The sequence below is a fragment of the Bartonella sp. AA89HNZF genome, from assembly GCF_042196905.1.
Lineage (GTDB): Bacteria > Pseudomonadota > Alphaproteobacteria > Rhizobiales > Rhizobiaceae > Bartonella.
The window spans coordinates 57672-106323 of sequence record NZ_JBHIRD010000004.1 but is presented as its reverse complement, the minus strand read 5'-3'; the positions used below and the strand labels follow the sequence as shown (position 1 = coordinate 106323).

Genomic DNA, 48652 nt, shown 5'->3' with positions numbered 1-48652 from the left:
GAAAAATGCGAATGGGGAAGGGATGATTATAGTTTAAATGTAGCCAATCTTGAACCAATGATTGTGGTAAAAGAAAGCGACAAAGATAAAGATATTTCGCAACAAGAATTAGATCTATTTGAATAATATATAAAAAGCGGAGTTTTTTATGAACAGTGTTGAAAAAAGGATTTCAGCTCGCTTATCGTTGCGTGATCCTCAACGTGAATCATTAAATATTTTGGTGAAAATTTTAGAAAATATAGAGCTTTCTAAAAATGCTGATTTAGTTTCGAAATTAGAAATAATAAAAAGTCTCTATCCTTCTGTACAAGATTTTGAACGAAGCTTTCCCTCTTTTTGTTTTGCCTTAGCAACGGGAGTTGGAAAAACGCGACTTATGGGAGCTTTTATTAGCTATCTTTATTTAACAGGTCGTAGCCGACATTTTTTTGTTTTAGCGCCAAACTTGACTATTTATGAAAAATTAAAACAGGATTTTAGTCCTCAAAGTCCGAAGTATGTTTTCAGTGGAATAAGTGAATTCATTGCAAATAGACCCATTATTATTACAGGTGAAGATTATGAAAGTGGTAAAGGTATTCGCGCTGATGAACACCACTATTACGGACAAAAACGTTTGTTTGAAAATCGGGATACGGCCTTTATCAATATTTTTAATATTTCTAAAATTAATACAACGGATAATAAAAAAGGCACACTAAAATCTAGTATTCCGCGAATTAAACGCTTACAAGAAACGATTGGTGAAAGTTATTTTGATTATCTCGTAAATCTTCCTGATTTAGTTTTGTTAATGGATGAAGCGCATCGTTATCGAGCGTCTGCTGGTGCAGCAGCAATTAATGAGTTAAAACCTGTTTTAGGAATAGAACTTACAGCGACACCGAAAACAATAGGTGCAAAACCTGTAGATTTTAAAAATGTTGTTTACAGTTATTCACTTGCAGAGGCTATGAGAGATGGTTTTGTAAAAGAGCCTGCTGTTGCTACACGTAAAGACTTTCATCCTCAAAATTATACATCTGAACAATTAGAACATATTAAATTACAAGATGCAATTCATGCCCATGAAAACGTGAAAGCAGATTTAATTGCCTATGCCAAAGATTATAACAAAAAATTTGTTAAGCCTTTTATTTTAGTTGTCGCTCAAGATACAAATCATGCACAGAAATTGCGTGATTTATTGGAATCAGATGATTTTTTTGCAGGAGCTTATAAGGGAAAAGTTATAGAGATTCATACAAAACAGTCAAATATAGAGGAAGATCAAAATATTCAAAAACTCATTGTGATTGAGAATCCTCATGAGCCAACAGAAATTGTTATTCACGTTAATAAATTAAAGGAGGGATGGGATGTTAGCAATCTTTATACTATCGTACCGTTGCGTGCATCGGCTTCAGAAATTTTAACAGAACAAACAATTGGGCGTGGATTGCGTTTGCCTTATGGGCATAGAACAGGCATAGAATCTATTGATCGTTTAACAATCATTGCGCATGATCGTTTTCAAGATATTATTGATCGTGCGAACGATCCGAATTCAATTATAAAAAAGCATATTGAGATTGGAACAGGGGGTGATATATCCTCTGAAAAATCGGATATAGTGGCAGTTCCAAGTCAAGCAGAAGCTTTATTTATAAAAACGATAGTAACACGTCATTCCGATATAAATGGAACATCTGATTTACACGGTATCATGTTACGTAATACAGATTCACCCACATTAACCTCTGAAGAACAAGAAATTGCTGCTATCGCATGGGATATTATTAAAGAGAATGATAATTTACCAAGTTCTCAAATGCTTTGTTCTGCACCGATACAAGAAAAAATGAATAATAAAATTATGAGTATTATACCGCTAGCACAAAAGTCTCTTGTGTCAAAAGTGGTTACAATTCTGACAAAACAATTACCAGAACTGATCATAGATATTCCTAATATTGTACTCATTCCTTCGCGTGAGGTTACTTATGGTTTTTCTGATTTTGATTTGGAGAATCTAGAAAGTTTAAATTTGCAACCTGTTAGTAAAGAACTTTTAATTCGAGAATTGCGTACCCATCAAAGCATTTTTCTCACTTCTAAAGATAAATATATTAAAGAACCTCATCTTGAAAATTACATCATTCGTGGTTTTATTGATAATGATTTTATCGATTATGATAGCCATACGCCATTATTACGAAAATTGGCTTGTCAGATGGTAGAGCATTTCCAATCTTATTTACCCAATGATATAGCTGTTGAGAACGTATTAATTCACTATCAGCATAAGATTAATACTTTTATTGTTGCGCAATTAAGAAAACATCAATGGGAAACACAAAAAGATTATGAGATTAAAGTTACACGAGGTTTTACAACTTTAACACCTATCCATTATGTTTTGCCGCAAGGAACATCTCCTATTGATTTTCGTAATATTCCTGCCATTAAAAGAGACATTAAGAAACTTATATTCAGCGGCTTTAGGAAATGTTGTTATCCTTTGCAAAAGTTTGACTCAGTAGAAGGGGAATTACGATTTGCTCAAATATTAGAAGACGATGCAAAAGTATTGAAATGGATGAAACCCGCTCGAGGTTTTTTCAAGATAGAATATGATAAAGGATCAGCCTATGAACCAGATTTTGTTGTAGAAACGAAGGATGCCAAATATCTTTGTGAACCTAAAAAAGCTTCTGAAATACAAAACGCTATTGTTTTAAAAAAGAAACAAGCTGCAGTTCAATGGTGTTGTCATGCAACGCATTATGCAGCTACTTACGGTGGTAAAAAATGGTATTATGTTCTTATTCCCCATGATGCTATTAAAGCAAATAGTAGTTTTGAAGGTTTGTGTGCAGAATTTACCATTTCAGAATCTATACTTGAGAGCACGTAACTTTTTGTTTTAAAAAAAACATAAGTTTTTTAACTGGTCGATGCGAGAAATAATCAAATGTTTGAATATTATTTTTAATTTTGTTCCCTGTTGCACCATTAATTTAAGAATATGAGCTAATTCTTAAATCATGAAATTATTATTTTTTTCTAACTAACTTAAAGTAAAAGGAAAAATTTATAGGGAAATTATACAATATTATGCTTTTTTATGGGGATTTTCAGCCCATTTATGATTTTTGATAAAAATAGAAGCTTACTTTCTTTATATGAAACAAAACCTTGAATTTGTAGCCACAAATTCAGAAAAAATATTTTAATTTTATAGACAGCTTTTTTCAAAAAAAATAGACAGTTTGTTGTGTTCTCTTTTGAAATATCTGAATATAATGGAATATCCAGAAGATAAAAGTAGGCTACTTTACATATGACTTTGAATTTAACAAACACTGTTTTTAATTTTTTAAAGAAAAACCCGACAAAAAAATTTACAGCTCGAGAAATTGCTCAATGGATATTTGAGAATTATCCAGAAAAATGCCGCCAAAAACAAAAGCGTTCAACGGCAATAATCTCTCCCCTTCATAGTGATGCAGCTCTTATTCAGCAAATTGTTGCTGAAATAGGGTCTCTGCGCTCTCAATTACAAAAGCGTTATCCAGAAATTAAAACCACTGAAGGATGACCGCGGCAGTATTATTTTACTAAACAAACAGATAGCGCTGAAATTGATGCAGCAGAGGACAATGTAGATTATAGGCCAGAAGATGGCTCTGTTAAAGAGCATGATCTTTATCCGTTATTATCTAAATTTTTATGGACAGAGCTTGCTGTTTACAGCAAACGCATTAATGAGAAATGTTCTCGTAATAAACATGGTGTGGGCGGCAATAAATGGCTTTATCCAGATCTCGTAGGGATACAAGGTTTAAGCAGGGAATGGAATCGCGAAATCAAAGACTGTGTTTTGCAATATTTGATAAAAAGACAAAGCTTTGGTCTTTTGAAGTTAAAATTCTCATTAATCGTTCAAATTTACGGAAAGCATTTTTTCAAACAGTTAGCAATTCTTCATGGGCTAATTTGAGTTATTTAGTTGCGAGTGAAATTGAAGGAGTTGATACATTAAAAGAGCTTCGGATGCTTTCAAGTTTGCATGGAATTGGATTTATAAGACTTGATAAAGAAAATTCTTCCGAGAGTGAGATCATAATTCCAGCGAAAGAACGTAGTGATATTGATTGGGATACTGCTAATAGATTAGTGGTAGAAAATAAAGACTTTCTTGATTATATTAAACTCATTCGTCAATTTTATCAAACTGGTGAAATGCGTCCATTGGATTGGGATCATATGGACCCATGAGGGGTATTTAAAAAAGGTTTTATTGTTTAAAAGCTCTTTTGTTCAGAGTGACAAAAAATTACTCTAACTATTTTATTTGACTGATTATATTGATATTGTATCAATTAAAATTTTTCTCACGTACCTCATGAGTAGGGTTGAATAGGGGAAGAGTAAAAATTCTGTTTTAGGCCTGTTCTATTTTGTGCATTGAGCGTGATTCCATTAGATACTAGACTTAATAATTATAATTTATTATAAACTTGCTATTATAGAGGGTGAAATTCGACTTTTTTGCTTTGTTTACATCAAGCATGGAAAATATTACTTCCTCATATTGAAGTCTTCTTACGGAGAATTTACACTACTATTTCTTTAATGTCCATTACTGTTCGTTTTGATGATTATTAAGCTTTTTGTTATCCGAAGTAAACATTCAAAAAAACATTAATTTTATAAAATATTCACACAGTTTACTCAATTTCTTGAAATAGATTTAAAAAATAAATTTCTCTCACACCTTATGGTAAAGGGAGTGTGTACTGTCTCAGTCTGCCACAATACTCTCTTTATTTTTCAATAATACCGCACGCTAAACGTGCTCCACCTCCGCCAAGCGGTAATGGTTTATCTGATTGATTATCAGCCCCTAAATGAATGACTAAAGAGCGCCCTTTAATTTCAGAGATTGTTTTTAATCGTGGAGCAAGAACGCTCATTACGGCATTTCCTTGCTTATCAACATAAAGTGCCGGTAAATCACCAAGATGACCATTGACATTATAGGGTCCTAAGTGTTTCCCAGTATGCTCTGGATCATAATGTCCACCCGCGCTTCCACCTATTATGTCATCTTTTGTATCACATGAAGGATTTACATGTACATGAAAACCATGAATCCCTTCTGATAAAGTAGATAAATTAGGGATAAAAATCAAACCGTGTATGTTTTCTTCAATTTTAATGCTACCAATAGCCTTTTTGGAATTGTTATTTTCTAATTTATAAATATTTATTTGTTTTGATAGTGCTAATGCAGAATTTTTATGAATTAAAAATGCCATAAAAAACAATAATGATAATAATATTTTTTTCATAAAATACCTTTATACTTATTTTTAAATAGATTATTATCTATAAATAATAATCTATACTAATTATATCTTATATAAGTGTCTTAAATTGAACTTTAAGAAAAATAATTTACATAGAAATATTAGTTCTTATAAAGAGCAAATAAATTAAAATATGTTTATATATTTCTGAACATAATTTTTAATTTTTGATCTATAAAAAATACAGCTTTATGGAATGAATAATTATATCTCACTTACATTTCTTCAAGAGATGCTTTTAAAAAATCTACTTTTTGAGATATAATGAGAAATTAAATAAGGAATTCTAGTAAATTAGCTATTATTTCATTTATAATATGATGATCGTTTCATCAAAAAAAATAACATATAATTTGTTGATGATTTAATTGTTTTTCATAGAAAAAATGACGAGGAGTTTCTATTTATTATGAAATTTATAAGAGAAAGAATTATTATGATTCGTATAAATTTCCCATAAAATACAGCATATACCGACACTCCCTCCCATTCCTGATCCTATCAGTGCTCCTATTATTATTCCGGAAGAAAGTGCTACTCTTATACCCATTGCAATAATTGGACCAAATCCTGGAAGAGCAATATAACCATAAGTTGCAAGAGTTGCCGCGATAGCTCCTGATAGGCTACCATTTAAACCGCCAATAAAAGCAAATTCTTTAATAGAATGGCGGCACTTTTTTAATTTTTTTTTCTTACGGCTGTAAAAAGAAACGTTGCTGTAAATTTTAAAATCAATCATATTCTTTTCTCTCATTTTGAATGCTAACTGTTCCTGAATAGTCAACGGATACGAAAAAATGGGACTTTTTAAATTTTACCAAAGCACGCCAGATACCATTGTCATCTAAGCGTAATCGTTTAATATTCTCAAAACCATTTTGCATAAGACAATTTTTAACTTGTGAAGCAGTAAATGAGTTCTGACCTATTTTAGTGACCTTTTGAGTAGAGCTATAGGTAAAGGCTTGACAATAAGGAAGGTGGAAAACTTCACTTATTGAAGTCGTGACTATCAACGAGACACATGCAATCATTATAAAAAAAGTACTTAATTTCAAAAAATTATTTAGTGTCATCTTATTACCATTTGTTGAAACAACACTTCATTAACCTCTGTGTTACTAACAGGTTCCAAAGATGATTTTATTTTTAATATTATAATTAACAATAAAAAGTTTTGAAAATATATTGATTAAATAAAACTGTTTTTTATTTTTCATTTTCTTTATAGTTCTAAATTTAACAGCTATGATTTAGCAAGATATATTTATTATTTAATTTGTAGTATATAATTCAGTTTTCTCTTATTTCATATCAATATACTAATATATATAATAATTATTTAATAAAAAATAGATGTATAGTTATATTAATTATACATATTATTATTACAAATAAATTAAATAAATATAATTAATTATTTTAATATAATTTGTTAATTCTTAGAAAGAACAAAAATATATTTTTACATCAGTAATAGATATGATTAAAAATGCAATTTATTATTTTTTATTTTACGTTATTATACATTATTGCTTAGTAGAGTTGTTTAGATGATTTTGTTGGAAATATTTGCATAATTTCCTTGAATCCATAACCGGGATACATTCCTTCGCGCATAAATAAATTACGTAATGGCGGGAAACTATGTAACAAACCAAGCCCAATGCTTCGTATGATATGAACAGGCAACATATGAGAAAGTAGAGCAGAGTTCAGTGTATGAACAGCTCCACTTCGGATTAATATATCTGGTTTGCGGCATTTGTTATAATGTGCAACAATCATTTCAGTGTTAGAGTTGGATATTTTATTGGGTAAAATATCAATTAAAGTTTGGACATCACGCAATCCTAAATTCAATCCCTGTGCTCCAATAGGGGGGAAAACATGAGCGGCTTCACCGACTAAAATTGTTCGGTTAGCAGCAAAATGATGAGAAAGAAGTCCGAAAAGCGGCCATGCTTGAATTGATGTTTCTAAGCTTAGCTTTCCAAGCATTGATTGCATTTTGTTTTCGATCATTTTTGCAATTGTTTTTGGTTCTATATTCAATAATTCTTCAGCAAGGGAAGGATGAACAACCCATACAAGACTAGATCTTCGTCCTGGTAGTGGAACCTGTGTAAATGGACCGTGTTCTGTATGAAATTCAGTTGATGTATTTTGATGAGAAAACTCATGAGAAAAGTTGAGAACAAGTGCTTTTTGTGGATAATTCCACTGTTTGACACTTATCCCTGCTGCGGCACGTGTAAGAGAGTGACGCCCATCGGCTGCAACAACAAGTGGTGTTTGAATGACTCTACAATCAGCAAGAGTAATACATACATGGTTTTTTGTATGATGAACAGATTTGGCTGCAGAAACAAATCTTGTAATATTAGGCGTATGTGTAACAGCATCGACTAAAGCACTGTTTAATTTTACATTAGGTATATTATAGCCAAAAGCTTTTTCACCAATTTCAGCAGAAGAAAAATGTACCGTAGGAGCATGCACAATTCTAGAAGTTATATCTATAATTCTCATGGACGATAAAGCAGCTGCATGTTTTTGAAGATTATCCCAAATATTGAGTTTTTGAAGCATGCGTATTGCAGGCATCATAAGAGCAGTTGTTCGTAACTCATCTGTATGAGCAGGGGGCCCAACAAGAAAAACAGAAAGCCCCTCATGTGCAAGACTCAGCGCAGCTAACATTCCGACAGGACCTGCACCAATAACAGCAATATCTTTATGCTCGTTTTTTTCAAAGATCACAACTGTTTGAACCTTTCTCCATTGAGAAAATATTTTAACATTTCCAAATGATCACTCTCTTTTTATTATATGAAGCTCTTCTATTATTATAGTATGTAATAAATTATGCGATATAAAAAAGTAACCTTTTTATGATTTTTTAAAATGTTGAGTTATATCATCGGTAAAAAATGGCGTATTGATAGATGATTGAAGACTTTAAAAACGAGGATAAGAAAACCTTGAAACGTAAACTAACAAAGAAAATCAAAACAAATGCTAAATTATTACGCCATAAAAAAGTAACAATGCCACAAGCAAAGGCCTTTTCCGTTCATTTACTAACAGCTTCGGGATCATTTTTAGCGTTTCTTTCTCTTATATCAGCCTCTCAAAAAGAATGGACAGCTATGTTCTGTTGGCTTGGGCTTGCCCTTCTCGTTGATGGTATAGATGGACCAATTGCACGCAAACTTGATGTTAAATACGTTCTTCCAACATGGTCTGGAGAGCTGTTAGATAATATTATTGATTACGTGACTTATGTCTTAATTCCTGCCTTTGCACTCTATCAAAGTGGTTTTATGGGGGTAGGGTTATCATTTTCATTGAGTGCAATCATTGTTATTTCATCTGCTATTTATTATGCAGATACTAGTATGAAAACCAAAGAAAACTTTTTTAAAGGATTTCCTGTTGTTTGGAATATGATGATTTTTACGCTTTTTGTCGTCAGGCCAGGAGAGTGGATTACTTTTATCATTATTGTTTTATCGGCGATTATATCTTTTTTACCAATTTATTTTATTCATCCAGTAAGAGTCCTTCGTTTACGTAGAGTTAATTTTCCCATTTTTCTCTTATGGTGTGTTTTTGGTGTTTCTGCCTTCTTTTATCAACTAGAGGCTCCGTATTGGGTTAAAATAGGAATTTCGGTGACAGGAATTTATATATATTGTATTGGTGCAATCATGCAAATATTTCCTCAACTTGGGGAGGGGAATATAAAAAAACAATGAAATAGTTGTTTTTAAAAGGGTGTAAGATGCAAATTGACTTTGGAGCAGGTGATGATATTTCTTTTACGAAAGAAGGATGTGCTGGTATTATAAAGCTCACGCGTCCTTCAGCATTAAACGCTCTTAATCAACGAATGGTTTCAGCTTTAAGAAAAGCTCTCAGAACATGGGAAACAGATGACGATGTTTCTTGTGTCTTAATTGAAGGGGAGGGTCGTGCTTTTTGTGCTGGTGGAGATGTTGTGGAAATCCATCATATGGGGAAAAGTGCCTCTGCTTGTCAATACTTTAGGGATGAATATAGCTTAAATGCTTATATCAAACATTTTTCAAAACCCTACATTTCTTTCTTAAACGGTATTTGGATGGGGGGAGGGGTAGGTATTTCTCTCTATGGTTCGCATCGAATTGTTACAGAAAATACAGTTTTTGCTATGCCAGAAGGTGCGATTGGGTTTTTCCCAGATGTAGGTGCAAGTTTTTTCTTACCATCTCTTCCCAATCATTTTGGCATTTATCTTGCATTAACGGGCGCACGCATAAAGTGGGGAGATTGCTTAAATTTAGGATTAGCAACACATGCCGTTTCTGAAATTGAATTCGATAGGGTTAGAAAAGCTGTTATTGAGCAAGGAGATCCCACTTTAGCTTTAAACCAGCGAGCAATTACAAAAGATTATGAAACGAGTCATGAGATACGTTGTATTATTAACAGTTGTTTTAGTGCCCACAGCTTAGAAGAATGTCTTGAGTTGCTACATAAAAAAAGCAATGAAGATGTTTTATTTGCTAAAGAATGTTATGATATTTTGCAGTCACGTTCTCCGACAAGTTTAAAAGTTATTTGGAAACAAATGAAACAAAATTCATCTCAAACGTTGGAAGACTGTATGAAAATTGAAAACCGCATAGCGCATCATATGATTCATTCACATGATTTTTATGAAGGTATACGTGCTATGTTAATCGATAAGGATAAAAGACCTCAATGGCAGCCAGATAAACTTTCAAATGTGACAGATGAAATGGTAGATTCTTACTTCCAACCTGTTGAACAAGAGTTATTATTGTGAAAAATAATTCACACAAACAGATTTCAAAAATCAATTTAATCTATAACTGTTACTTACGGTTTTTGGCACTTATTTGCTTAGTTCTAGGTATTTTTTATTGGATACGCCTTGTGGGGGTCTTTCCAGGTGTTTTATGGCGTTTTGACCTTATGCCTTGGCAGTGGCAATTTGCATCAGCTATATTGGCTATTCTCTATCCTATTGCTTTAATTGGTCTTTGGATGTATTCACTATGGGGCATTATTTTATGGTGTGTTGCCGCATTGATTGAAACAATAGCAATATATTATTCCGATTTTATTTATCAGCCTTTTGTACCATTGTTTCATGGAATATTATTTTTAGCTTTTATTATCTTACAAATTATGATGATTTTTTTAAAAAGAGTAAAAAATAAAAAACCATTATGATTAAAATTTTCGAAAAAGATTTTTCAATCTTAAAAAGTCATCAAAAAGTTTTTTAAGTAATAAGTAAAAGATATTCACCTCAATTATCAAACTTCTATTCTTATATATTAAAATACGCCCTTTCTAAAAAGTTCCATAATATATATTATGCGATAACATGATACAGAAGATAAATCCTTTATCCCAAAAGAAAACCCTACTTTAAAACATCATCATATTTATATCATACAATTTACTTTTAAAATAAAATTTGGTCTTTAAAGTATATTCCTTAAAGACCAAAAATAGTGATAATAAAATTACATATAATAAATAAGAAAAATTACTGTACTATTTTACAACGTTTCATACGTGCAAGATCACTTAAAACAGCATTACGATTATTTAAAGCCGAAATTTCATTGCTTTCACTGGATTTAGGATCCATAAAAAACAGAGCAGGTAAAAATACAACACCTGCCGCTGCTAAAGCTACATTTTTATTTCTTGCTGTAGAACGCTCTCTAATTGTATCATTAATCTGTCGTTTATTAGCAAAAAACTCCCGTTGAATATCGGTGCAACTCATTGATCCATCATGTAATGTTGTCGTTGCAATATTTTTTTCTAAACGCCCCCCACATGCTGTTAAGGAAACTGCTAAAACGGCAATACATACACCCCGCTTAAAATTCTTATACATAAAAACCTCATTTTAAACATAAAAAAGTGACATTTATGTCAAAAATAAAACAAAATAAAGGATAATCTTCAAAAAATTTTATTTAACGTAAAATATTGTATGAATAAACTTATGCAGTTGTTTCGAAAGTAAGGCCCTGATACGCAGGTTTTACAGAGGATGGAACGTAATTTACGACTGCATTATAATCCAGCGATCTATCCATATGTGTGAGTATTGCTTGTTTTGGCTTTAAATATTTTATCCATTGTAATGCTTGATCAACAGAAAAATGACTTGGGTGAGATTTAAATTGAAGGGCTTCAATGATGAGAACATCCAAACCCATTAATTTTGATAATGTTTTTTCAGGAAACTCACTAACATCTGTACAATAGGCAACATTTCCGATACGGAAACCTAAAGAATGAATATTTCCATGGTGTTGTAAATGCGTATTAACGCTTATTGCTCCACCCTCCCCTTGAATAATAAATTGGCTATCTTCATTGATAAGATGCTCTTTTAAAATAGGAGAATAAGATGAATCTTTTGGTGTTTGAAAACAATATCCGAAAGCATTTTTGAGATGTTCTAGTGTAAATCTGTCAGCATAGATATCTATTAAACATTTTTGTGCAAGTGCATAGCTGCGTAAATCATCAATACCGTGGATATGATCTGCATGAGAATGCGTGTAAAGAGCAGCATCAAGATGGTTCACATGCGCTTCAATCATTTGTGAGCGAAAATCCGGCCCCGTATCAATAACGATTGTTGTTTTTTTTCCTGATGGTTTAATGCGTTCAACTAATAAAGAACTTCTGTAGCGTTTATTTTTAGGATTGTTCGGATCACATATTCCCCAATCACCATTAGGTCTTGGCACTCCTGGAGAAGGACCACACCCTAATATTGTAAATCGGTATTGATCACACATAGCTTTTGCCTTATTTCATTTTGCTAAATAAACGAAAAGCATTACGGGTTGTTATTTGAGCTGTTTCTTCAATGCTTAAGCCAATTGTTTCAGCCAAAACAGCTGCTGTATAGCATACAAAAGATGGTTCATTTGTTTTCCCCCGATGAGGGGTGGGTGCTAAAAATGGTGCATCTGTTTCCACCAACAAATGTTCATGGGGCACAATTTTTGCTATTTCACGGATTTCAAGAGCGTTTTTAAAAGTAAGAATACCTGAAAAAGAAATATAACCACCAAGCTCAATTCCAGCACGAGCAAGTTGCATTCCAGATGAATAACAGTGAAGGATAAAGGGAAAAGCTCCTTCTTTTATCTGTTTGCGCAATATTTTTTCCATATCGATATCGGCATTGCGTGAATGGATAACAAGAGGAATCTGTGTTTCTCTAGAAGCGATGATATGTTCTTGAAAAACTTTCTTTTGTTCTTCTGGTGTAGAGTAATCATAATGATAATCAAGCCCCCCTTCTCCAAACGCAACAATTTTAGGATGATTCGAGAGCTGTATAAGCTCTTCCGCTGTAATATTTTGTTCTTCATGCGCATGATTGGGGTGTGTTCCAACGGAACAAAAGACTTGATCATAGCTTTGCGCAATAGCTAACAGCTTATCTAACTTATGAACATGGGTTGAAATTGTTATCATACGTTTAACGTTAGCATCTAAAGCCCGTTGGATAACATTATCCAAATCTTGTGAAAAATCTTCAAAATCAAGATGACAATGTGTATCAATCAACATGATGAGTATCTTCTTTCTTCAAGATATAACGAGGAAAAATTGGTTCTGGTGGTGGAAGATCAAGTCCTTCTTGAATTTTCGCATGGCTTATATGATACAACAACCGATCATCTTCAGCAATCGCAAGGCTATCAAGAATTTTTGCTGCTGATTGAGGTATGAAAGGCAAAAGCATTATTCCTATTCGCCGCAAGATTTCTACAGTTATATAAAGAACTGTAGAAAACCGATCTCGATCATTTTTACGTAAACTCCAAGGTTGTTCGTTGGCAAAATAGCGATTGGCATCTGCTACAATTGAAAAAATAGCTGAAAGGGCTAAATGCATACTATGAGAAGACATTGCTTGATGTACAGTTTCCAGCACCTGAAGAGATTGTTCTAAAAGCTGTTTATCTTGAACTAAGAATGAAGTTGGTTTTGGGACTTGTGCATTACAATTTTTGGCAATCATAGATAAAGAGCGCTGTGCCAAATTACCAAGATCATTAGCAAGATCAGCATTAATACGGTTCACTAAACTCTCATGGCTATAACTACCATCTTGTCCAAATGGCACTTCACGGAGAAGAAAATAACGGACCTGATCAAGACCGTAATGATCAACCATTTCAAAAGGATCAACGACATTTCCAATAGATTTTGACATTTTTGCACCACGATTAAGTAAAAAACCATGTGCAAAAATATTCTTAGGTAAATCAATTCCAGCAGACATTAAAAATGCTGGCCAATAGACTGCATGGAAACGAATAATATCCTTACCAATAATATGCGTATTTGCAGGCCAAAAATCACGTTTTGTTGAATTTTCATTGAAAAAACCAATTGCTGATAGATAATTTGTAAGTGCATCAACCCAAACATACATTACGTGCTTTGGATTATCAGGAACAGCAACGCCCCAATTAAAACTTGTGCGTGAAATAGAGATATCTTTTAAACCCGATTTGATAAAACTTATAATTTCATTTCGCCGCTCAAGTGGAGCAATAAAATCAGGATGTTTTTCATAATATTCAAGAAGAGCCTTTTCATAACGAGAAAGCCTAAAAAAATAACTTTCTTCTTCATTCCATTCAACTGGAGAACCTAATTCCTTCTCGCGACGGATATTGTCTTGTCCAACTTCCGTATCTTTCTCTTCATAATAGGCTTCTTGGCGAACCGAATACCACCCCGTATAACGGCCGAGATAAATATCACCATTTGCTTCCATCTTTTTCCAAATTTCTTGACACGCTTGATAATGGCGTTCTTCTGTCGTACGGATAAAATCATCATTGGAACAATTTAATACTGCAAGCATTTTTTGAAATACCGCACTATTACGATCTGCAAGTTGCTGAGGTGTCATGCCTAATGCAGCTGCGGTTTGTTGCATCTTGAGACCATGCTCATCTGTACCAGAAAGAAAAAATACATTTTTCCCGTTTAACCGTTGAAAGCGGGCTAAAACATCGCTTGCAATGGCACTATAAGCATGTCCAATATGTGGAGCACCATTAGGATAAAAAATGGGAGTTGTTATGTAATATGTGTCACGCATGTCATACTCGTTGTAAAACGCTATAAATAGAAGATATTATGACATAGCGTTTGTTCATCGCATTGTCACGGAAAAACTAATTCTCATGAATGATCTTATGAACTTTAAAAAGTAAGTTAATAACAAACTGCTTTTTATCGAGATTAAACAGTTGTATTTCCTCTATTTCTTGATGAATCTCCTGCCATTTTCCCGCATATTTTTTTGAGAGAAATAAGTCTCCCTTTTCAACGAGCATAATAGCTTTTTTTTGAATTTTATTAAGAATTTCATCACAAAATTGTTGAAATTGGAATGTAGAAGAAGCAGATGAAAATGTTTGTGCAAGAGTATGTACAATCGTTGCGTTACAAACAGGTTTCTCTAGGAGAGCATCAATTGCTTTAATAATTTCAAGACCGCCATGGCAAATAAGTAAAGCGGCTTTTCGAGGGCTTCCTTTAGATTTTTTAATAATCATTTCAATTGTTTTTTCATCAGGTAAATCCTGATCGGCGAAAATATGTATAATAACTTTTTTCATTTCATCGTTATTCAACGGACGAAAAGAAATTTTTTGACACCGTGAATGGATTGTTGGAAGCAATTTTCCTGAAGAATGTGCGATAATAACAAATAACGTTTTTGTAGGTGGTTCTTCAAGTATTTTGAGAATTGCATTTGCTGCATTTCTATTCATATCATCTGCAGAATCAATAATAACAATACGCCATCCATTATCTTGCGATGTTCGACTTAAAAAATGCATAATATCACGGATATCATCAACGAGTATTCCTGTTTTAAACTTTTGCGTTTTCACATCAAATCGACGTGAAATATACAAAAGACCAGGGTGACTTCCTTGTGTAATTTGGCGCCATGGGGTAGAATAAGGATCGGGTTTCAGGAAAGAACTCTGTTGAAAACTTAAAATATTCCAAGCAAGATGAAAGGCTAATGTAGCCTTTCCAATCCCATATTCTCCTTCAAATAATAATGCATGATGCAAACGCTCTTCTTTAAGCATTTGTGTCAAAAAATGACGAACATCCTCATGACCAAAGAGAACATTGTTCTGGGATGGTGATAAAATTGTATCAATATCATCATATTGGCGTAAGGTATTTACATTACTCATGAAAGCTGTTCCAACAATAGCTGATGACAAATATTTTTTATTTGATGAGCAATGGCTTCCACTGAGCCAGTGGCATCAATGACTCGAAATCTATGGGGTTCTTGTTTGGCCAATTGAAGAAAAGCCTGACGTCTTTGTTCTTGAATTTCCAACTGATCTTTTTCAAAATAATCAATTTCTTCTGTTTTTTTTCTTCGTAAATTTGCACGCTTCATACCACACATTGCTGGCATATCTAATAAAAATGTTAAATGAGGCAAAATACCATTGAGCGCAATACACTCTAAAACAGAAAGAAGAGAAGAACTGACTCTATTATTGAGTCCTTGATAAACGCGTGTAGAATCAATAAAGCGGTCACATAAAACGATTTTACCTTTTTGCAAAGAAGGTGCAATAACTTCATGAAAATGGTCAGCGCGTGCAGCTGTAAACAAAACAGCTTCAATCAACGGTCCATACTGTCGCGCCTGCCCCGACAACAAAATATGCCGGATTGCTTCTGCTCCTGGCGTTCCTCCTGGTTCTCGTGTTGTAACAACATCATAACCTTGGTGAGAGAGAGACTCAGCAAGTAAAGAAATCTGCACCGTTTTTCCTACCCCCTCCCCTCCTTCGAATGTAATAAAATAACCTGACACGTATGACCTTAACCTTATTAGCGCGTAACTACAAATATTTCCGTAACCATCCAATTGTTATTTCATAGAATGCATTTTTTACTTTTGCAAAGAAACTTCCTTCCTGAATATTCATTCCGGCAAAAACTGGTTTTTCCAGAAGAACCTTTTTATCTTCTAAAATTTGAATAACACCAACTGATTGCCCAGAAACGATGGGGGCTTTCAATGGACCATGATATTTAATTTTTGCTTTAACATTTACTTTTTTTTCATTCGAAAGCATAAAACTTATTGGTGTTTTAACAATGAGTGGAACAAAATTTTTCTTACCACCGTAAACAGAAGCACGACCAACCGTTTCTTCTTTTGTGAAAATTGTTTTGAGATCAAATGCCGTCATCCCCCATTGAAGAATGCGTTCTATTTCTTTTGTATATTTTTTACCATCTTGCAAACCATTGATTGCTAAAAAAAGACGTCGATGATTTTTAGAAATGGTGGCAACCATTGAAAAACCTTCTTTTTCACTGTAGCCAAAACCAAATCCTTCTACACCAATTTCCTTAGAAATAAGAGGGTTTTTATTACGTTGAAAAATATTATTCCATGTAAAATGAGGCTCACAATAAAGTGCATAATAATCCGGATATTCCTGAACAATATGACGTGCTAATATAATCATATCACGCACAGTTACAAATTGTCCCTCTTCGGGTAGCCCTGTAGCATTAACAAAATGACTCTGAGATAATCCAATTATTTTTGCGCGCTGATTCATCAGTTTTACAAAATGATCTTCATGTCCTGATATTCCTTCAGCAAGAATAATAGCAGCATCATTTCCATTCACAATAATTAAACCACGTAAAAGATCAGAAACACTGATTTCTGTCTTTATCTTTGCAAACATAGTGGTTGTACCGGAAGGTGCTCCACCTTTGCGCCAAGCATTTTCACTGACCTTGAATTTCTGCGTACTTTTTAATAATCCTTTTTTTAATTGATGAAATACAACTTCTGCTGTCATCAATTTTACTAATGAAGCAGGAAAAAAAGGAGTGTCACTTTGTTTTTCATAAAGTATTGTCTCTGTATCATCATCGAGTAATAACAGTTGTGATGCGGGAGTTTGAAAATCTTGTGCTCTCCCCCACGTATCAAATGCCAATACTCCCCATAATATCAATAAGATCCTTAATGCTGTATACATAGCTGCTCCTCCCATCCCAAAGATCAACATAAAGAATCTTATATAGGAAAAAACTTTTTGATTTCTGAAAATTGAGGAATTATTTACAACTCATAAAAAGATTTTATTTTCATTTAGCTTTAGAAAAAATAATATGACACGTTTTTTATCTTCCATGTAGGTTCAATTTAACATTTTAAATGTATGAGAGACAAAAGATTTTTTCCTATTTTTATTGATAGTATTTTGATTTGTTATGATAAATTATCATTTTAAAATTGAAGCTAACTCAAAATACTGTAAGATTCTTTCATCCCCTCTTCTCATATTGAATTCATTAAAAATCGCTTACTTACGGGTCATAAGTAGGGTTCGTATATGGATAAAAATTATTAAAAAAGAGAGTAAAAATACTTCTTATAAACCTCTCAAGTGTTAAGAATTATCGCACAAAACATCGGGGACTTGCAAAGTGTATGATGGTGTCGATTTATATCTTCATAAGAGTAAAGATGCTGATGTCTAAAGGCGTTAACAGTTATACCATTCACAGGCGCTGTCGCAAAATAGGCTTGTAGCGTGTTAAAGTATGTCTCTTTTAAATAAGTCCATGAATTGGCAATGTAAGTGTATTTTGTTTGAGACGCTCTGTTTTTCGTGAGGGAACTTACTCCATTAAAGAACATGATAAACAAAAGCATGAGATAATGCATAATCTTTTCATAAGATATTACCGTAGATACTTTAGAAAGATGCAAGGCCGAATCAAAAGAAAATATTTTTTTACTTGTTAAGCTTTTTATTCCTCTCAAATCGATTGTACAAGTTGTTTTAGAGATTACACAAACAGACTGACACAATAATTTACCTTCGTCTAGCAAAAGCTATTACAGCAAGAAAAGTACACGCTTTATTAAGCAAGCAATATCATAAAACGACGAATAGACCAGCAATGGAGTGGAAAGGCCGTACTGAATTTATAATAATAGAACCCAACCACGCTTTTTGAAAAGGACAAAGCGCTTTAAGATAAAAATCCTACACTAAATCCGTAATTTCTTACCTTTTTTACTAGAAAATTATATAGATAAAAAATCAATGCATTTTTTCTTAAAACAGTTGTAGCCAATTAACCTTTGTTTTTTTGTTTAGCTTATTTATAGAAGCAACTTGATCGAATGGTATCGGCTTATCAACCATGATAGGACCAATTTCTGGCAATTTAACTGCAACAGTTTTATTACGTTGTTCTTGTTCAACAGCAGCTGCTTTAGCTAATTCTTTTTTGTTCCTTGTATTGCGCTGCTCTTTTAACAAAACAGTTTCTCTTTTTTTCGCAACATTTTCCGACGCTAATGAATATGGGGCAGCATTTCCAGGAGTATAAGAGGACATTAAATATGCAGCATCATAATAGCCAACAGGTGCTTCAGCAATATATTCTACTTTAACATCTGCGACCCCCCTATCTACATACCCCAATATTGCCGCAGCTTGCCTTGATAAATCAATGATTCTGTCTTTCATAAAAGGTCCGCGATCATTCACTCTAACAACGATTGAAGACCCATTTTTCAAATTAGTAACACGAGCATAGCTAGGTAAAGGCATTGTAGGATGAGCAGCAGTCAAAAGATTCATGTCATAAATTTCACCGTTGGCAGTTAAACGTCCATGAAAATCTGAACCATACCATGATGCTTCGCCAACACGTTTATAAGTTGGATCACTTTGAGGATAATACCACTTTCCTTTTATTTGATAAGGTTTACCAACAATCGCTCGTCCACGCTTTTTTTCTTCCGATTGATTCTTCTTATTGGATACTTGTTGAGGTAGTACAGAAGTGTTTACGTTAATTGGTTTATTATGATAGGAATCTTTTATTGAAAAATTCATAGTTTGGCTTGCGCAACAAGATACCAGTGACTGAGAAATGACAATCATAGAAAACAATTGAAGTGTTGGTTTAATCATAAAAGTAATTTTCTTTTTTCTATTTGAAGGCATCTATTCAGTCCACTTATTTCTGTTAAGTAATACTGTAAAAACCACATCACGCTTTTTGTACGCAACGGAAGAATTTACGTTTTTTAATGATTCCCCTCGCGTATATACCACTCTTAAATTGGCTTCTTTTACCAAGAAATTAACGTATTGTTAACTTTTTTATGGTTTTCATACGAAATAAATGTACTATAGTAGATGTTAAAAAGATTAAAAGTTAAATGAATCAACATCTTATAGAAAATTCATTTCATAATATTAAAGTGTGAATAAGTGGTGATTTTAGCAACTGTTTTGCGAATCATGTAATGTATTGAGTATTAAAAAACTACCTATGGATTGAGAAAATTAGAAACTACATGTGCTGCCAACGCAGGTACAACCCTATCCGTAAGCTTAAAGCTCTTTTTTGTTGGGAAGGAGACAGCATAGCATCGCTCTATTCCAAAACAGCTGATAGAAAATGACAGACTATAGAATCAAAAAACTTCAAAAAGAATCAAAACAAAAAAGATTCTTAAATTTTTTATAGCCTATTGATATTACTTAAATTTGGTGAGCGCGCAGGGATTCGAACCCTGGACCTACTGATTAAAAGTCAGTTGCTCTACCAGCTGAGCTACGCGCTCCCACACAAGCTATCTAGTTTGCATACTATGTAGTTTGCAGAAAGTGAAGGGAACATACGGTTGACTTTCCATTTGGTCAACACCTTTTGGAAAAAATATTATTATTTTCTGCAGTTATCAATAATTTTCCGTTTTCGCTCCTTTACTTCATCATTGTATAAGTACTTTTTAATCTTCTTTTTGAAGTTTCAATAAAGGAAAAATTTCACTGCAAAATATTGCATAGATTCGAAGCGTTAAAATTATGAGAAATCCCCCCTTCCCCTCACATGGGTTGTTGAGCATAATGGGTAGAGAAGAAAAATACCTTTTATTATAATATTATTTTTATATTTTAGTGTTCAATTTTCAAATATGAATACAGATTTATAAGATAATATATTGATTTATAATAATTTATCATTTTTTACTTGAGTAAAAATTCTCAAATACTGTAAGTTTTTCTCATTTCAAATCTTTTTTATATTGAAACAATAAAAAGCATTTGCTCGACCAATAAAAGTGAGGGAATAAAACTATATAAAAAAAGAAATGAAAATGATACTTATGCCTTCTTTCAATAACTAAAAATTATCGAAACATTAGGGTTCATGAAAATAGTATATAGCGGTTGACACGTTAAACTTGAAAATGGAACAATGAGCAACAATGGCTTTGAGAGTATGATTTTTATTCATGTATAATGAATATATAACGAAAGCCAATTTATCCTATAGAATAAAGTAGATATGAAGCAAAAATTTAGTCTCATTGAAAATATCCTGAATGACTATAAATTATGCTCACTATTGAAGCTGTAGATAATTTTACTAAGAATAAAAAAGCAGAAATAATATACAGTATGCAAAATGATTTTAAGTGTTCTGAATATATAGAATGCCTTCTAGTTAACTTTTTTATATCAAAAATTACAAAATACGTAGATATATTTTTAGAAGAAAAGGATAATACTAGTTACAAAATTTAGTGTTGGATAATTCAGTTTATTTCAGAGCTATAAAATATTTTTATATATGATGTAATATTAATGTATTTATATAATATATAAATAATGTTTTAATAATGTTATTAAAGAAATAATTTTATATTTATAATACATTAAATATAAATAAACATATTAACTTATTAAATTCACTTATTAAGATCAAAAATAAAGCAAATAATTTTGATTTAGCGAAAAAAACTTGTATAATTATTATGTATACACGTATTTTTACTTTATTCCTTTTTATTATTTTGATTGGAACATTGAATGCTGACATGTAAACAATATGAGTTACTCTTGTTTATTCACAATCATATAAAAGAAACAGGGGTTTCTCCTTCTTTTGAAGAAATGAAAAATGCATTAGAGCTTTCTTCAAAGTCTGGTATTCATAAGCTTATTATAGCTTTAGAACAAAGAGGTTTTATACGTCGTTTGCCCAATCGTGCGCGTGCAATGGAGGTGATTCGACTCCCTGAGAAAATAACATTCAACCTTTCTTTAGCACGTAAGATTTCTCCCAGTATGATAGAAAAAAATAAAAGAGAAATATCAAAAAACTTGAGTAATTTTGAAGTAGAAGAAAAAAAAAATACCACCATTCCCATTATGGGACGCATTTCTGCGAGCGTTCCTGCTTCTGCTATACTGCAACAAACAAGCACACTTTCTCTTCCACACGATATGGTTAATACAGGTGAGCACTATGCACTAGAAGTTAAAGATAATTCTATGGTGGAGGCTGGTATCCTTGATAAAGATACGATCATTGTGAAACGCCAAAATACAGCAATATCAGGTGAAATTATTGTCGCGTTTATTGATAAAAAAGAGGCAACATTAAAACGTTATCGACGCAAAGGAGCCTCTATTGCATTAGAAGCTGCGAATCCTCACTATGAAGTACGTACATACAAATCCGAGCGTGTAGAGATACAAGGCAAGCTTACTGGACTTATTCGTAAATATTAAATAACAATAATATTAAATAACAATCGCATTTTATATTACGCTATACATACGCCAATAAAATACAGTAAAAAAAACCGTTGGACATTTTTAATATTGTGCCACAAGAAATTGATTTTCTTCTCACTCCTCAAAAGACATCCTCCCCCAATCTGATCTGAGAATAATTCAGATTCTTGTTGAATGAATTCTTTTTTCCCTTCCCTTTTACGCGCTTCACTTACGCAAGGCTTGATAAGTAAGCTTAGAAATATTCATTACACGCTCTAAAGTACTGAATGTTTTAAGGAGTTTGCTTTATATCATCGCTCTCAACGATGGTATTTTACAGTATAATAAGATAAAATCATATGCATGTATAAAATCACGTAAAATATTGTAGAAAAAAATCAAATAAATTTGTAACAGATTGTATTGCATATGTATAAAAATAAAAAACATTTTTTCTTTTTAAGCCAATAAAAGAGTCATTCAATTGTTCATAGTCATTATAGGATTATTATGGTCGCACCTCGTATTAGTTTTGTCTCTCTCGGATGCCCAAAAGCACTCGTAGATTCTGAGCGAATTATTACACGCCTTCGCTCTGAAGGGTATGAGATTTCACGTCAACATCAAGGAGCTGATGTCGTTATTGTGAATACCTGTGGTTTTCTTGACTCGGCAAGGAAAGAATCATTAGCCAATATTGATGAAGCTCTTAAAAAAAATGGAAAAGTTATTGTAACAGGGTGTCTTGGTGCTGATCCTGATGCTATTCGCCAAACATATCCTAATGTATTGGCTATTACAAAACCGCAAGCTTATGAAAGCGTTATAGAAGCTGTTCATACAGCAATTCCTCCTGTTCATGATCCTTTTCTTGATTTAGTTCCTCCCCAAGGTATTCGTTTAACTCCTCGCCATTATGCCTACTTAAAGATTTCTGAAGGATGCTCTAATCGGTGTAGTTTTTGTATCATACCTACTTTGCGTGGTGATCTCACTTCACGTCCCATCAGCGATGTTCTTCGTGAAGCTGAAAAACTCGTGCAAGCGGGTGTAAAAGAACTTTTGGTTATTTCACAAGATACGAGTGCTTATGGTGTTGATCTTAAATATCTCGAAAATTCTTGGAAAGATCGTACAATCAAAACCAAATTCTTTGATCTTTGTCGCGAACTAGGCGATATGGGTATTTGGGTACGTATGCATTACGTTTATCCTTATCCCCATGTTGATGAAGTTATCGAACTTATGGCTGCAAAAAAAATTCTTCCTTATCTGGATATACCTTTTCAGCATGCATCACCGACTGTTTTGCGTCACATGAAGCGTCCCGCACTTATGGAAAAAACAAACCGTAGAATTGAAAAATGGCGAAAAATATGTCCAGATCTTACTTTGCGATCAACATTTATCGTTGGTTTTCCTGGTGAAACGAATGAAGATTTTAATATACTTCTAGAATGGCTAGAAGAAGCAAAAATTGAACGCGCTGGGTGCTTTAAATATGAAGAAGTAAAAGGAGCTGCCGCAAATGATTTGGGATTAAAAAATATTCCTGAAGAGGTGAAAGAAAACCGCTGGCATCGTTTTATGGCAAAACAACAACAAATTTCTACACATCTTTTAAAGAAAAAAATTGGAAAAAGACTCCGAGTACTTATCGATGAAAGTCAAGGAAAAGTTGCCAAAGGACGTAGTCAGTACGATGCTCCAGAAATAGATGGTGTTGTCCATATATCATCACGACGTCCACTGCGTGTGGGTGAATTTGTCACTGTTAAAATCGAACAATCGGATGCCTATGACCTTTATGGTATAGCAGTTTAAAAAATTAACTCCTTCCCTGTCCTCAATGATGAAGATTTCTATTAGCATCGGTTTATAAAAAGATCAGCTACTCACAGTCGAACTTGATCACTTATATAGCTTACTTCATGAGAATTTACGAGCAATCTTTGCTCTGAATGTTTGCTATATACTCCCAAAATACCAAGCAGTTATATATTCTCTTAATTTAATACCTTATAAATGAGCTTTAAATGACGGTGACGGCGGCGCAAAAGAATAAAATCCACAAGGTTTCCCATTTTTAATTAACAAAAGAGCAAATCGACAGCCGTACTATTTTTTCATTTTTCATATTACGACAGTCATTGGTTAGTGAAAGGAAACTTTTTTCAAGAGTGTTTTATGCACACAAGAATTTCCTTTGTGATATGCAAACGGATGTTTTTTATGGATGCAATATAAGAGAATTTGAAACAAAACAATCTGACGATATTTAAATGAAAAAAATAAATTATCATTATAAATAAGTCTCTTATCTTAAACTCTTTAAACTTATTTTTTTAATATCTAATTTTTATTAACACGTTTTAAAATCAAAGAATTTCTTATCAAGCAAATGACTTGGGCGCACATTTGTTAAAGCGCGAATCATCGTATCTTTACGTCCTGGCATTTGTTTTTCAATGTTTTTCAGCATTTCTTTCATTGCATTACGTTGTAACCCATCTTGACTGCCGCAAAGATTACAAGGAATAATTGGGAATTGCATTGCTTGAGAAAATTTTTCCATATCTTCTTCAGCAGCATAGACAAGAGGACGTAATACAAAAAGATCACCTTCATCATTTTTAAGTTTTCCAGGCATAGCGGCTAATCGACCACCATGAAACAAATTCATGAAAAACGTTTCCAAAACATCATCACGATGATGACCTAAAACTAATGCAGAACAGCCCTCCTCACGTGCAATGCGATAGAGATTTCCTCGTCGTAAACGAGAACAAAGGGAACAATATGTCTGCGTCTTTGCCAATTTATCTGTAACAATGGAATAAGTATCCTGATATTCAATACGATAGGGAATTTTATAAGAACTTAAAAAGTCTGGAAGAATATGTTTCGGGAATCCTGGTTGTCCTTGATCAAGATTACAAGCAAGAATTTCAATGGGTAAAAGACCACGCCATTTTAAGTCTAAAAGAAGCGCTAATAAACCATAAGAGTCTTTTCCACCCGATAAAGCGACAAGCCATTTTTTTCCCGTAGAGAGCATAGAAAAATCATCCAAAGCCTGCCGCATATGACGCAAAAGCCGTTTGCGCAATTTATTAAATTCTACGCTGGAAGGAGCAACCCGAAATATTGGATGACATTCATCTGCTTCTCTTTCCAAAAGATCATCTCTCTCTTCGTTTTCTTTTATTGCCTGATATTCAACTGAAACATCATTCATAATACCATATCCTGCACAAGTAATAGCTCGTTTTGCAAAGACAGAAACAAATATAAAGTAAACTTACATTTATGTTTTTTGAATTTATAAAATTAGATACATAAAAAAGAAATGGAACTATATAAGTTTATCGCTCTAAAACATAGCAATAAACTTAATATAGAACCATTCACAAAAAACACTTGTTAACTTCAAAGATTATAAAAAACACACTATTTTGAAGTTATAATCACAGAAAGAGGAAAACATGTTTCCTCATAAAAAATTATCGAGAATAAAATTCAACAACCAAATTAGGTTCCATTTGCACAGCATAAGGAACATCTGCAAAAGCAGGAATACGTGTAAAGGTTGCTTTCATCTGTTTATGATCAGCTTCAATATAATCAGGGACATCACGTTCTGCCAATTGTACTGCTTCTAAAACTAAAACAAGTTGTTTTGATTTTTCCCGAACCTCAATAACATCACCAGGCTTACAACGATAAGATTGAATATTTGTACGCCGCCCATTTACGTTAACATGACCGTGGTTGATAAATTGACGAGAAGCAAAAATTGTAGGTACAAATTTTGCGCGATAGACGACAGCATCCAAACGTGACTCTAACAGACCGATAAGATTTTCACCAGTATCCCCCCGTCGACGAGCGGCTTCTTCATAAGTTTTATGAAATTGCTTTTCTGAAATATCTCCATAAAACCCTTTCAGCTTTTGTTTAGCGCGCAACTGCACCCCATAGTCAGAAAGTTTTCCTTTACGACGCTGTCCATGCTGACCTGGACCATAATCACGACGATTGACGGGAGATTTTGGACGACCCCAAATATTTTCTCCCATACGACGGTCAATTTTATACTTTGTTGTTTCGCGTTTACTCATCGCATTTCCTTTAAAATAAAACACGAGATCTTAAGACCCCAAGGAAACGCGCCCTCCTCTGCCTTTAAATACTAAAGACTGACAGAATACCTTAACATATCAATATGCAAAGTTATCCACGGGACACGTCAATTAATGCCATTTTCTTGAAAGAAAAAGCTGGAACAGTTTTATTGATCTCGTATCCCAAAGTCAACTCTTTTCATGAGTTTTAAGCCAAATCCTTTTAATAAACGCTCCGTTGAAGAAGTGACCTTTTTTGATGTTAGCAACACAAAATCTTGATATTTCTTTACAGGTTGCTGCTGTATTTTTTCCGACAATGGCAATAATGATCTGGTATGTTTAGCGATAGCCTTTGCTGGATCAATCCATTTAACGGACCATAAAGCTTGTTCACGAAAGAAGCTAATCAAAAAAGGATAATGTGTGCAGGCTAAAACAATAATATCAGTATATTTGCCATTTTTTTCCACAAAACATGGAAGGATTTCTTTCTTTATCTCTTTCGAATCGATAGATTTTCCCCGTAAATAATTTTCAGCAAATCCAGCAAGCTTTTCACTTCCCACAAGCTGAACATGACACTGTCCAGCAAAAGAGTTGATTAATTCATTTGTATAAGCACGTTTAACTGTTCCAGGGGTTGCTAATACGGAAATAAAACCAGATTTCGTCTGTTCAGCAGCTAATTTAATTGCAGGAACCGTTCCTACAAAAGGAACATGAGGAAAATTTTGTCGTAAATCTGCCATCATCAGTGTAGAAACAGTATTGCAAGCAATGACACATAAGGCGGGATTATAACGTGTTAAAAGATTTGTAAAAATCTTTAAAATATGGTCTTTCAAAACATTTTCTTCCCAATTGCCATAAGGGAATCCCGCATCATCAGCCACATAAATAAATTGCCTTTCAGGGATAAGAACACGCACTTCCCTTAAGACAGTTAAACCACCAATACCACTATCAAAAAAAAGAACAGGCTGTTCATCCATCAGTTTTCACACTTGTTTGTAATTTTTTACGGTCGCGCTCTTTAGGTGCTCCACTTCCCCGTGGATATTGTGGTGAAAAATAATCCAGTGAAGATATAACGCCCCGCAATAAACGAACCTCAGGTTCACTAAAGTTAGCACGCGTAAAAACAGAGCGTAAATTTGCAAGCATCACTTCTTTGCGTTCTGGGGGTCTAAAATATCCACGAATATCCAAAGCCTCTTCTAACTGAGATAAAAAACCATGAAATATTGTTTTATTTGCAGGTTCCATCTCTGCGGCACGAAATGCCGTATCGCTGACATTCTCTAGACCTGTTTTCATCCATTCGTAAGACATTAAAAGAACAGCTTGCGCAATATTGAGAGATGCAAAAGCAGGATTAACTGGAAAAGTGATGATTTCATCAACAAGGCTGATTTCATCATTTTCTAGTCCCCATCTCTCTCTTCCAAAGACAATACCTGTCTTATGTCCGATACTTTCACGCTGACGTAATACGCTTGCTGCTTCGACAGCACTTTTTACAGTTTTAAATCCACATCTTTCACGCGCTGTTGTGGCAAAAACATAGTGTAAATCTGCAATTGAATCACGCAATGTGTCAAAAATCACAGCGTTGTTAATGACATGATCAGCTTTACTTGCAGCAGCTCTAGCTTTTTCATTTGGAAACATTTCTCGAGGATTGACTAATCGAAGCTTAGAAAGCCCAAAATTTGCCATTGCCCTTGCGACCATACCAATATTTTCAGGAAGCTGCGGTTCAACTAAAATAATAACGGGACCATTTGTTAAATTTTCACGATTCTTATTCGTTCCTGCCATCAATACTCCCTAATTTCACTTAATTTATGCTCCATTCGCTGTTTTTTTAAACGCAATCTTCTTCAAAGTACACCAATGCTTGTTAATAATAAATTTTAAAAGCCATTCAAAGTAGACTATGGAGTTTATACAATTTATATAGGATATCGTAACATTTTTTACATTAATTTTATCTTGTTTAGTAGGTGACAACTCCTACCAGTCATAATCTCAGTTGAATTATGAAATCATAAATCCTAAAAAAGGAATATGTATTTTATTCCCAAACTTTTTCCTGCAAAGCTTATCCGTCGTTATAAACGTTTTCTTGCGGATGTTAAACAAGATGATCAACATGTTTTCACCGTGTCGGTCCCTAATACAGGATCAATGCTTGGATTAACAGCTTCCAACTCCAATATTTGGCTTTCATATCATAACAACACCAAGCGAAAATATGCCTATCAATTAGAAATTGTTGAAACCGATAATACTTTGGTTGGCATTAATACCACTTTACCCAATAAACTTGCACTAGAAGCAATTCAAAACGAATTACTACCAGAATTAAGTGGGTATAAAACAATCTTAAAAGAACAACGCTATGGGACACAATCACGAATTGACTTTCTTTTACGTGATGACATTCTTCCTGATTGTTACCTAGAAGTTAAAAATGTTCATTTTATTCGTCAAAAAGGATTAGCAGAATTTCCTGATACAGAAACAAAACGTGGTGCACGTCACCTTGAAGAACTTATAGGGGTTGTACAACAAGGAAAACGAGCAGCTATGCTTTATATTATTCAACGAGAAGATTGCTCAGCTTTTACAATTTGTCATGATCTTGATCCACTCTATGGACGTAAGTTTGATTTAGCATTAAAATCAGGAGTAGAATGTTATGCTGTAAAGTGTCATGTAAGTGTAGAAGGCATTTTTCCGATTCAGAGAGTAAAAATAGAAAACAGAAGAAACAATGACTGAGTATATTGAATATAATGAAATACCTTTAAAATTTAATGGAAAAATCCGCATTTTTGATGATTATGCTTTTGCGAAAATGCGTGAAGTTGGTCGTATTGCTGCAGAATGCCTTGATGCGCTTACGGATATTATTAAGCCAGGCGTTACTACGCAAGAAATTGATGATTTTGTATTCATTTTTGGTGCTAAGCGAGGAGCTCTTCCTGCTGATTTAAATTATCATGGATACAGCCATTCATGCTGTACATCCATCAATCACGTTGTTTGTCATGGTATTCCCAATAAAAGACCCTTGCAAGAAGGCGATATTGTGAATGTTGATGTAACCTTTATCCTTGATGGTTGGCATGGAGATTCAAGTCGAATGTATCCTGTTGGAAAAATCAGACGTGCTGCAGAACGCCTTTTACAAATAACCTATGAAAGTCTTATGAAAGGAATTGCTGTTGTTAAGCCTGGAGCAACCACAGGTGATATTGGTGCTGCTATTCAACAGTATGCAGAATCTGAACGGTGCTCAATTGTGAGAGATTTTTGCGGACATGGTATCGGTCAGCTTTTTCATGATGCACCCAATATCCTCCATTATGGAAACCCTGGAGAAGGAGTCGAATTAAAACAAGGTATGATGTTTACAATTGAGCCTATGATTAACCTTGGTAAGCCACAAGTTAAGATTTTATCTGATGGTTGGACTGCCGTTACCCGCGACCGCTCTTTGACAGCACAATATGAACATACAATTGGTGTCACAAATGAGGGGTGTGAAATATTTACACAATCTCCTAAAAATATTTTTTATATTCCCAATTCGTATACCTAATGCACTGTAGAGATGTTATGGCTAAAAAATTAAATCAAAAGGAAGATATTCAAAGTAATCACTTTGCATTAACATCAAGTTTTCCACTCATCCCAGTATCTGAAAGAAAAAGTAAAGAGCCTGAGAAAAACACACAGCTTCATAAACATTATCAAGGACATCGTGAACGTCTTCGGAAACGCTATTTAAAGTCAAAAGGAAATGCAATTGAAGATTATGAATATCTTGAATTATTGCTTTTTCGCACAATCCCCCGCGCAAATACAAAACCCATAGCTAAAAATTTGATAGCACGTTTTGGTTCATTAGCTGATGTATTGGGAGCTGATATTCACCGGCTTCAAGAAGTTCAAGGATGTGGTCCCGCAACTGCAATTGATTTAAAAATTATCTCAGATGTTGCTGGACGTCTTGCTCGTGCACAATTATTTAAACGCGATATTTTTTCATCATGGGATAAAGTGTTAGCTTATTGTAAAGCTGTTATGGCTCACGAAACCCGTGAACAATTTCGTATTTTATTTCTTGATAAGAAAAACGGCTTACTTGCTGATGAGGTGCAACAAACTGGAACTATTGATCATACTCCTGTTTATCCTCGTGAAGTTATTTCTCGAGCTTTAGAGTTATCCGCATCAGGACTGATTTTAGTCCACAATCACCCTTCTGGCGATTCCACACCATCTGACGCAGATATAACAATGACATACAGATTAAAAGACGCAGCAAATGCATTAGGCATTACTATCCACGATCACCTTATTATCGCACGAAATAACCACACGAGCTTTAAAGCATTAAAGCTTATATAAACCTTATAGGATGAAAAAAGGCTTCATTCAACAATGAATAACGAATCAATTTTCTAAATCAATATCTAATATAGCCATTGAAAAATTATAGGACAGCTCATCTTCATCTTCATCTCGATAAATAATACCTAAAAACTCATCCCCCATATAAACCTCACAAGAATCATCTTTCTTAGGCCGTGCTTTGACGTGCAATGCTGAGTTTTGGAATATATTTTTTAAATAATTATTAAGTTTTTTTATTTCATCAGCATTCACTATACTCTCCTATTTTTTGAGACAATTAAAACAATTGCGTGTCATGCAAATAAGACACACCTATGATTCTATAAAGTTAGTAAAAAAGCTTAATCTGAATATTCACTTAATATTACATATATTTACACTGCTTTTTATACATTCATAAAAAACTTCTACAAAAGGAATCCTCATTATTAAATATACCCGTATAAATTAAAAAACGGCAGAAAATTGTATATTTTTAATAATTTTACTTTATTTCTAATTTTAGCATCTGCATTTACAGATTCCTATTCGGGAGAAAAATTGATCAACCATTTATAGTTTTGTTCCTTCTATAAAAAATTCAAAGAACAAAACTTTTTTATTTAAAGCTACAGTTTTTAGCAAAAAACATTATTATATCATTAAAAAATAATTCTTTTTAACGACTTTTTAAAGTAGATATTGTCTAACCTTAGAAGAATTACATCTCTAAAAAATATACAAAATAAGCTAATAAGAGTTCATTTTTCTCTCCATTTTTATAAGAATTCATTTCATAATGGGAAATTTTTAAATAAGCTTTCAGTTTATATAGAAGAATATTAGGTATTTTTGTAAATACTAAAACCTATGAAGAATGCCTATTTTATAGGATAACGAGAAAGAAAATCGATAACTCCTTTTTTATAAACTTTATCGCCTACAGCAAGCATATGATCACGACCAGGAATTGATAAAGCTTCACCACAAGGCAACAAAGCTGCTAATGGTTCTGCAGCGCCACCAATTTCATCTAATGAACCAACGGCAACAAGTGCAGGTTGTTCGATTTTGTAAATTTCAGATGCCGTTAACTCCTGTTTTGATGTGATAATACAAGCAGCCAGAGCACGTCTATCGCTTTTCGTTTGATCAGCAAATTTACGGAACATTAAACCGCGCGTATTGGTAATGGTAGAAATATCTTCCGCTAAAAGAGCTTCAGCCACAGGCTCCCAATTTCCTGCTCCCGTTACCATACCAATACCTAAACCACCAAAAATAACGCTGTTCACATATGTTGGATGCAAAAGAGCCATAAAAGCACTAATACGAGCTCCCATAGAATATCCCATAACATGGGCTTTAGATAACTCTAAATGCTGTAGTAACTTTATCGCATCACCAGCCATAGCTTGAGGTGTATAAAAAGCAGGATCATAACTTTTAACTGAATCTCCGTGACCGCGATTATCAAGAGCAATAACACGATATCCTGCTTCCGTGAGAATACGAAACCAACCTGTCGCATACCAATTCACCCGTGCAGAAGATCCAAAACCATGAATCAACAAAACAGGAGCGCCTTGCCCTTCTTCTCGATAAGCAAATCGCAAACCATCATATTCAAAAAAACGAATATCTTCAGCGGTCATTTTTTATTGCACTTTCCACAAAGTACAGGATGAATAACACGTTGCCCTTTTTGTATCTGTTTTTCAGAAACTTCACCAGCATTAATTTCAAGTGCAAAAGCTGCAGGAACTCCTGAGGAAATAGTGTTTGTTGAAAATGGAGAAGTATTTTCAATAATCGATACAATAATTCCCTCAGAGTTTAAAAAAATCATATCTAAAGGTAAAGGTGTATTTGCCATCCACATAAAAAACTTCTGCTCATCTCCCGATAGATAACCTTTTTGCTGCTTAAAGAGCATTGCACGATCGCGTGGAAAATCAGTCCGATACATTAAACCAGCTGCTGCTTGAGATGGTGTAAAAGCAAGCTCTACCTTATAATAAATCGCACCTTGCTTTGTATGTATTTCTAAAGGAATTGGATGAACGGGAATCTCTATGGGCTTCTTTGCTAAAACAACATGCACGTTTAACATAAAAAGTATCGCCAATAAAATGATATGCTCTTTTTTAAAAGGCTTTAACATTCTTGTCTACACCACAGAAAAATTTCAAACTTTGTTTCTAAAATAAAAAGTGCTAAAAAATCAAAAAAAAGAGAGCTGTTTCATTGTTTTTTCTATTTTTTCTCAACACAATAGGCGCAATTCTTCCATTTGGTTTATCGATTCACGAGAGTCATATTTTCTTGAAATATATTTACCTCTCTAGCTTTTTATGCAATAATCACCTTTAAAAAACACAAAAAACATACTGATTTTACTAGTGAAATTCAATGCACAATAATTTAATGCGTAGAAAAAGGAATACCTATATCTGGATAAATTTCTGCTGTCATTAAACCTTTTTCCCCTTTTCCAAAACGCACAAGAACAACTTGGCCCGAACGAAGCTCTGCTAAACCAAAACGGCGCAACGTCTCCATATGAATAAAAATATCTTCTGTTCCTTGTCCACGGCTAAGAAAACCGAAACCTTTATCACGATTAAACCATTTAACAATTGCACGTTCTAGGCCACTTTCTGGAGTCACAACAACATGGGTACGGGCTGGAACTTCTGATGGGTGAACAGCTGAAGAACAATCTATGGATTTCACCTGAACGCACTTTAATCCTCGTTCAGTTTTTTCCACAGCACAAATAACTTTAGCTCCTTCCATCGCTGTTTGAAAACCATCCCGTCGCATTACTGTAACATGCAATAATATATCGGGAAAATGAGGTAAATCAGGTACAATAAATCCATACCCCTTACTACCATCAAACCACTTAATGACACCACTTATTTCAATAATCTCTCCACAAGCACCTATACTCTCCTCAGATAGGGAACAATCCTTTAATGCATCCTTACTCGTCATAATAACGTGATCCTGTAGCTTTTATAAATTGTACGATATTGATTCTCAAATTTTAAGTAAACATTGCTCTTGTACCAACACGCAAGTCCCAAGATAAGATTTCCCCATATTGTCGTATCTTCTATGTTAACATCAGCGAATATCAACATGAATATTTATAAAACTATTTGATTGTACGCTTTATATATCTTACAAAGAATGCCCTACAAAAGAGATCATATAAAAGGTTTTTTTACATAATGATATTTTCATTAATGCGTAACTTGCATGATGAAGAAGTTCAATATAAGGTGCAAAAACGACAATTCAATTAAGGAAAATGCGCATGCAATTGAAAAAAATCCTTACAACAATCACAGCATTCATTGCATTTACAGCAAATGTATATGCAAGTGAACCTATCAAAATTGGTGTTTATCTTCCATTAAGTGGTCAAAATGCATTTGGAGGTCAGCTTGAAATTAGAGGTATAGAACTAGCCCATAAAAAAGTTCCAGAAATTTTAGGCCGTAAAGTGGAACTTGTTATTATTGATAATAAGTCTGATAAAGTAGAAGCAGCTAATGCTGTTATGCGTTTAACAGCAAGTGAAAAAGTGAGTGGAATCATTGGGAGCTATGGCTCTTCGCTTTCGTTGGCAGGTGGTGAAATATCTGAAAAAGCAAAGACTCCAACCATTGCAACGTCCTCAACGAGTCCCCTTGTTACACAGGGTAAAAAATATTACTTTCGCGCTTGCTTTATTGATTCCTATCAAGGAGTAGGAATCGCAACTTATGTAAGCCAAACTTTACACGCAAAAAAAGCTGCTATCCTCAAAGATATTTCAAACGATTATGCTATTGGTCTTGCAAGTTATTTTACACGTGCTTTCAAAAAGTTAGGTGGTGAAGTTATCTCAAATTTAAACTATAATTCCGGAGATCAGGATTTTTCAGCTGTTCTTACGCAAATTATTGCACAAAAACCTGATATTTTATTCATTCCATCTTATTTTTCTGAAGGTGCTATCATCATGAAACAAGCACGAGAATTAGGAGCGAAGTTTCAAATTATGGGTGGAGATGCTATGGATAATCCAGAAACCATTACGATTGCAGGAAAAGCGGCAGAAGGTTTCTTACATACAACACTTCCCTATAGTGAGGATATGCCAAATATGTCAGTAGCTGCGCAAGAATTCACAAAAGAATGGAGAGAAGCTTACCCTGACAAAGAGCCAAATATCAATTCTGTTTTAGGGTACACGAGTTATATGATGTTTATGAAGGCTATTGAAAATGCAGGTAGCGCTGATCGTGAAAAAATTACTATCGCACTTAGCAAATTAAAAGATTTTCCAACCCCCTTTGGTGATATGTCCATGGATGAAAATCATAATCCTAAAATTCCTATTGGTATCATTAAAATACAGGATGGAAAACGTGTTTATTTAGAAGAAGTTAAACCTGCTTTTTAATTAAGAAGTTTTACTAATGAAAATACAAGAATTGGTTGAGGAGCTTTTCTCAACCAAAAACTTAAAGGTTTCTTGTTGACTTATGTAAATTAACAAATGTGGAAGGATGAGAGATGAGCACTGAAATGTTCATCCAGTATTTTTTTAATGCACTGGCATTGGGATCTCTTTATGGACTTATCGCTATTGGTTATACTATGGTCTACGGTATACTGAGACTCATTAATTTTGCTCACGGTGATATTTTTATGCTGGGAGCATATTTTGTTTTCTTTTCCACAATTGGCTTTATGCCTGCTTGGGCAGCCCTTCTTCTTTTGTTCCTCGCTGCTCTTGTTTATTATTCAGTCTTTGTAGGGTTTAAAAGGCGTCCTCCAATTTATTGGATTGCTGTTTTTTTAATTCTTGCTTTAGGGTTTGTTTATTACTTTAAAATTTCTCCACAGGATTTCACTCCGATTTGGGTTTTAGCGCTTTGTTTTTCCATTTTTATTACAAGTGCAGTGGGTGTTACTGTTGATCAACTTGCCTATAAACCTCTACGCCATGCTCCACGTATCTCGGCATTGATCGGTGCGATCGGTGTTTCTTTTTTTATTGAAAATCTTGCTACTGTACTCTTTAGTGGTATTCCGAAAGGTGTAAAACAACCAGATTTTCTTGTAACACCATTTTTATGGCATCTAGGATCAGACGCAGATGGTATCATTAGAATTGCTCCTATGTCTCTGATTGTTCCCGTTGTGTCATTAATTCTTATTGTATTACTGTTATGGATTATCCATAAAACGAAACCGGGTCTTGCTATGCGTGCAATCTCCCATGATATTGAAACGACGCGTTTGATGGGTGTATCTGTTAATAAAGTCATTGCATTTACATTTGGAATAGGCTCAGCACTTGCCGCTATATCAGGCATTATGTGGTCTTTGCGCTATCCTCAAATTCAGCCTTATATGGGTGTTCTTCCTGGCCTCAAAGCATTTATCGCTGCTGTTATCGGAGGGATTGGTTCGATACCAGGAGCAATGTTGGGAGGATTGTTATTAGGGTTTATTGAAATTATGATTATCGCATTTTTCCCCGCGCTATCTGGATATCGAGATGCCTTCGCTTTCATTTTATTGATTCTGATTTTATTGATATTGCCCACAGGATTAATGGGTAAAAAAAGTCAGGAGAAAATCTAATGGCAAAGTCAGTGACAACTATTTTATCGTGTATAAGTGTTTTAGTTCTCATAGGTTTTTTATTTTATGCTGATAGCCATTTTAATGACTATACGCTTCGTATCATAAATCTGATTGCTATTAATGCGATACTGGCAATTTCGCTTAATTTGATTTATGGTTTTACAGGTATGTTTTCTCTTGGACATGCTGGCTTTATGGCTATTGGTGCTTATGTCTGCGCAATTTTACTGCTTTCTCCTGAACAAAAAGAGATGATGTGGATTCTTGAGCCTATCGCTGAACCATTGTATCATCTGCAATTACCTTTTTTCATTGCTGTTGTTGTAAGTGGTTTGTGTGCCGCAGTTGTAGGTTTATTGATTGCTTTGCCAATATTGCGTCTTGGTGGTGATTATCTTGGAATTGCAACATTGGGTTTTGCAGAAATTATTCGCATTGTCATTACAAATGCAACATCGCTCACAAATGGCTCTTTAGGAATCAAAGGAATACCTCAAAATGCAACATTATGGTGGAACTATGGTTGGCTAGCATTCACAGTTCTCTTTATTGTTCTCTTACTGCGAAGCAATACTGGTAATGTATTACGTGCTATTCGTGATGATGAAATAGCTGCGAAAACTATGGGAATTAACGCTTTTTTCTACCGTAGTTTTTCTTTTACTGTTGGAGCGTTTTTTGCAGGTATAGGTGGAGCATTAATGGCTGCTCTTATTTCAACCATTGATCCCAAAATGTTTAATTTTCTTCTCACTTTTAATATTTTGATGATTGTTGTTGCTGGTGGTTTGGGTTCAATTACAGGGAGTATTATTGGTAGCATTGTTATTACAGTTATGCTTGAATGGCTTCGTATTATTGAAAGTCCATTTGACTTAGGTTTTATACATATTCCAGAAACACCAGGACTTCGTATGGTTGTTTTTTCTCTTTTATTGCTGGTAATTATCTTGTTTTGGAGAAAAGGCTTGATGGGACAACGTGAATTCTCATGGAATGGAATTTATAGCTTTCTGATACGCAAAAAACTTTCTAATACTGAGGGAAATCTATGAACGACACCATCCTTTCACTCAACGAGATCGTCATGCGTTTTGGCGGATTAGTTGCTGTAAATAATATTAATATGGCAATTAAACGAGGAAGTATTACTGGATTAATTGGTCCCAATGGTGCTGGAAAAACAACAGTTTTCAATATGATTTCGGGATTTTATGCCCCTACAAGCGGCATCATTCTTTTTGATGAGCAAAAAATTTCTGGAGCACCTCCTTATATTATCTGCAGACGCCATATCGCCCGAACATTTCAAAATATTCGTCTTTTTTCAGGGTTAACGGTTTTGCAAAATGTTATGGTGGGGGCGCATGTTCGACAAAAATATCCTTGGTTTTCTTCAGCTCTATTTTTTTCAAAAGCAATGAAAGAAAAAAAAGAAATTTATAAAAACTCCATGGAGCTTCTTGAACGGCTACAACTTGATCACCTTGCCAATCAATCGGCAACAGCTTTACCTTATGGTGTGCAGCGACGTCTAGAAATTGCACGTGCGTTAGCCACAAAGCCCAAATTGCTTCTTCTTGATGAACCTGTTGCTGGCATGAATCCACAAGAAAGCGAAGATCTTAAAGAATTTATAACAAAAGTGCAAAAAGACTTTGATCTTACAATTCTTCTTATCGAGCATGATATGAAAGTGGTTATGGGACTTTGCCAACATATTTTAGTCATGGAACATGGCTGTTGCATTGCCAATGGTACACCAGATGAAATTCGTAATAACCCTAAAGTTATTGAAGCTTATCTTGGCGGAGATGTGTATGGATATTCTTAAAATAAAAAATCTTCACGTTCATTATGGTGCCATTAAAGCTGTCCAAGATCTTTCTATGTCCATAAAAAAAGGAAGTATTGTCACTTTAATTGGCGCCAATGGTGCAGGAAAAAGCAGTATTGTACGTTCTATTACAGGACTTAATCGCTCTGTGTATGGAGAAATTACCTATAATGGCAAATCAATTATTAAAAAGTCACCAGAAGAGATTTTGCGTTTAGGGATTGCTCTCAGTCCTGAAGGGCGTCGTATTATGCCTCATCTCACTGTTTTAGAGAATCTCCATCTAGGTGCTTATATCCGTCATGATAAACAGGGAATTTCTCGTGATATTGAATGGATATTTGATCTTTTTCCGCGCCTACGTGAAAGATCAAAACAGTTGGGAGGAACAATGTCAGGTGGGGAACAACAAATGGTTGCTGTAGGCCGCGCACTCATGAGCAATCCTGATATGGTCATATTAGATGAACCGTCGTTGGGATTAGCGCCCCTTCTCGTTCGGGAAATTTTTTCAATTATCCGAAAAATTAATGATATGGGAAAAACTGTTCTTCTTATTGAGCAAAATGCATTTGCTGCACTTTCCATAGCTGACTATGCTTATATTTTAGAGGTAGGGCATATTTTATTTCACGGTGAAGGTAAAGCTATGCTTTCTGATCCACGTGTTAAAAAAGCCTATCTTGGTGGATAAAGGCTACAAATTAAGGAAATAAAGTTCTCCCCTCCTCCTTTTAAAAAAGCATCTCTCTATTTAATGAGAAATGCTTTTTTGCGCTTAACTATGATATCCACCATTTTTCTGCACAGTATACTCCTGCTGCTTGTTCAATAATGTGCGCTATCTGAAAAATAACTTCCTCAGAAAAAGGTTTACCAATCAATTGCAGTCCTAACGGTAAACCATTTGATGACAGACCAGCAGGAACAGAAATTCCTGGTAAACCAGCCATATTAACTGGTACCGTAAAAATATCATTAAGATACATTGCGACAGCATCATTTTTTATTTTTTCATCAGCAATACCAAAAGCAGGTGTTGGTGTTGCTGGTGTCAAAATAGCATCAATGCCTGAAGCAAAACATTGGTCAAAATCACGCTTTACGAGTGTTCTTACTTTTTGAGCTCTTAAATAACAGGCATCATAATACCCAGATGAAAGAACATAAGTTCCAACCAGAATGCGCCGTTTGACTTCATCTCCAAAACCAACAGAACGCGTATTTTCATACATCTCAATGATGTCTTTTCCAGGCATGCGCAAACCAAAACGCACACCATCATAACGCGCTAAATTAGAAGAGGCTTCTGCAGGAGCGATAATGTAATAAGAAGGTAGAGCATATTTTGTATGGGGCAAAGAAATATCTTTAATCTCAGCACCTGCTTCTTTTAACCAATTTATTCCTTTTTGCCAAAGCTCAATAATTTCTGGAGACATTCCATCTACATGATATTCTTTTGGAATACCGATTTTCATTCCTTTGATTGATTGACCAAGATAACTTTCATAATCAGGAACTGGTAAATTGACGGAAGTAGAATCTTTTTCATCAAAAGAGGCCATTGATCTTAGTAAAATAGCACAATCACGAACATCTCTAGCAACAGGTCCAGCTTGATCAAGAGATGAAGCAAACGCAACAACGCCCCATCGCGAACAACGTCCATAAGTTGGCTTTATTCCTACAGTTCCAGTAAAAGCTGCGGGTTGACGTATTGAGCCACCTGTATCGGTTGCAGTTGCACCAGCACAAATTTGTGCCGCAACAGCGGCTGCGGATCCCCCCGAAGAACCACCGGGTACGAGTTTTTCATTTGAGCCTTTTTTTCTCCATGGACTAATAACGGGACCATAATATGATGTTTCGTTGGATGAGCCCATAGCAAACTCATCCATATTAAGTTTTCCTAACATCACAGCACCATCTTGCCATAAATTAGCCGTGACAGTTGATTCATAGTGCGGTTTAAAACCATCAAGGATATTTGAACAGGCTTGAGTATGAACACCATAGGTTGCAAAAAGATCTTTAATCCCCAAGGGAATTCCTTCCAAAAGCCCTCCCTGCCCTTTCGCTAAGCGACTGTCTGATTCAGCAGCCATTTTCATTGCCTGTTCTGCTGTTATTGTTACATAAGCATTCAAAGTTGGATTCGCCAACTCTATTGCTTGTAAATAAGCTTCCGTTAATTCTGTTGCTTTGAGATTTTTCTTTGTTAGAGCATCACGAGCTTGCGCAATTGTGAGAGTTGTTAAATCAGTCATATTGGTTCTCAAATTTCAAAAATATAAAAAGTTACTCAACAATTTTTGAGACAAGAAAAAAATTTTCTTCTGTAACAGGGGCATTGGCTACAATATCTGCTGCTTTATCGCCATCTGTAACACTATCTTCACGCATTCGTAGAGTCATCGGCATCACAGATGTTAATGGCTCAACCCCACTGACATCAACTTCATTCAATTGCTCTACAAAACCTAAAATAGCATTGAATTTTTTTGTCACAGGTTCTATCTCATCATCGTGGAGGGCAATCCTTGCTAAATGTGCTATCCGCTTGACTGTCTCTTGATCAACAGACATACTCTTTACGCCTTTCTGCTTTTTTGTTTATTTATTTGATCTTTCTTCTGGCTATACAAGGCTGCACTTGTAAGTGCAAGAATATTAGATAACATGAATAAAGAATATAACTATAGATCTGAAACATTAAAAAACGTATTATACCTTTATGACTGTTATTAATATAGATGAAGTTATAACACACCTTTTGCCTAGACAAACGATAGCAGGCTTAGATTTAGGGACAAAAACGATCGGAATTGCGATTTCTGATAGGGGGCTGACTGTCTCAAATCCGCGTCCTGTACTACAGCGAAAAAAATTTACAGAAGATGCTTACACACTTATTAAAATTTTTGACCGTGAAAATGTAGGCGTTATTATCATTGGCTTACCTCTTAACATGAATGGAAGCAGTGGCTCTCGTGTTCAAGCAACCAGAGCTTTTGTGAGCAATATGAAAGCTTATACAAAAATTCCATTTGTTTTTTGGGACGAACGTTTATCAACAATTGCTGCGGAACGGTCTCTTTTAGAAATGAATGTATCGCGCGCTAAAAGAGCAAGCCGTATTGATTCGGCAGCCGCCGCTTTTATATTGCAAGGAGCTCTCAATAGAATTCAAAACTTTCATCATATGGAAGGATAGAGGACATTGAGCAAATGCCCTGCATTATATCGCGCAATGAGCATCCCGTAAGAAGATCTCCATTGTCCCCCAAGGCGGCTTTCCATATAGGCATTCGCAACATGTTCTATGTCCGTAGAACGTAATGCTGCTGCTGCTGCTGCATAAGCTACTTGTTCAACAAAAAATCTTCCTGCACCTTCATTTGCTGATGCCATATCACCTGCTGATTTAATAATTTCAATTGCTCGGGGTCCCGCTGGTCCAATATCAAGAGCAATTTTTTCCAACAATTTCTGAAACAATCCCGGTGCTTTTTCACCAATAAGAATGGCATCCTTTACCAATTGATTAGCAGAACTATTTCTCACAATTCGCGCAGGCCCATTATGCAACATTTGTGATAATGGATTATTCTCTATAAAACTTTCAATACCAAGTTGTGCAATAATTTCACCAATAATAGGCACAACCAATTGACTTACATGATAAGCAATAATAGGTGTCATAATGCGGGCAAAAGCTGCTTCAGAACGGTCATTTGCTGCATTGTCAAATGCTCTTGCTAAACGCAAAACCAATGCTTGTGAGGCAGCTATATCTAATGCAATATCTGCAAAAATACGTTCTGTCAGTGGAGGTAAAGGCTGATTGGGCATTTTTTTCCGGAAAAAATCCATACCAAATTGAAGAGCCGCTCGTAAAACACCTACCGATATGACAGATTGATCGAAACGCATCATCGTCTCGATATCTTTAATAACTTTAAGCCCTTCTCCAGCATTTCCCAAAAGCCAGCCATAACTGCCTTGGAAGTCGACAACCCCCTCTGGTGTTAAAAGTTCTCCAGAACGCTGAATTAAATGACGAATCGATATAGATCCATTTAATGCGCCATTTTCTTGTATGCGTGGAATAAAAAAACAACTTAAATGACCATCTAAATCTGCACTAACAAGATATCCGTCAGCGGTAGGATTAATAACGTTGGTTTTTACAACATTTAAACGATATAGATCACGTTCCATACTTTCATCGAAAGAAATTTTCTTAACACTTGGAAAATTGAAAGCGTATTTTTCAATATCGTCAAATGCACAAGTTAGAGAAGCAGCCTTTTTATGATGAATAGGCTTTGATGAGGAATCATATTGGCGTGATAAAAGGACATGTTGCCATTTTTTGAAGAGCTCAATATCACTAATTAAAACAGCAATAGCTGCACTCGTTATGATAACTTCATTCAAATGTCCTGTTTCTAAACCAGCAGATAAAGCTAAACGAATCGCACGCGCTTGATAGCGTACTCCATTTTCTGAGCTCGTATTTTCCCAAAGCGAGGTAACCAAACCTGCTTGTCTAGAATATTGTTGAAGAGCTTGATAGGAAGAATGGATCTCTAATCTTTCTGTTGGTTGCCCCCATTCATCATTATAGCATAGTAAAGGCTTATAATGATTCGCTAAGCAAGAAAGTTTCCATGCTTCTCGACTCGCGGCAAAATCCCCTATTTCTTCAAAACTTGCTAACAAAAACTTAGGCAAAGTAGAAGCAATACGAAACATAAGCGTATCGCTAAGAAATGTATTTTTTCGACGAGTATTTTGCGCAGATACAGCACTCATAGGTATATTCCTACATTCAAATCATTCATATCATAGACTATTTGTCTTTTTAGAGTTAAGAAACATTTATCATATTCAAACAAATGCTTGTTTAACCTGTTTAGAGAGAGATAAAGAAGAATGCTATGATGCAAGATAATTTTTTTCCACTTTTCCCTCATCAACATCTTTTAGCTATTAAAGATCTAAGTGCACAAGATCTTAATACATTGCTTGATCGTGCAGAAGCAAATGTTATCCTTTCTAACAAAATTGATAAAATAAAATCTACTTTGCATGGACGGACTCAAATTAATCTCTTTTTTGAAGCCTCTACGCGAACACAATCTTCTTTTGAATTAGCGGGTAAAAGGCTAGGTGCACACGTGATGAGTCTTGCGATCGGCAACTCATCTGTAAAAAAAGGAGAAACATTACTTGATACAGCTATAACTCTCAATGCGATGAAGCCAGATATACTGGTTTTTCGCCATAACAGTGCAGGAGCGGCAGCTTTATTAGCACAAAAAGTTGATTGTTGTGTTATTAATGCAGGTGATGGTGCTCATGAACATCCAACCCAAGCTTTATTAGATGCTCTAACCATTAAAAGGACAAAAGGTCGTATTGAAGGATTAACTGTTGCGATTTGCGGAGATATCTTACACTCACGTGTTGCCCGTTCCAATATCCTGTGTCTCAATGCTTTGGGTGCTCGTGTTCGTGCTGTTGCTCCTTCAACACTCTTACCCGCAGAAATCGCTCATATGAGTGTTGAGGTTTTTAACACGATGAAAGAAGGTCTTAAAAATGCTGACGTTATCATGATGTTGCGCTTACAGCATGAACGGATGACAGGATCTTTTATTCCTTCTACGCGTGAATATTTCCATTATTTTGGCTTACATAAAGAAAATTTAGCCTATGCCAAAAATGATTCTATTATTCTGCACCCTGGACCAATAAACCGTGGTGTGGAGATTGCATCCGATATAGCAGATGGACCACGAAGTATGATTCATACACAAGTAGAAATGGGAATTGCAGTGCGTATGGCTGTCATGGAAGCTCTATTAGATTCACGCGCAAAGATCAGTGGAGAAAAAAAATGATAAAACCTGTTGTTTTTCAAAATGCTCGTATTATTGATCCTTCGCGCGCAATCGATGAAATTGGTACAGTTATTATTGAAAATGGACGAATTATAGCCGCTGGAAAAGAAGCTCTGAATCAAGGATTCCCTGAAGAAGCAGAAGTTATTAACGCACAAAACAAAGCAATTCTCCCTGGACTTGTTGATGCGCGCGTTTTTGTTGGAGAATTAGGGAATGAACATTGTGAAACAATTGCATCAGCAAGTCAAGCGGCCGCAGCAGGTGGTATTACTTCCTTTTTGATGATGCCAGACACGCACCCAGTCATTGATAATATTGCTCTGATTAAATTTATTACGCATACAGCACAGGAAATGTCATCGGTCAATATTTATCCTGTTGCTGCCATCACACAAGGTTTCAACGGACAAGAAATAACTGAATTTGGTTTGCTCAAGGATGCAGGGGCTGTTGCTTTTAGTGAAGGAAAAAAAACACTTCAAAATTCATCTGTTATGCGACGGGCAATGAGTTATGCACGCGATTTTGATGTTCCATTGATGCATGAAACGCAAGATAAAGATCTTACAGGGCAAGGTGTAATGAATGAAGGACTGCTTGCCAGTTGGCTTGGTCTTTCTGGCATCCCACGCGAAGCAGAAGTTATCCCACTTGAAAGAGATCTGCGATTAGCAGTATTAACGCAAACACGCTATCATGCTGCTCAAATATCGACAGCACTCTCTGCTGATGCACTTCGTTCAGGTAAAAAACGCAGTGAGAAAATTTCAGCGGGTGTATCTATTAATCATTTATCTTTCAATGAAAATGACATTGGTGAATATCGCACCTCTTTTCGCTTAATGCCCCCATTGCGTACAGAAGAAGACCGTATAGCAATGATTGAAGCAATAAAGGATGGGACTATAGATGTTGTTGTCTCTTCTCATGATCCTCAGAGTATTGACAAAAAACATTTACCATTTAATGACGCGGCAGTTGGCGCTATTGGTATGGAGACCTTATTGAGCGCAGCTTTACGCCTTTATCATGATGAGAGCTTATCTCTTCTACGGATAACGGAACTTTTGTCAACGGCGCCTGCAAAGCTCTTTGGACTCAATGCAGGAACACTCAAAAAAGGTACTCATGCAGACCTTATTGTGGTTGATCTTGAAGAACCATGGGTTGTTTCAAAAGAGAAGCTCTATTCACATTCAAAAAATACCCCTTTTGAGAATGCACGTTTTCAAGGACGCGTGCTCCAGACTTTTGTGAAAGGGAAAAACGTTTTTAAACTTGATCAACAAACTTAATGAGATTCTTAATGAATGAAGCAGAAATATTTTTTCAGTTCACTCCATGGTTTATTTTCCTCATATCTTATCTCATTGGCTCGATTCCATTTGGGCTTCTTTTTACGAAATTGTTCAAAATTGGTGATATAAGAACAATCGGTTCCGGCAATATTGGAGCAACAAATGTTTTACGAACAGGAAATAAAAAGCTTGCTGCTCTAACACTTCTTTGTGATATGTTAAAAGGAACTATCGTTGTTTTCGTTACAAAATTTTTTAGTGATCCGCTAGACAATAGTATTCTTATTTCTCTAGCAGGATTTTTTGTTTTCTTAGGACATCTTTTCCCCGTATGGCTTAAATTTAAAGGCGGCAAAGGTGTTGCTACCTATCTAGGGGTGTGCTTAGGAATCTATTGGCCTGCAGCAATTATTTTTATTATTGTATGGAGTGCGATTTTTCTTCTCATGCGTTATTCTTCATTATCTGCCCTTGTTGCTGTTAGTATGACGCCGGTATTTGTTTTTTATTTTTCTGATTCTTATTTCTGTTGTATGCTGATTATGATGAGCATATTTGTTTTCATAAAACATTATGCAAATATCGGTAGATTATTAATTGGGGAAGAAAGTAAGATTGGTACGCAACACGGAGATAAATAAAGGAATCCTGCTTACTAATCGTCAACGTCTAAGCTGGTTACGGTTATTGCGCAGTGAAAATATTGGAGCTGTTAGTTTTCGCAATCTCATTGATCATTATAAAACAGCAGAAAATGCTCTGGCAGCGCTGCCAGAGCTTAGTAGAAAAGGGGGTGGTTCTGTATCTATTAAAATAGCAAGCTTAGAAGATGCAGAAAAAGAAATGCAAGAAGCTGAAAGATTAGGTGTCCGGTTTATCGGTATGGGAGAACCAGATTATCCAGCTTTTCTTAAGGTTACAGAAGCCCCTCCGCCGCTTATTGCTATCAAAGGTAATGTTGCAATTTTTCAAAAAACTTCTATTGGAATTATAGGTTCTCGAAATGCTTCAGCTGCGGGAAAAAAGCTTACGGCTCAATTTGCGCGTTTTCTCGGAGAAGCAGACTTTGTAACAATTTCTGGGCTTGCTCGTGGAATTGATAGTGTTGCGCATCAAGCAAGTTTAAAAACAGGAACTGTTGCAGTCATGGCTGGAGGAATTGATCATATCTATCCTCCTGAAAATAAAAAGTTGCATGAAGATATTATTGCCAACGGTGGAGCCATCATCAGCGAAATGCCCATTTCTTGGCAGCCGCGTGCTATCGATTTTCCAAGAAGAAACCGTATTATTGCAGCTTTGTCACTTGGTCTCTTGGTTGTAGAGGCAGCTCTGCGCTCAGGATCCTTAATTACCGCACGTCAAGCAGCTGAAATGGGACGGTTAATTTTTGCCATTCCCGGTTCTCCACTTGATCCAAGATCTGTTGGTACCAACAATCTTATCAAAGACGGAGCTCTACTCACCACACATCCTTCTGACATCATAGAAACACTTACGCCATTAATTTCACCGCTTCCAAATTCCCAACTCAATTTTTTTGAGGAACCATCCTCTTTACAACTTGAAAAGGAGAATTTTAATTTAGCAGATAAAAAAAACAACAGCCTCTCTTTAGCAGATGATGATGCAGCACGCGCAGCAGTTCTCTCCGCTCTTTCAACAACGCCAATCGATTTAGACACACTCAGTATCCACTCAGGTGTTTCACTCCCAGCTCTCTACCTCTTGTTGGTAGAACTCGACCTTGCTGGAAAGCTTATTCGACACTCTGGTGGTTGTGTGTCATTGTCGAATCTTGATCTTCCCCAAGAGCCTCAGCACTATTAATAATGCTTTGCCCTTCTTTGGCAACCATATCCAAAAGCAATGCTAAAAGCGGACTGTGCGCCTGACGCGCCATCTGATTCATTTGCTTTGACATGTCTGTAATATATTGGATAACTTTTAAATGATTTATAAACATAATCCTCTATCCTTGAGCATTTCCCCTCCTACCTCTCAATAGACGTTATTTTAGTATTTCGCCGTATGTTTTTGTAATAACAGTGGAAAATAAATCGTGTAATTCTATATAGGGTGTACTCTAATAATGACAATCATAAGTTGTACAATATTCATGTTTTTTATATGGCTAATATTTTTTTATGTGCTCTTAAGTAATTGGCATTAGCTATTCGCGTGAAAGGCGTTTATAAAAAAATTTTTATTTCAATATTTGGGTAAAATTATGAATATCGTTATCGTTGAATCTCCAGCAAAAGCAAAAACAATTAATAAATATCTTGGGTCTCAATACAAAGTTGTCGCATCATTTGGACATGTTCGTGATTTACCTGCAAAAGACGGTTCTGTTTTACCGGATCAAGATTTTTCTATGAAATGGGATATAGATTCTGCTGCCGCTAAACGTTTAAATGAAATAGCAAAAGCCGTTAAAGAAGCTGATAGCCTTATATTAGCAACAGACCCTGATCGTGAAGGAGAAGCTATTTCATGGCATATTCTGGATGTTCTCCGTCAAAAAAAAGTTTTAAAAGATAAACCTATTAAAAGAGTTGTCTTCAATGCCATCACCAAAAAGTCTGTGCTTGATGCTATGAATAATCCACGTGATATTGATACATCCCTTGTCGATGCTTATCTTGCACGTCGTGCTCTTGATTATCTCGTTGGTTTTACACTTTCACCTGTTTTATGGCGTAAACTCCCTGGTGCACGTTCGGCTGGTCGCGTTCAATCGGTTGCTTTGCGTATTATTTGTGACCGTGAATCAGAAATAGAACATTTTATCAAAGAAGATTATTGGTCTATTACAACACAGTTAAAAACCATCCGAAATGATAGTTTCCAAGCAAGATTGACAATGTTTAATCAAAGGAAGATTGGCAAGCTTGATATTCAATCTCAAGAACAAGCAGATCAAATTCGCTTTATGTTGGAGCAAGCCCAATACCATACACTCAGTGTTGAAGCAAAACCTACAAAAAGAAATCCTTTTCCTCCATTTACAACCTCTACACTACAACAAGCAGCTTCTTCAAAATTAGGTTTTTCAGCTTCTCGCACTATGCAAATTGCCCAAAAGCTTTATGAAGGCATTGAAATTAATGGTGAAACGGCAGGGCTTATTACTTATATGCGTACCGATGGTGTGCAGATAGCACCAGAGGCTATTGATTCAGCAAGAAAAGTTATTCATGAAACTTTCGGAAAAGACTATATTCCTGAAAAGCCACGTTTTTATTCAACAAAGGCAAAAAATGCACAGGAAGCACATGAAGCGATCCGCCCAACAGATTTTCAACGCAATCCTAGTCAAGTCCGTAATTTTCTCGATAGCGATCAAGCAAAGCTCTATGAGC

46 protein-coding genes, 1 tRNA gene and 1 pseudogene (1 of these 48 running past the window's edge) are annotated in these 48652 nt (G+C 35.0%); 23 read left to right on the top strand and 25 right to left on the bottom strand.

The features are described 5' to 3' along the window. The first annotated feature begins 148 nt into the window (after window positions 1-148). The 3 genes from ACFIN0_RS03360 to ACFIN0_RS03350 all read left to right on the top strand — a co-directional run bounded on the left by ACFIN0_RS03360 (window position 149) and on the right by ACFIN0_RS03350 (window position 4263). On the top strand, window positions 149-2899 hold the full coding sequence (locus ACFIN0_RS03360) for a DEAD/DEAH box helicase (RefSeq protein WP_375701919.1): 2751 nt from the start codon (window positions 149-151) through the stop codon (window positions 2897-2899). A 426-nt stretch (window positions 2900-3325) separates the two neighbouring features. Then, window positions 3326-3583 (top strand): hypothetical protein, encoded by a 258-nt coding sequence (locus tag ACFIN0_RS03355; protein ID WP_375608367.1) that lies wholly within the window; start codon window positions 3326-3328, stop codon window positions 3581-3583. Window positions 3584-3792: 209 nt separating this feature from the next. Next, window positions 3793-4263, top strand: coding sequence for a hypothetical protein (locus ACFIN0_RS03350; protein WP_375701918.1), 471 nt, complete (start codon window positions 3793-3795; stop codon window positions 4261-4263). 548 nt (window positions 4264-4811) lie between these two features. Here the strand turns inward: ACFIN0_RS03350 and ACFIN0_RS03345 are convergent. From ACFIN0_RS03345 to ACFIN0_RS03330, 4 genes are all read right to left on the bottom strand, one after another. Next, complete coding sequence (locus tag ACFIN0_RS03345) at window positions 4812-5339, bottom strand: superoxide dismutase family protein (RefSeq protein ID WP_375701917.1); 528 nt, start codon at window positions 5337-5339, stop codon at window positions 4812-4814. Window positions 5340-5757: 418 nt separating this feature from the next. Beyond that, window positions 5758-6114 carry a hypothetical protein gene (locus tag ACFIN0_RS03340; protein WP_375606865.1) on the bottom strand — a complete coding sequence of 119 codons (357 nt, stop codon included), beginning with the start codon at window positions 6112-6114 and terminating at the stop codon, window positions 5758-5760. Next, window positions 6092-6436 carry a hypothetical protein gene (locus ACFIN0_RS03335; RefSeq protein ID WP_375606866.1) on the bottom strand — a complete coding sequence of 115 codons (345 nt, stop codon included), beginning with the start codon at window positions 6434-6436 and terminating at the stop codon, window positions 6092-6094. Before ACFIN0_RS03335 ends, ACFIN0_RS03340 begins: the two co-directional genes overlap by 23 nt. A 460-nt stretch (window positions 6437-6896) precedes the next feature. Further along, window positions 6897-8123: a UbiH/UbiF family hydroxylase gene (locus ACFIN0_RS03330; protein WP_375610362.1), complete on the bottom strand. Its 1227-nt coding sequence runs from the start codon at window positions 8121-8123 to the stop codon at window positions 6897-6899. Between the two features lie 185 nt (window positions 8124-8308). On the opposite strand from ACFIN0_RS03330, the gene pcsA reads away from it, so the two are divergent. Genes pcsA through ACFIN0_RS03315 form a run of 3 tightly spaced genes read left to right on the top strand, consistent with a single transcriptional unit; the run spans window position 8309 to window position 10604 of the window. After that, on the top strand, window positions 8309-9121 hold the full coding sequence (pcsA, locus tag ACFIN0_RS03325; protein WP_375701916.1) for a phosphatidylcholine synthase: 813 nt from the start codon (window positions 8309-8311) through the stop codon (window positions 9119-9121). A gap of 26 nt (window positions 9122-9147) precedes the next feature. Then, window positions 9148-10194, top strand: a complete 1047-nt coding sequence (locus tag ACFIN0_RS03320) for an enoyl-CoA hydratase/isomerase family protein (RefSeq protein ID WP_375701915.1) — start codon at window positions 9148-9150, stop codon at window positions 10192-10194. Beyond that, window positions 10191-10604: a DUF6163 family protein gene (locus ACFIN0_RS03315; protein ID WP_375606870.1), complete on the top strand. Its 414-nt coding sequence runs from the start codon at window positions 10191-10193 to the stop codon at window positions 10602-10604. The genes ACFIN0_RS03320 and ACFIN0_RS03315 overlap by 4 nt, the downstream gene beginning before the upstream one ends. Before the next feature lie 322 nt (window positions 10605-10926). On the opposite strand, the gene ACFIN0_RS03310 is transcribed toward ACFIN0_RS03315, so the two are convergent. The 8 genes from ACFIN0_RS03310 to ACFIN0_RS03275 all read right to left on the bottom strand — a co-directional run bounded on the left by ACFIN0_RS03310 (window position 10927) and on the right by ACFIN0_RS03275 (window position 19480). Continuing rightward, window positions 10927-11286 (bottom strand): hypothetical protein, encoded by a 360-nt coding sequence (locus ACFIN0_RS03310; protein ID WP_375606871.1) that lies wholly within the window; start codon window positions 11284-11286, stop codon window positions 10927-10929. A gap of 109 nt (window positions 11287-11395) precedes the next feature. Continuing rightward, the gene (locus tag ACFIN0_RS03305; protein ID WP_375615179.1) at window positions 11396-12205 is read right to left on the bottom strand and encodes an MBL fold metallo-hydrolase; all 810 of its coding nucleotides are present in this window, start codon (window positions 12203-12205) and stop codon (window positions 11396-11398) included. A 10-nt stretch (window positions 12206-12215) separates the two neighbouring features. Continuing rightward, window positions 12216-12989, bottom strand: coding sequence for a TatD family hydrolase (locus ACFIN0_RS03300; protein WP_375606873.1), 774 nt, complete (start codon window positions 12987-12989; stop codon window positions 12216-12218). Further along, window positions 12979-14538, bottom strand: coding sequence for a methionine--tRNA ligase (gene metG / locus ACFIN0_RS03295; RefSeq protein ID WP_375701914.1), 1560 nt, complete (start codon window positions 14536-14538; stop codon window positions 12979-12981). The genes ACFIN0_RS03300 and metG overlap by 11 nt, the downstream gene beginning before the upstream one ends. A 76-nt stretch (window positions 14539-14614) precedes the next feature. Continuing rightward, window positions 14615-15658 (bottom strand): DNA polymerase III subunit delta', encoded by a 1044-nt coding sequence (locus tag ACFIN0_RS03290; RefSeq protein WP_375701913.1) that lies wholly within the window; start codon window positions 15656-15658, stop codon window positions 14615-14617. After that, window positions 15655-16299 carry a dTMP kinase gene (tmk, locus tag ACFIN0_RS03285; RefSeq protein WP_375610368.1) on the bottom strand — a complete coding sequence of 215 codons (645 nt, stop codon included), beginning with the start codon at window positions 16297-16299 and terminating at the stop codon, window positions 15655-15657. Before tmk ends, ACFIN0_RS03290 begins: the two co-directional genes overlap by 4 nt. A gap of 28 nt (window positions 16300-16327) precedes the next feature. Continuing rightward, on the bottom strand, window positions 16328-17491 hold the full coding sequence (locus ACFIN0_RS03280; RefSeq protein WP_375610369.1) for a D-alanyl-D-alanine carboxypeptidase family protein: 1164 nt from the start codon (window positions 17489-17491) through the stop codon (window positions 16328-16330). Between the two features lie 1089 nt (window positions 17492-18580). Further along, a complete protein-coding gene (locus ACFIN0_RS03275) occupies window positions 18581-19480 on the bottom strand; it encodes a septal ring lytic transglycosylase RlpA family protein (RefSeq protein ID WP_375610370.1) in 900 nt (299 codons plus the stop codon). Window positions 19481-19766: 286 nt separating this feature from the next. Between ACFIN0_RS03275 and ACFIN0_RS03270 the strand changes: the two are divergent. Next, window positions 19767-19944, top strand: a pseudogene (locus ACFIN0_RS03270) (integrase); the annotation flags it as partial. Between the two features lie 86 nt (window positions 19945-20030). Here ACFIN0_RS03270 and ACFIN0_RS03265 read toward each other — a convergent pair. Then, a tRNA-Lys gene (locus tag ACFIN0_RS03265) sits at window positions 20031-20106 on the bottom strand. A 1252-nt stretch (window positions 20107-21358) separates the two neighbouring features. On the opposite strand from ACFIN0_RS03265, the gene lexA reads away from it, so the two are divergent. Next, window positions 21359-22063: a transcriptional repressor LexA gene (gene lexA / locus ACFIN0_RS03260; RefSeq protein ID WP_375606879.1), complete on the top strand. Its 705-nt coding sequence runs from the start codon at window positions 21359-21361 to the stop codon at window positions 22061-22063. Between the two features lie 498 nt (window positions 22064-22561). Further along, a complete protein-coding gene (rimO, locus tag ACFIN0_RS03255; protein ID WP_375610371.1) occupies window positions 22562-23875 on the top strand; it encodes a 30S ribosomal protein S12 methylthiotransferase RimO in 1314 nt (437 codons plus the stop codon). 538 nt (window positions 23876-24413) lie between these two features. Here rimO and ttcA read toward each other — a convergent pair. The 4 genes from ttcA to ACFIN0_RS03235 all read right to left on the bottom strand — a co-directional run bounded on the left by ttcA (window position 24414) and on the right by ACFIN0_RS03235 (window position 27999). After that, the gene (ttcA, locus tag ACFIN0_RS03250; protein ID WP_375610372.1) at window positions 24414-25289 is read right to left on the bottom strand and encodes a tRNA 2-thiocytidine(32) synthetase TtcA; all 876 of its coding nucleotides are present in this window, start codon (window positions 25287-25289) and stop codon (window positions 24414-24416) included. Between the two features lie 265 nt (window positions 25290-25554). Next, a complete protein-coding gene (gene rpsD / locus ACFIN0_RS03245) occupies window positions 25555-26172 on the bottom strand; it encodes a 30S ribosomal protein S4 (RefSeq protein WP_375606882.1) in 618 nt (205 codons plus the stop codon). 170 nt (window positions 26173-26342) lie between these two features. After that, complete coding sequence (gene murI, locus ACFIN0_RS03240; protein WP_375606883.1) at window positions 26343-27170, bottom strand: glutamate racemase; 828 nt, start codon at window positions 27168-27170, stop codon at window positions 26343-26345. Next, complete coding sequence (locus tag ACFIN0_RS03235) at window positions 27163-27999, bottom strand: RNA methyltransferase (RefSeq protein WP_375606884.1); 837 nt, start codon at window positions 27997-27999, stop codon at window positions 27163-27165. Before ACFIN0_RS03235 ends, murI begins: the two co-directional genes overlap by 8 nt. A gap of 249 nt (window positions 28000-28248) precedes the next feature. On the opposite strand from ACFIN0_RS03235, the gene sfsA reads away from it, so the two are divergent. From sfsA to radC, 3 genes are read left to right on the top strand one after another with little or no spacing between them, the layout of a single operon-like run. After that, complete coding sequence (gene sfsA, locus ACFIN0_RS03230; protein WP_375701912.1) at window positions 28249-28965, top strand: DNA/RNA nuclease SfsA; 717 nt, start codon at window positions 28249-28251, stop codon at window positions 28963-28965. Beyond that, window positions 28958-29788, top strand: coding sequence for a type I methionyl aminopeptidase (gene map, locus ACFIN0_RS03225; RefSeq protein ID WP_375606886.1), 831 nt, complete (start codon window positions 28958-28960; stop codon window positions 29786-29788). The genes sfsA and map overlap by 8 nt, the downstream gene beginning before the upstream one ends. A 17-nt stretch (window positions 29789-29805) precedes the next feature. Then, complete coding sequence (radC, locus tag ACFIN0_RS03220; RefSeq protein WP_375606887.1) at window positions 29806-30600, top strand: DNA repair protein RadC; 795 nt, start codon at window positions 29806-29808, stop codon at window positions 30598-30600. Window positions 30601-30645: 45 nt separating this feature from the next. Here the strand turns inward: radC and ACFIN0_RS03215 are convergent, their stop codons facing one another. The 4 genes from ACFIN0_RS03215 to ACFIN0_RS03200 form a co-directional block, all read right to left on the bottom strand. Further along, entirely contained in the window at window positions 30646-30858 is a 213-nt protein-coding gene (locus ACFIN0_RS03215; protein ID WP_375606888.1) for a DUF3126 family protein, read from the bottom strand. A 608-nt stretch (window positions 30859-31466) separates the two neighbouring features. Then, window positions 31467-32240, bottom strand: a complete 774-nt coding sequence (locus ACFIN0_RS03210; protein ID WP_375606889.1) for an alpha/beta fold hydrolase — start codon at window positions 32238-32240, stop codon at window positions 31467-31469. Further along, window positions 32237-32749 (bottom strand): DUF192 domain-containing protein, encoded by a 513-nt coding sequence (locus ACFIN0_RS03205; protein ID WP_375614117.1) that lies wholly within the window; start codon window positions 32747-32749, stop codon window positions 32237-32239. The genes ACFIN0_RS03210 and ACFIN0_RS03205 overlap by 4 nt, the downstream gene beginning before the upstream one ends. A 260-nt stretch (window positions 32750-33009) precedes the next feature. Then, window positions 33010-33585 (bottom strand): cold-shock protein, encoded by a 576-nt coding sequence (locus tag ACFIN0_RS03200; RefSeq protein ID WP_375606891.1) that lies wholly within the window; start codon window positions 33583-33585, stop codon window positions 33010-33012. 325 nt (window positions 33586-33910) lie between these two features. Here ACFIN0_RS03200 and ACFIN0_RS03195 point away from each other — a divergent pair, with 325 nt between their 5' ends. The 5 genes from ACFIN0_RS03195 (at window position 33911) to ACFIN0_RS03175 (ending at window position 38768) form a co-directional block, all read left to right on the top strand. Next, a complete protein-coding gene (locus tag ACFIN0_RS03195; RefSeq protein WP_375610375.1) occupies window positions 33911-35044 on the top strand; it encodes an ABC transporter substrate-binding protein in 1134 nt (377 codons plus the stop codon). Window positions 35045-35157: 113 nt separating this feature from the next. Next, window positions 35158-36234, top strand: a complete 1077-nt coding sequence (locus tag ACFIN0_RS03190; protein ID WP_375606893.1) for a branched-chain amino acid ABC transporter permease — start codon at window positions 35158-35160, stop codon at window positions 36232-36234. Beyond that, on the top strand, window positions 36234-37292 hold the full coding sequence (locus ACFIN0_RS03185; RefSeq protein ID WP_375606894.1) for a branched-chain amino acid ABC transporter permease: 1059 nt from the start codon (window positions 36234-36236) through the stop codon (window positions 37290-37292). The genes ACFIN0_RS03190 and ACFIN0_RS03185 overlap by 1 nt, the downstream gene beginning before the upstream one ends. Beyond that, window positions 37289-38071, top strand: a complete 783-nt coding sequence (locus ACFIN0_RS03180; protein WP_375606895.1) for an ABC transporter ATP-binding protein — start codon at window positions 37289-37291, stop codon at window positions 38069-38071. The genes ACFIN0_RS03185 and ACFIN0_RS03180 overlap by 4 nt, the downstream gene beginning before the upstream one ends. Then, on the top strand, window positions 38058-38768 hold the full coding sequence (locus tag ACFIN0_RS03175; protein ID WP_375701911.1) for an ABC transporter ATP-binding protein: 711 nt from the start codon (window positions 38058-38060) through the stop codon (window positions 38766-38768). The genes ACFIN0_RS03180 and ACFIN0_RS03175 overlap by 14 nt, the downstream gene beginning before the upstream one ends. Window positions 38769-38856: 88 nt before the next feature. Here the strand turns inward: ACFIN0_RS03175 and gatA are convergent, their stop codons facing one another. Both gatA and gatC read right to left on the bottom strand, forming a co-directional pair. Continuing rightward, window positions 38857-40344: an Asp-tRNA(Asn)/Glu-tRNA(Gln) amidotransferase subunit GatA gene (gatA, locus tag ACFIN0_RS03170; protein ID WP_375701910.1), complete on the bottom strand. Its 1488-nt coding sequence runs from the start codon at window positions 40342-40344 to the stop codon at window positions 38857-38859. Window positions 40345-40375: 31 nt separating this feature from the next. Then, a complete protein-coding gene (gene gatC, locus ACFIN0_RS03165; RefSeq protein ID WP_375606898.1) occupies window positions 40376-40663 on the bottom strand; it encodes an Asp-tRNA(Asn)/Glu-tRNA(Gln) amidotransferase subunit GatC in 288 nt (95 codons plus the stop codon). Window positions 40664-40811: 148 nt separating this feature from the next. Here gatC and ruvX point away from each other — a divergent pair, with 148 nt between their 5' ends. Continuing rightward, window positions 40812-41291, top strand: coding sequence for a Holliday junction resolvase RuvX (gene ruvX, locus ACFIN0_RS03160; RefSeq protein ID WP_375701909.1), 480 nt, complete (start codon window positions 40812-40814; stop codon window positions 41289-41291). Here ruvX and ACFIN0_RS03155 read toward each other — a convergent pair. Then, window positions 41276-42895, bottom strand: a complete 1620-nt coding sequence (locus tag ACFIN0_RS03155) for an acyl-CoA dehydrogenase family protein (RefSeq protein WP_375701908.1) — start codon at window positions 42893-42895, stop codon at window positions 41276-41278. The two genes, ruvX and ACFIN0_RS03155, sit on opposite strands and share 16 nt — an antisense overlap. 125 nt (window positions 42896-43020) lie before the next feature. On the opposite strand from ACFIN0_RS03155, the gene ACFIN0_RS03150 reads away from it, so the two are divergent. The 4 genes from ACFIN0_RS03150 to dprA are packed head-to-tail and all read left to right on the top strand — an operon-like array spanning window position 43021 to window position 47117. Continuing rightward, window positions 43021-43986, top strand: coding sequence for an aspartate carbamoyltransferase catalytic subunit (locus ACFIN0_RS03150; protein ID WP_375701907.1), 966 nt, complete (start codon window positions 43021-43023; stop codon window positions 43984-43986). After that, window positions 43983-45284, top strand: a complete 1302-nt coding sequence (locus ACFIN0_RS03145) for a dihydroorotase (RefSeq protein WP_375701906.1) — start codon at window positions 43983-43985, stop codon at window positions 45282-45284. The genes ACFIN0_RS03150 and ACFIN0_RS03145 overlap by 4 nt, the downstream gene beginning before the upstream one ends. An 11-nt stretch (window positions 45285-45295) precedes the next feature. Next, the gene (gene plsY / locus ACFIN0_RS03140; RefSeq protein WP_375701905.1) at window positions 45296-45928 is read left to right on the top strand and encodes a glycerol-3-phosphate 1-O-acyltransferase PlsY; all 633 of its coding nucleotides are present in this window, start codon (window positions 45296-45298) and stop codon (window positions 45926-45928) included. After that, a complete protein-coding gene (dprA, locus tag ACFIN0_RS03135; protein ID WP_375701904.1) occupies window positions 45885-47117 on the top strand; it encodes a DNA-processing protein DprA in 1233 nt (410 codons plus the stop codon). The genes plsY and dprA overlap by 44 nt, the downstream gene beginning before the upstream one ends. Here the strand turns inward: dprA and ACFIN0_RS03130 are convergent. Beyond that, the gene (locus ACFIN0_RS03130; protein ID WP_005773510.1) at window positions 47047-47253 is read right to left on the bottom strand and encodes a hypothetical protein; all 207 of its coding nucleotides are present in this window, start codon (window positions 47251-47253) and stop codon (window positions 47047-47049) included. The two genes, dprA and ACFIN0_RS03130, sit on opposite strands and share 71 nt — an antisense overlap. A 264-nt stretch (window positions 47254-47517) precedes the next feature. On the opposite strand from ACFIN0_RS03130, the gene topA reads away from it, so the two are divergent. Further along, window positions 47518-48652: the start of a type I DNA topoisomerase gene (topA, locus tag ACFIN0_RS03125; protein WP_375701903.1), read on the top strand. 1439 nt of this gene lie beyond the right edge of the window; only the first 1135 of its 2574 coding nucleotides appear in the window; it begins with the start codon at window positions 47518-47520; the stop codon falls past the right edge of the window.

Excerpts from the sequence above, each read along its gene's own strand:
- ACFIN0_RS03360 (WP_375701919.1), top strand. The coding sequence starts at position 149 with ATGAACAGTGTTGAAAAAAGGATTTCAGCTCGCTTATCGTTGCGTGAT.
- ACFIN0_RS03355 (WP_375608367.1), top strand. The coding sequence starts at position 3,326 with ATGACTTTGAATTTAACAAACACTGTTTTTAATTTTTTAAAGAAAAAC.
- ACFIN0_RS03350 (WP_375701918.1), top strand. The coding sequence starts at position 3,793 with ATGGCTTTATCCAGATCTCGTAGGGATACAAGGTTTAAGCAGGGAATG.
- ACFIN0_RS03345 (WP_375701917.1), bottom strand. The coding sequence starts at position 5,339 with ATGAAAAAAATATTATTATCATTATTGTTTTTTATGGCATTTTTAATT.
- ACFIN0_RS03340 (WP_375606865.1), bottom strand. The coding sequence starts at position 6,114 with ATGAGAGAAAAGAATATGATTGATTTTAAAATTTACAGCAACGTTTCT.
- ACFIN0_RS03335 (WP_375606866.1), bottom strand. The coding sequence starts at position 6,436 with ATGACACTAAATAATTTTTTGAAATTAAGTACTTTTTTTATAATGATT.
- pcsA (WP_375701916.1), top strand. The coding sequence starts at position 8,309 with ATGATTGAAGACTTTAAAAACGAGGATAAGAAAACCTTGAAACGTAAA.
- ACFIN0_RS03320 (WP_375701915.1), top strand. The coding sequence starts at position 9,148 with ATGCAAATTGACTTTGGAGCAGGTGATGATATTTCTTTTACGAAAGAA.
- ACFIN0_RS03310 (WP_375606871.1), bottom strand. The coding sequence starts at position 11,286 with ATGTATAAGAATTTTAAGCGGGGTGTATGTATTGCCGTTTTAGCAGTT.
- ACFIN0_RS03305 (WP_375615179.1), bottom strand. The coding sequence starts at position 12,205 with ATGTGTGATCAATACCGATTTACAATATTAGGGTGTGGTCCTTCTCCA.
- ACFIN0_RS03300 (WP_375606873.1), bottom strand. The coding sequence starts at position 12,989 with ATGTTGATTGATACACATTGTCATCTTGATTTTGAAGATTTTTCACAA.
- metG (WP_375701914.1), bottom strand. The coding sequence starts at position 14,538 with ATGCGTGACACATATTACATAACAACTCCCATTTTTTATCCTAATGGT.
- ACFIN0_RS03290 (WP_375701913.1), bottom strand. The coding sequence starts at position 15,658 with ATGAGTAATGTAAATACCTTACGCCAATATGATGATATTGATACAATT.
- ACFIN0_RS03280 (WP_375610369.1), bottom strand. The coding sequence starts at position 17,491 with ATGTATACAGCATTAAGGATCTTATTGATATTATGGGGAGTATTGGCA.
- ACFIN0_RS03275 (WP_375610370.1), bottom strand. The coding sequence starts at position 19,480 with ATGCCTTCAAATAGAAAAAAGAAAATTACTTTTATGATTAAACCAACA.
- lexA (WP_375606879.1), top strand. The coding sequence starts at position 21,359 with ATGCTGACATGTAAACAATATGAGTTACTCTTGTTTATTCACAATCAT.
- rimO (WP_375610371.1), top strand. The coding sequence starts at position 22,562 with ATGGTCGCACCTCGTATTAGTTTTGTCTCTCTCGGATGCCCAAAAGCA.
- ttcA (WP_375610372.1), bottom strand. The coding sequence starts at position 25,289 with ATGAATGATGTTTCAGTTGAATATCAGGCAATAAAAGAAAACGAAGAG.
- rpsD (WP_375606882.1), bottom strand. The coding sequence starts at position 26,172 with ATGAGTAAACGCGAAACAACAAAGTATAAAATTGACCGTCGTATGGGA.
- murI (WP_375606883.1), bottom strand. The coding sequence starts at position 27,170 with ATGGATGAACAGCCTGTTCTTTTTTTTGATAGTGGTATTGGTGGTTTA.
- ACFIN0_RS03235 (WP_375606884.1), bottom strand. The coding sequence starts at position 27,999 with ATGGCAGGAACGAATAAGAATCGTGAAAATTTAACAAATGGTCCCGTT.
- sfsA (WP_375701912.1), top strand. The coding sequence starts at position 28,249 with ATGTATTTTATTCCCAAACTTTTTCCTGCAAAGCTTATCCGTCGTTAT.
- map (WP_375606886.1), top strand. The coding sequence starts at position 28,958 with ATGACTGAGTATATTGAATATAATGAAATACCTTTAAAATTTAATGGA.
- radC (WP_375606887.1), top strand. The coding sequence starts at position 29,806 with ATGGCTAAAAAATTAAATCAAAAGGAAGATATTCAAAGTAATCACTTT.
- ACFIN0_RS03210 (WP_375606889.1), bottom strand. The coding sequence starts at position 32,240 with ATGACCGCTGAAGATATTCGTTTTTTTGAATATGATGGTTTGCGATTT.
- ACFIN0_RS03205 (WP_375614117.1), bottom strand. The coding sequence starts at position 32,749 with ATGTTAAAGCCTTTTAAAAAAGAGCATATCATTTTATTGGCGATACTT.
- ACFIN0_RS03200 (WP_375606891.1), bottom strand. The coding sequence starts at position 33,585 with ATGACGAGTAAGGATGCATTAAAGGATTGTTCCCTATCTGAGGAGAGT.
- ACFIN0_RS03195 (WP_375610375.1), top strand. The coding sequence starts at position 33,911 with ATGCAATTGAAAAAAATCCTTACAACAATCACAGCATTCATTGCATTT.
- ACFIN0_RS03190 (WP_375606893.1), top strand. The coding sequence starts at position 35,158 with ATGAGCACTGAAATGTTCATCCAGTATTTTTTTAATGCACTGGCATTG.
- ACFIN0_RS03185 (WP_375606894.1), top strand. The coding sequence starts at position 36,234 with ATGGCAAAGTCAGTGACAACTATTTTATCGTGTATAAGTGTTTTAGTT.
- ACFIN0_RS03180 (WP_375606895.1), top strand. The coding sequence starts at position 37,289 with ATGAACGACACCATCCTTTCACTCAACGAGATCGTCATGCGTTTTGGC.
- ACFIN0_RS03175 (WP_375701911.1), top strand. The coding sequence starts at position 38,058 with ATGGATATTCTTAAAATAAAAAATCTTCACGTTCATTATGGTGCCATT.
- gatA (WP_375701910.1), bottom strand. The coding sequence starts at position 40,344 with ATGACTGATTTAACAACTCTCACAATTGCGCAAGCTCGTGATGCTCTA.
- gatC (WP_375606898.1), bottom strand. The coding sequence starts at position 40,663 with ATGTCTGTTGATCAAGAGACAGTCAAGCGGATAGCACATTTAGCAAGG.
- ruvX (WP_375701909.1), top strand. The coding sequence starts at position 40,812 with ATGACTGTTATTAATATAGATGAAGTTATAACACACCTTTTGCCTAGA.
- ACFIN0_RS03155 (WP_375701908.1), bottom strand. The coding sequence starts at position 42,895 with ATGAGTGCTGTATCTGCGCAAAATACTCGTCGAAAAAATACATTTCTT.
- ACFIN0_RS03150 (WP_375701907.1), top strand. The coding sequence starts at position 43,021 with ATGATGCAAGATAATTTTTTTCCACTTTTCCCTCATCAACATCTTTTA.
- ACFIN0_RS03145 (WP_375701906.1), top strand. The coding sequence starts at position 43,983 with ATGATAAAACCTGTTGTTTTTCAAAATGCTCGTATTATTGATCCTTCG.
- plsY (WP_375701905.1), top strand. The coding sequence starts at position 45,296 with ATGAATGAAGCAGAAATATTTTTTCAGTTCACTCCATGGTTTATTTTC.
- ACFIN0_RS03130 (WP_005773510.1), bottom strand. The coding sequence starts at position 47,253 with ATGTTTATAAATCATTTAAAAGTTATCCAATATATTACAGACATGTCA.